At 67.2% G+C, this 41,397-nt stretch carries 40 protein-coding genes, 1 tRNA gene and 1 riboswitch (1 of these 42 only partly in view); of the genes, 13 read left to right on the forward strand and 28 right to left on the reverse strand.

Annotation, left to right across the window (positions count from 1 at the left end; all coding sequences use genetic code 11):
- A protein-coding gene (locus tag QK291_RS11785; protein ID WP_282382003.1) for an FHA domain-containing protein crosses the window boundary here: on the reverse strand, positions 1–243 show its beginning. 633 nt of this gene lie to the left of the window's left edge; 243 of the gene's 876 nt are visible here — the first part of the coding sequence; it begins with the start codon at positions 241–243; its stop codon lies beyond the left edge, outside the window.
- Between the two features lie 2 nt (positions 244–245).
- Entirely contained in the window at positions 246–506 is a 261-nt protein-coding gene (locus tag QK291_RS11790) for a hypothetical protein (RefSeq protein ID WP_282382005.1), read from the reverse strand.
- A 219-nt stretch (positions 507–725) separates the two neighbouring features.
- Between QK291_RS11790 and QK291_RS11795 the strand changes: the two genes are divergently transcribed.
- The 3 genes from QK291_RS11795 (at position 726) to QK291_RS11805 (ending at position 3,321) form a co-directional block, all read left to right on the forward strand.
- Positions 726–1,436 (forward strand): response regulator transcription factor, encoded by a 711-nt coding sequence (locus QK291_RS11795; protein ID WP_069952599.1) that lies wholly within the window; start codon positions 726–728, stop codon positions 1,434–1,436.
- A gap of 5 nt (positions 1,437–1,441) precedes the next feature.
- Complete coding sequence (locus tag QK291_RS11800) at positions 1,442–2,920, forward strand: HAMP domain-containing sensor histidine kinase (protein ID WP_282382104.1); 1,479 nt, start codon at positions 1,442–1,444, stop codon at positions 2,918–2,920.
- Between the two features lie 113 nt (positions 2,921–3,033).
- Positions 3,034–3,321 (forward strand): WXG100 family type VII secretion target, encoded by a 288-nt coding sequence (locus QK291_RS11805; protein ID WP_282382014.1) that lies wholly within the window; start codon positions 3,034–3,036, stop codon positions 3,319–3,321.
- Positions 3,322–3,365: 44 nt separating this feature from the next.
- Here the strand turns inward: QK291_RS11805 and QK291_RS11810 are convergent, their stop codons facing one another.
- The 6 genes from QK291_RS11810 to QK291_RS11835 form a co-directional block, all read right to left on the reverse strand.
- Complete coding sequence (locus QK291_RS11810) at positions 3,366–4,373, reverse strand: ribonuclease HI family protein (RefSeq protein ID WP_282382016.1); 1,008 nt, start codon at positions 4,371–4,373, stop codon at positions 3,366–3,368.
- A gap of 121 nt (positions 4,374–4,494) precedes the next feature.
- Positions 4,495–6,132, reverse strand: a complete 1,638-nt coding sequence (gene groL, locus QK291_RS11815) for a chaperonin GroEL (RefSeq protein ID WP_160667642.1) — start codon at positions 6,130–6,132, stop codon at positions 4,495–4,497.
- 319 nt (positions 6,133–6,451) lie between these two features.
- Entirely contained in the window at positions 6,452–7,672 is a 1,221-nt protein-coding gene (locus QK291_RS11820) for an ABC transporter substrate-binding protein (protein ID WP_282382105.1), read from the reverse strand.
- Between the two features lie 137 nt (positions 7,673–7,809).
- On the reverse strand, positions 7,810–8,016 hold the full coding sequence (locus QK291_RS11825) for a cold-shock protein (protein ID WP_282382031.1): 207 nt from the start codon (positions 8,014–8,016) through the stop codon (positions 7,810–7,812).
- Positions 8,017–8,173: 157 nt separating this feature from the next.
- Positions 8,174–8,827 carry a LytR C-terminal domain-containing protein gene (locus QK291_RS11830; RefSeq protein ID WP_282382034.1) on the reverse strand — a complete coding sequence of 218 codons (654 nt, stop codon included), beginning with the start codon at positions 8,825–8,827 and terminating at the stop codon, positions 8,174–8,176.
- Between the two features lie 81 nt (positions 8,828–8,908).
- Complete coding sequence (locus QK291_RS11835; protein ID WP_282382106.1) at positions 8,909–9,154, reverse strand: DUF3263 domain-containing protein; 246 nt, start codon at positions 9,152–9,154, stop codon at positions 8,909–8,911.
- Between the two features lie 180 nt (positions 9,155–9,334).
- Between QK291_RS11835 and QK291_RS11840 the strand changes: the two genes are divergently transcribed.
- Together QK291_RS11840 and QK291_RS11845 are read left to right on the forward strand one after the other, a co-directional pair.
- On the forward strand, positions 9,335–10,120 hold the full coding sequence (locus QK291_RS11840) for a uracil-DNA glycosylase (RefSeq protein WP_282382035.1): 786 nt from the start codon (positions 9,335–9,337) through the stop codon (positions 10,118–10,120).
- 85 nt (positions 10,121–10,205) lie between these two features.
- On the forward strand, positions 10,206–11,045 hold the full coding sequence (locus tag QK291_RS11845; RefSeq protein ID WP_282382038.1) for a siderophore-interacting protein: 840 nt from the start codon (positions 10,206–10,208) through the stop codon (positions 11,043–11,045).
- Between the two features lie 59 nt (positions 11,046–11,104).
- Here QK291_RS11845 and QK291_RS11850 read toward each other — a convergent pair whose 3' ends face one another.
- Entirely contained in the window at positions 11,105–12,601 is a 1,497-nt protein-coding gene (locus QK291_RS11850) for a threonine/serine exporter family protein (protein ID WP_282382041.1), read from the reverse strand.
- Positions 12,602–12,632: 31 nt separating this feature from the next.
- Positions 12,633–13,706, reverse strand: a complete 1,074-nt coding sequence (locus tag QK291_RS11855) for a peptidoglycan bridge formation glycyltransferase FemA/FemB family protein (protein WP_282382047.1) — start codon at positions 13,704–13,706, stop codon at positions 12,633–12,635.
- A gap of 115 nt (positions 13,707–13,821) precedes the next feature.
- On the opposite strand from QK291_RS11855, the gene QK291_RS11860 reads away from it, so the two are divergent.
- Positions 13,822–14,376 carry a TspO/MBR family protein gene (locus tag QK291_RS11860; protein ID WP_282382049.1) on the forward strand — a complete coding sequence of 185 codons (555 nt, stop codon included), beginning with the start codon at positions 13,822–13,824 and terminating at the stop codon, positions 14,374–14,376.
- Between the two features lies 1 nt (position 14,377).
- On the opposite strand, the gene QK291_RS11865 is transcribed toward QK291_RS11860, so the two are convergent.
- The 6 genes from QK291_RS11865 to QK291_RS11890 all read right to left on the reverse strand — a co-directional run bounded on the left by QK291_RS11865 (position 14,378) and on the right by QK291_RS11890 (position 22,905).
- The gene (locus QK291_RS11865) at positions 14,378–15,790 is read right to left on the reverse strand and encodes an L-serine ammonia-lyase (protein ID WP_282382053.1); all 1,413 of its coding nucleotides are present in this window, start codon (positions 15,788–15,790) and stop codon (positions 14,378–14,380) included.
- A gap of 165 nt (positions 15,791–15,955) precedes the next feature.
- Entirely contained in the window at positions 15,956–17,254 is a 1,299-nt protein-coding gene (gene glyA / locus QK291_RS11870; RefSeq protein WP_282382056.1) for a serine hydroxymethyltransferase, read from the reverse strand.
- A 20-nt stretch (positions 17,255–17,274) separates the two neighbouring features.
- Complete coding sequence (gene gcvH / locus QK291_RS11875; protein WP_282382059.1) at positions 17,275–17,670, reverse strand: glycine cleavage system protein GcvH; 396 nt, start codon at positions 17,668–17,670, stop codon at positions 17,275–17,277.
- Positions 17,671–17,718: 48 nt separating this feature from the next.
- Positions 17,719–18,867 carry a glycine cleavage system aminomethyltransferase GcvT gene (gene gcvT, locus QK291_RS11880; protein WP_282382063.1) on the reverse strand — a complete coding sequence of 383 codons (1,149 nt, stop codon included), beginning with the start codon at positions 18,865–18,867 and terminating at the stop codon, positions 17,719–17,721.
- 12 nt (positions 18,868–18,879) lie between these two features.
- Complete coding sequence (gcvP, locus tag QK291_RS11885; RefSeq protein ID WP_282382068.1) at positions 18,880–21,768, reverse strand: aminomethyl-transferring glycine dehydrogenase; 2,889 nt, start codon at positions 21,766–21,768, stop codon at positions 18,880–18,882.
- 169 nt (positions 21,769–21,937) lie between these two features.
- Positions 21,938–22,036: riboswitch (glycine riboswitch) on the reverse strand.
- A gap of 329 nt (positions 22,037–22,365) precedes the next feature.
- A complete protein-coding gene (locus QK291_RS11890; RefSeq protein WP_282382071.1) occupies positions 22,366–22,905 on the reverse strand; it encodes a TetR/AcrR family transcriptional regulator in 540 nt (179 codons plus the stop codon).
- A gap of 82 nt (positions 22,906–22,987) precedes the next feature.
- Here QK291_RS11890 and QK291_RS11895 point away from each other — a divergent pair, with 82 nt between their 5' ends.
- Entirely contained in the window at positions 22,988–24,622 is a 1,635-nt protein-coding gene (locus QK291_RS11895) for an MFS transporter (RefSeq protein WP_282382074.1), read from the forward strand.
- A 135-nt stretch (positions 24,623–24,757) separates the two neighbouring features.
- On the opposite strand, the gene QK291_RS11900 is transcribed toward QK291_RS11895, so the two are convergent.
- The 6 genes from QK291_RS11900 to QK291_RS11925 form a co-directional block, all read right to left on the reverse strand.
- Positions 24,758–25,237: a DNA starvation/stationary phase protection protein gene (locus QK291_RS11900; RefSeq protein ID WP_282382077.1), complete on the reverse strand. Its 480-nt coding sequence runs from the start codon at positions 25,235–25,237 to the stop codon at positions 24,758–24,760.
- Between the two features lie 183 nt (positions 25,238–25,420).
- Positions 25,421–25,966, reverse strand: coding sequence for a hypothetical protein (locus QK291_RS11905; RefSeq protein ID WP_282382079.1), 546 nt, complete (start codon positions 25,964–25,966; stop codon positions 25,421–25,423).
- Positions 25,967–26,201: 235 nt separating this feature from the next.
- Entirely contained in the window at positions 26,202–26,504 is a 303-nt protein-coding gene (locus QK291_RS11910; RefSeq protein WP_282382081.1) for a DUF4193 domain-containing protein, read from the reverse strand.
- Between the two features lie 208 nt (positions 26,505–26,712).
- Positions 26,713–27,198, reverse strand: a complete 486-nt coding sequence (locus tag QK291_RS11915) for a GyrI-like domain-containing protein (protein ID WP_282382082.1) — start codon at positions 27,196–27,198, stop codon at positions 26,713–26,715.
- A gap of 179 nt (positions 27,199–27,377) precedes the next feature.
- Positions 27,378–27,451 (reverse strand) — tRNA-Thr (locus QK291_RS11920).
- A 150-nt stretch (positions 27,452–27,601) separates the two neighbouring features.
- Positions 27,602–28,492 carry a DsbA family protein gene (locus tag QK291_RS11925; protein WP_282382083.1) on the reverse strand — a complete coding sequence of 297 codons (891 nt, stop codon included), beginning with the start codon at positions 28,490–28,492 and terminating at the stop codon, positions 27,602–27,604.
- A 289-nt stretch (positions 28,493–28,781) separates the two neighbouring features.
- Between QK291_RS11925 and QK291_RS11930 the strand changes: the two genes are divergently transcribed.
- From QK291_RS11930 to QK291_RS11945, 4 genes are all read left to right on the forward strand, one after another.
- On the forward strand, positions 28,782–30,191 hold the full coding sequence (locus tag QK291_RS11930; protein WP_282382108.1) for a trehalose-6-phosphate synthase: 1,410 nt from the start codon (positions 28,782–28,784) through the stop codon (positions 30,189–30,191).
- Positions 30,181–31,008, forward strand: coding sequence for a trehalose-phosphatase (gene otsB / locus QK291_RS11935; protein WP_282382085.1), 828 nt, complete (start codon positions 30,181–30,183; stop codon positions 31,006–31,008). The genes QK291_RS11930 and otsB overlap by 11 nt, the downstream gene beginning before the upstream one ends.
- Positions 31,009–31,251: 243 nt before the next feature.
- A complete protein-coding gene (gene ugpC, locus QK291_RS11940; protein ID WP_282382086.1) occupies positions 31,252–32,334 on the forward strand; it encodes a sn-glycerol-3-phosphate ABC transporter ATP-binding protein UgpC in 1,083 nt (360 codons plus the stop codon).
- 142 nt (positions 32,335–32,476) lie between these two features.
- Positions 32,477–33,895: a DUF4032 domain-containing protein gene (locus QK291_RS11945; RefSeq protein WP_282382111.1), complete on the forward strand. Its 1,419-nt coding sequence runs from the start codon at positions 32,477–32,479 to the stop codon at positions 33,893–33,895.
- Between the two features lie 96 nt (positions 33,896–33,991).
- On the opposite strand, the gene QK291_RS11950 is transcribed toward QK291_RS11945, so the two are convergent.
- From QK291_RS11950 to QK291_RS11970, 5 genes are read right to left on the reverse strand one after another with little or no spacing between them, the layout of a single operon-like run.
- Positions 33,992–35,359 (reverse strand): FAD-binding protein, encoded by a 1,368-nt coding sequence (locus QK291_RS11950; RefSeq protein ID WP_282382088.1) that lies wholly within the window; start codon positions 35,357–35,359, stop codon positions 33,992–33,994.
- Between the two features lie 33 nt (positions 35,360–35,392).
- Positions 35,393–36,217 carry an alpha-amylase family glycosyl hydrolase gene (locus tag QK291_RS11955; RefSeq protein ID WP_282382090.1) on the reverse strand — a complete coding sequence of 275 codons (825 nt, stop codon included), beginning with the start codon at positions 36,215–36,217 and terminating at the stop codon, positions 35,393–35,395.
- Positions 36,121–36,510, reverse strand: coding sequence for a hypothetical protein (locus QK291_RS11960; RefSeq protein WP_282382092.1), 390 nt, complete (start codon positions 36,508–36,510; stop codon positions 36,121–36,123). Before QK291_RS11960 ends, QK291_RS11955 begins: the two co-directional genes overlap by 97 nt.
- A 32-nt stretch (positions 36,511–36,542) precedes the next feature.
- Complete coding sequence (locus tag QK291_RS11965) at positions 36,543–36,722, reverse strand: alpha-amylase family glycosyl hydrolase (protein WP_282382093.1); 180 nt, start codon at positions 36,720–36,722, stop codon at positions 36,543–36,545.
- 2 nt (positions 36,723–36,724) lie between these two features.
- On the reverse strand, positions 36,725–37,576 hold the full coding sequence (locus tag QK291_RS11970; protein ID WP_282382094.1) for an extracellular solute-binding protein: 852 nt from the start codon (positions 37,574–37,576) through the stop codon (positions 36,725–36,727).
- Positions 37,577–37,916: 340 nt separating this feature from the next.
- Between QK291_RS11970 and QK291_RS11975 the strand changes: the two genes are divergently transcribed.
- On the forward strand, positions 37,917–39,677 hold the full coding sequence (locus tag QK291_RS11975) for a glycoside hydrolase family 13 protein (protein WP_282382095.1): 1,761 nt from the start codon (positions 37,917–37,919) through the stop codon (positions 39,675–39,677).
- Between the two features lie 24 nt (positions 39,678–39,701).
- The gene (locus tag QK291_RS11980; RefSeq protein WP_282382096.1) at positions 39,702–40,733 is read left to right on the forward strand and encodes a LacI family DNA-binding transcriptional regulator; all 1,032 of its coding nucleotides are present in this window, start codon (positions 39,702–39,704) and stop codon (positions 40,731–40,733) included.
- A gap of 32 nt (positions 40,734–40,765) precedes the next feature.
- Here the strand turns inward: QK291_RS11980 and QK291_RS11985 are convergent, their stop codons facing one another.
- A complete protein-coding gene (locus tag QK291_RS11985) occupies positions 40,766–41,266 on the reverse strand; it encodes an SRPBCC domain-containing protein (RefSeq protein ID WP_282382097.1) in 501 nt (166 codons plus the stop codon).
- Positions 41,267–41,397: the final 131 nt, after the last annotated feature.

The raw sequence follows: 41,397 nt of genomic DNA on the forward strand, positions 1-41,397 counted from the left end.
GAGGCTGATGATCCTCCCGTCCGGTCCGTCCACCACCACCGTCAGCCCCTGGTCCGACAGCGTTTTGGCCAAAGGCCTGAGATCACCCAGGGACGGCAGCCGCTGCGAGAGCAGGGCGTCGATGCGGTCCAGCGCAACTACCACTTCATTTCCGGAGGCCTTCACGGATCCGCGGGCCTCCTCCCCGGATGCCTCCTGGAGGGAAAAGTCCAGGTTGATGTCAGCCCTGAACCGCGGGGCCATGGTCAGACCCTGTTCTCGTCGGAACCCGCTGCGTCCTTGTCGCTGGTGGTCACGCGCAGGCTCCCGTTGAGCTTCCACGTGGCCCGCGGCGCGTCCGGGCCAATGTCGCGGGGAACCTCGATGGTCATGTCGACGAAGTTGTAGTTGATCGCGGCACCTTTGCCGGTCAGGTAGGACCACATCTCTTCGGCAAGATCCGCCCAGTCGCGGATGCTCCGGTCACCGGGGCCTGAACTGTCCACTGCGTTGCTCTCAGTCGTCACTGTGTGTCCTCTTCATTGGGTAGCCGCGTCCAAGCCGCGGTGGCGGAGTGGTTCGATAGGGCCACTCTAATATCGTCCTCGGCGCAGGGGAATGCCTCCGACGGAAACGCCTCCGTTCACCGCAGCGGCGGGTCACGGGCTGACCGGTGGCAGTCCAAGCCCACAAAACACACATCTTCCATTCAGAGAACTCCCAGATTCTGGGAGCATCATGGGAATATGAAAAAGAACGGACCCGAAGCCAAGCTGCTCGTTGTTGATGATGAACCGAACATCCGCGAGCTGCTGTCCACCTCGCTGCGCTTTGCCGGCTTTGAGGTCGTCTCGGCATCCAACGGGCGCGAGGCGCTGGCTGCGGCCGATCTGCATTCCCCCGATCTGGCGGTCCTGGACGTCATGCTGCCGGATATGGACGGCTTCACCGTCACCCGCCGGCTGCGTGCCGCGGGCAAGCACTTCCCCGTTCTCTTCCTCACGGCCAAGGATGACACCGAGGACAAGGTCATGGGCCTGACCGTGGGCGGCGACGACTACGTCACCAAGCCCTTCAGCCTCGACGAGGTGGTGGCCCGCATCCGCGCCGTGCTGCGCCGGACCCAGCCGCTGCAGGATGACGATGCGGTCATCCGCGTCGATGACCTGGAGCTCGACGACGACGCCCACGAGGTCCGCCGCGGCGGCACTGTGATCGAGCTGTCCCCCACCGAATTCAAGCTCCTGCGCTACCTCATGCTGAACCCCAACCGCGTGCTGTCCAAGGCCCAGATCCTGGACCACGTCTGGGAATACGACTTCAACGGGGATGCCTCGATCGTCGAATCCTACATTTCCTATCTGCGGCGCAAGGTGGATATTGACCCGGACGCTCCGGCCCTGATCCAGACCAAACGGGGCGTGGGGTACGTCCTGAGGACGGCCGAGAAGCGCTGACCTTGCTGCTGCACCGTTGGAAGTCGGCGCCGCTGCGGTCCCAGCTTGTTGCCATCATGACCGCGCTGATGCTGGTGGCCCTGGCTGCCACCGGCGCAGGAACCCTGACCCTGCTGCACAGCTATCTGCAGGGACAGGTCGATGACAAGCTCCGGGCCGCGGTCTCCTCGGTGCGCCAGCAGCAGTCCTTCAGCCAGCTCCAGGACCAGAACCAGAGCATCCCCACCGACTACTCGCTGATGCTCTTCACCCCGGGTCAGCCCCCGCTGCCGTTCGGCGGCGACAAGGCACTCCACCCGGACATCGCCGGCATCAGCGCCGCCGAGGCCGCGGACCGCGCACAAACCCCGTTCCAGGTCCGCGGCACGGACGGACGCAACTGGCGGGTGGTGGCGCTGAACGTTGTCGACAGCAACCAGCGCAGCTCCGTGGTGGTCATCGGACTCCCCCTGTGGCCGGTCGATTCCGTGATGGAACACGCCGTCCTGGTGGTCGTCGGCGTCGGGCTGCTGACCCTGGTCCTGGCGTTCTTCATCGCCACCTGGAGCATCTCGCGGTCCTTCCGGCCGCTGGCCCGGGTCGAAAAGACCGCCGCGGCGATTGCCGCCGGCGACCTCTCCCGCCGCGTCGAAATTGAGAACCCGAACACCGAGGTGGGCCGGCTGGGCAGCTCCCTCAATGCCATGCTCGCCCATATCGAGACGGCCTTTGCCGCCCGGATGGCCTCCGAGGCTCGGATGCGCCGCTTCGCCGCTGATGCCTCCCACGAACTGCGCACCCCGCTTGTGACGATCCGCGGCTTCTCCGAGCTGTACCGGCACGGCGCGTTGTCCACCCCGGAGGATGTGGCGACTGCGATGGGGCGGATCGAAAGCGAAGCCAAACGGATGGGGACCATGGTGGAGGACCTGCTGCTGCTGGCCAGGATCGATGAGCAGCGGCCGCTGCAGCAAAAGCCCGCCGATCTGCTGCTGATTGCCAACGACGCCGTGGTGGACACCCAGGCCAGCGACCGCGGCCGCGTCATCACCCTGACCGGGTTCGACGGCGGTCCGCCCGGTCCGGCGCCGGTGCTCGGCGACGAGGCCAAGCTGCGCCAGGTTGTCGGCAACCTCGTGGGCAACGCCCTGCGCTACACCCCCGAGGGCACGCCCATCGAGCTCGCCGCCGGCGTCCGGACCGACGCGGACGGCGCCCGGCAGTCCGTCATCGAGGTCCGCGACCACGGCCCCGGCGTCCCGGACGAAGAAGCCGCGCGGATCTTCGAGCGGTTCTACCGCGCGGACACCTCCCGCACCCGGGAAACCGGAGGAAGCGGGCTGGGCCTGGCGATCGTCGCTGCCATCGTCGGCTCGCATGCCGGCACCGTCCGGGTCGCGAAGACCGACGGCGGCGGAGCCACCCTGGTGGTCAGCCTGCCGTTCCTGGACGAGGCGGAGGATGACGGTCCGGATGACGGCACGGGTTCCGGTGACGGGGCGTAGCCCGGACCCCTGCAGGTTTTCCACATAGCCGGACCGCGCGGTCCCCGGGCCCCTGCGGCCTGCCTAGGCTCGAAGGGTCCGGAGAGTCCGGATTACCGCAGAGAGGGCATCCCATGAGCATCATCTCCGTCGACACGGAACTTCTCCAGCTCAAGTCGGCAAACGTCAAGGCCACGGTCGACCGGATCAGCGCTGACGTCCAGGCCATGAAACACGGTCTGGACGAATTGCAGGCCACGTGGCGCGGATCGGCAGCCACCAACTTCCAGGCCCTCGTGGCCGAGTGGACCCTGACCCAGGGGAAGGTAGAGGCATCCCTGGCGTCGATCAATCTGGCTTTGAACTCCGCAGCGGCGAGCTACGCCCAGGCCGAGCTGCACAATACCCAGCGCTTCAGCTGAACCAGCGTTTCGCCTGAGCGGCCGCCACGACGCAGGAGAAGGGCTCAGGCTTCGGGCGTGCCCTGATGGAAGCGGAGCCGCCACTGAGCGCCGTCGTGGACCCACAGGGAGCTGCGCAGGGCCGTCCCTGACCGGGCGTGGCTGCGGTAGGTCAGGAGGACCGTCCGCTCGCCCAGCCGGTCCGCGCCCAGCAGTTCCAGCTCGATGGGGGTTCCCGGGTGATCTTCGAGGGACATCAGCACCGCGTCCCGGGTCCAGATCCGGCCTGAGCTGCCGATCTCGGTGAAATCCGGGTGCAGCAGCACACCGGTGCGGCCGGGGTCAGCCCGGGTTTCGGGCCGGAGGAGTTCGCGCTCCAGTGCCTCCACGATGGCTTCCGGGCTCGCGTCGGTGCCCGGGGCGGGCATGGTGTCCTCGTCGAGCTCGCTGAAGAGGTCGGGTTCCTCGAAGAGCGACGGTTCGCCAAACAGCTGCTGCTGGCCGGCCAGGGCCGGCGCGGCCCGGGTTGCGGGCGCTGCCGGCTGGCCCTGCGGGCCCTGAGCGGCTGCGGGCGCGGTCCCGCCTGAGGGCGCCTGCGCGTCGGCTGCGGCGCCGAAGCCGGGGCCCTGCCGGACGGCGACGCCCTGCTGGTACGCCGTCGCGGCGGCCCTCGCGCGGTCATCGGCCGCCTCGTTCAGGTCGTGACCGGCGTGGCCGCGCACCCATTCGAAGGTGTATTTTCGGCCGACCAGCGCCTGGTCGATTTCCTTGAGCAGCTCGACGTTCATGACGGGCTTGCCGTCGGACTTGCGCCAGCCCTTGCGTTTCCAGCCCGGCATCCACTTGGTGACGGAGTTGATGACGTACTGGCTGTCGCAGAGGATGTGCAGGTCCTCACCCGCCAGGTGCGCGGTGGAGCGGAACAGGTCCAGCACAGCCATGAGCTCGCCCATGTTGTTGGTGCCGTGCGGCCATCCCCCGGCCCTCCAGCAGTCGTCGTTCACGTACCAGGCCCATCCGGCCGGGCCGGGATTTCCTAAAGCCGAACCGTCGGCTGCTGCTGTAATCGTCACTGCACTATCCTGCCAGACCGGGCGGGCCTTCAACGCCGACGGCGGCCCCACCCGAAGGTGGGACCGCCGTCGTTGAACTGGAGGTTCAGCGCTGGACCAGCCGGCGCCGGAAGCCGGGTGGTTAGAAACCGCCCATGCCCCCCATGCCGCCCATGTCGTCGCCGCCGCCCATGGCCGGGGAGTTCTTCTCCGGCTTGTCGGCCACAACGGCCTCGGTGGTGAGGAACAGGCCGGCAATGGACGCCGCGTTCTGCAGGGCAGAGCGGGTGACCTTGACCGGGTCGTTGATGCCGGCAGCCAGCAGGTCGACGTACTCACCGGTTGCTGCGTTCAGGCCGTGGCCTGCAGGCAGGCCGCGGACCTTGTCGACGACCACGCCGGGCTCGAGGCCGGCGTTGAAGGCGATCTGCTTCAGCGGGGCATCGATGGCAACTCGGACGATGTTCGCACCCGTTGCCTCGTCGCCTTCGAGCTGCAGGTTGGCGAAGGCCTTGGCACCGGCCTGGATCAGGGCAACGCCACCGCCGGCGACGATGCCCTCTTCAACAGCAGCCTTGGCGTTGCGGACAGCGTCCTCAATGCGGTGCTTGCGTTCCTTGAGCTCGACCTCCGTTGCGGCACCGGCCTTGATGACTGCAACGCCGCCGGCCAGCTTGGCCAGGCGTTCCTGCAGCTTCTCGCGGTCGTAATCCGAATCGGAGTTCTCGATTTCGGCGCGGATCTGGGAGACGCGGCCGGCAATCTGGTCAGCGTCACCTGCACCCTCGACGATGGTGGTCTCATCCTTGGTCACAACGACCTTGCGGGCGCGGCCCAGGAGTTCGAGTCCGGCAGTCTCAAGCTTGAGGCCGACTTCCTCGGAGATGACCTGGCCACCGGTGAGGATGGCGATGTCGGCGAGCTGCGCCTTGCGGCGGTCGCCGAAGCCCGGAGCCTTGACGGCGACGGACTTGAAGGTGCCACGGATCTTGTTGACGATCAGGGTGGCCAGGGCCTCGCCCTCGATGTCTTCGGCGATGATCAGCAGCGGCTTGGAGGACTGCATGACCTTCTCGAGGACAGCAACCAGTTCCTTGACGTTGGAGATCTTCGAGTTGACGATCAGGATGTACGGATCCTCGAGGACCGTTTCCTGGCGCTCAGCGTCGGTGACGAAGTAAGCGGAGATGTAGCCCTTGTCGAAGCGCATGCCTTCGGTGAGCTCCAGCTCGAGGCCGAACGTGTTCGACTCCTCGACGGTGATGACGCCTTCCTTGCCGACCTTATCCAGGGCCTCGGCAATCAGGGCGCCAATCTCATTGTCACCGGCAGAGATCGAAGCGGTGGCGGCAATCTCTTCCTTGGTTTCGATTTCCTTGGCGGAGGCCAGGAGTTCGCGGGTGACAGCTTCGACAGCCTTCTCGATGCCGCGCTTGAGGGACAGGGGATCAGCGCCGGCCGCGACGTTGCGCAGGCCTTCCTTGACCAGGGCCTGCGCCAGCACGGTGGCGGTGGTGGTTCCGTCGCCGGCGACGTCATCCGTCTTCTTGGCAACTTCCTTGACCAGCTCGGCGCCGATCTTCTCGTAAGGATCGTCCAGCTCGATCTCCTTGGCGATGGAAACACCATCGTTGGTGATCGTGGGGGCGCCCCACTTCTTTTCGAGGACGACGTTGCGTCCCCGCGGGCCGAGGGTGACCTTGACGGCGTCGGCGAGGATGTTCAGGCCCCGCTCAAGACCGCGGCGTGCCTCTTCATCAAATGCAATGATCTTGGCCATAACGGCAGTAGTCCTTTCGGGACAGTCGTTAAGAATGAACCTTTGCTGCGGTGCCCGCGACGGACGATCCTTGCCCCGCGGCCTCTGTATGCCGCCGGGCCAGGGATCTCACCCCAGCCAGGTGTTTCTTTCGCTCCCGGATGCGGCTGCTGCAACTTCGCGGCCGGGAGAACCGGGCGTTGTTTTAGCAGTCGATACGCGGGAGTGCTAAATCAATAATTAGCACTCCCCCGGGGAGAGTGCAAGCAGTGCGCGCGGCGGAAGGCCCTGCACCGCCCCGCTGGCGGGGCTCCGGCACGACGCAATACGCTACGGGCGATTAACTCCCATTGCTGCCGGCCGTCTCGCTGCCGCTCATGGTTGCCGTGTTGTCCGCACCGTACGTGTAGACAACGTAGTTGGCTGAGCTGACATCACCGTTGGCGTCGAAGCCGATCCGCCCGGATTCACCGTCGTAATCGGGCCGCTTGCCGGCCCGGAGGACATCGAGGCACTCCTGGTAACTCTTGCAGACCGTGGCTTCGCCAGAGGGCCCGGAGCCGCCGGAGCCCTGGACCTTGCCGCCCGAGACGGCGATCAGGCTTGCCGCGATGGAGGCTCCGGCGTCGTCCTCCGCCGCAGCGGCCGCAACGGCAGCGACGTTGACGGCGTCGTACGTCTCAGCGGCAAAGGTCATGTCCGCCAGCTCCGGATCCACGGACACCAGTTCGCCCTGGAAGTGCGCGGAGGCAAAGGTCCCGGGCAGGATCCCCCGGGCGCCGCCGAGGGCGCTGGATCCGAGGCCTGAGCCGTACTGGTTGACCGCACCGTCGCTGAGGATGAGCTTCGTTCCGGCGACGCCGGCGTTGTTCAGCTCGGCGATGGCGCCCTGCGCCCCGGCCTGCGAGACCAGCACGACGGCGTCGGGAGCCGCCGCCTTCACGGCAGCGGCCGCCTGCTGGGCCTGGCCCGGGGCGAACCCCGCGACGGCGACGGACCCGAGACCGGACCGCTGGGCGGCGGCGGCGACGGCGGTGGACAGGTCCTTGCCGTAGCTGCCTTCCTCGTACACCACGGCGAGGGTGGCGGCACCGCTGTCCTTGGCGAGCTTGACCAGCACCGGGGCCTGCGCAATGTCGGCTGCCGAGGTCCGGAAATAGAATCCGCCGCTCCTGTAGCTGCTGAGCCCGCTGGCGGTGTTCGCGGGGGAAATCATGGCGATCCTGGCATTGGCCAGGACATCGATGGCGGCGGGCGCCCGGCTCGAGTCCGTGGGGCCGATGACGACATCGGCCTTGGCTTCCACCAGCGCCCTGGCCTGCGCTCCGGTGTCCGCGCTGATGGCCTCCGGGAGCAACTCCACCGGCTTGCCCTTGTGGCCGCCGGCGGCATTGATTTCCTTCACTGCAAGCTTGGCGGCGGCCAGCTGCGGGGCGTTGAGGAATTTCTGCGGGCCGGTGTTGTCGAGGATCAGCCCGATCCGCAGGGTGCCGTCACCGCTCGCGTCCGCCTGCTCCACCCGGGCGCCGCCTGCAGGACCCAGGCACGCGGTTGTGGCCAGGGCTGCAGCGGCGGCCACGGCCACGGCGCGGCCGACCCGCACGGCCGCCGCCCGGCGCCGGAAGGTGCTGCCGGGGGCGCTTCGAGCAGCCGCCTCATCGGCGGGGCCCTGCGGGCCTGGCGCTGCGGCGGCGACGGTCACTGGACGGGCCGGACGCTTTCGGCCTGCGGGCCCTTTTCGCCCTCGCCGACTTCGAGTTCCACCCGCTGCCCCTCGTCCAGGGCACGGTAGCCCTCCCCCGCAATGGCGGACCAGTGCACGAAGACATCGGCCCCGGAGCTGTCCACGGTGATGAACCCGTAGCCCTTCTCGGCGTTGAACCATTTGACGGTTCCCAAGGCCATTGGTGTCCACACTTTCAGTTGGCTGGCGGGCGGCCCACCACAATGTGGGCCGCGGAATGCAAGCAATCCGCAATTACTGTACCCACAGCCTCGGGCTGGAGCGCAGGGCGGGGGCCGGTCAGGCGGCCAATAGTTATTCAGGCGTAACCGGAACGGACTACCGGAACCCTGGTGCCAGGACAACAACGAGCGGGAGCTGGAAGTCCGCCGAGTCCACGACGGTCGGGATGCCCAGGAGTTTGCCAAGGGCTTCGGCGTTGCTCCTCTGCGCGGCGCCGCTGTAGAAAATGACGGAACGCTTCTGGGGCGCACCACCCCAGTTTCCGAGCGTGCCGACCGTCCAGCCTGAGGTGGAGACAGTTCCGCCCACGCGGCTGGCCAGGCCCGCAGTGCCCGATGCGTTGTAGACCGCTACCGGCTGGGTCTTGTCGACGACGGCAGCCGCGGAGGGGGTGGCGGACGGGATGGCGGACGCGGAGGGCGCCACGCTGGGCTCCGGTTTCACCGGCGCCGGGCTGGACGGCTGGGGGCTTGTCGGCGCCGGGGTGGAGGTCGTGGGCGCCGGTGACGCGGCGGCGCTGCTGCCGGTTTGCTCGGCCGCGACGGCCATCGTCTCTCCGGCGGAGGAGAATCCCAGCTTCGGCAGAATCAGGAAGGCCACGAGGCCGACGGCCAGTGCCGCGGTGCCGGCGGCCAGGATGGACCCCAGACGGCGGCGGCTGCGGCCGGTGCCGGCGGCTGCCCGGTGGACACCCTGACGTGTGGAGGTCTCCGGGACCCGATCAAATTCATCCCGAGTGTATTTGGTCATGGTAAAAACGACGTCCTTGCTGATTTCCGAGGATTGGCCCACGCCTGCGTCCGCACGGGAATCCGCGCTTCCGGCAGTGCTTTACGCCTCTGAGCCCAAGCGGCGGGCAGTCCGCGCACGTTGGCGTGACGTACGTAGTCTACGCAATCTCTTCACCAGCATGGGATCGTGGGCAAGCGCATCCTCGGTATCGATGAGGGCGTTCAGGAGTTGGTAGTAGTGCGTGGCGGAGAGGTCGAAGAGCTCCCGGATGGCTTGTTCCTTGGCGCCGGCGTATTTCCACCACTGCCGTTCCAGGGCCAGCATCTGCTGGTCCCGGCTGCCCAGCGGCGACTCGGGGCTGGTCCCGGCGGCAACAGACTCCGCCGTCGAAAGGTGCTCCTGCGCTTGTTCTGCCACGACACACTCCCTGCTTGTTCCGGTACGGCTGGATCCGGTGAAAAGTCTTCACCCATGTTACGGGCGAATAACAGTGTTGTCATTCGCCACCCTGCGAGAATAAGCCCTGTGCCTACCTCCGACTCCAGTGAATCCGACGCCCTGTTCGAGCTGGAGCCCGCAGCGACCCGGTCCGTGGGCTTCGCCGGGCTGGCCCGCCTGCCGTTGCCTGAGCTCGTGGCTGCCGACTGGGCCGGGGCGCTGGCCCCGGTTGAGGAAAAGTTGCGCGACGTCCTGTCATTCCTGGGCCGGGAAGTCGACGAGGGGCACGACGTCCTGCCGTCGCCGTCGAACGTTCTGCGGGCGTTCCGGCGGCCGCTGGCGGACGTCCGGGTCCTGATCGTGGGCCAGGACCCGTATCCGACGCCCGGCCACGCCGTCGGGCTGTCGTTTGCCGTCGACGGCGCCACCCGGCCCATTCCGCGCAGCCTCGCCAATATCTACAAGGAACTCGAGGCCGATCTGGGGCTGAACCCGCGGATCCACGGCGATCTCAGCGCTTGGGCGGACCAGGGGATGCTGCTGCTGAACAGGGTCCTCAGCGTCCGGGCGGGGGAGGCCGGCTCGCACCGGAACAAGGGGTGGGAGGCCATCACAGCGGCGGCGATCAGCGCTGTGGCGGACCGCATAACCGCCGACGGCTATCCCGCGCCGCTCGTAGCGATCCTGTGGGGCCGGGACGCCGGGACCATCCGGCCGCTACTGGGCTCCACCCCGGTGATCTCCAGTGCCCATCCGAGTCCGCTCTCGGCCTCGCGGGGATTCTTTGGCTCCCGCCCGTTCAGCCGCACCAACACTCTGCTCCAGGAACAAGGCAACGGCACGGTGGACTGGGAACTGCCGCCGCTCCCCTAGCAGGCTTCGCGGCCGGGCTTCACGGTCAGGGTTCCCCCAGGGTTCCGCCCGGGGTTGTTGGCGGTTATTGGCTAGGCTTGGCTTCATGACCCCAGTCCCCGCAGCCACCTCGGCCACCCGGAAATCCCGCCCGCAGACCAGCCTCACCGTCCTGCGCCGCGAGCAGCTATCGCCGCACATGGTCCGGATCATTGCGGGTGGGCCGGGCTTCGCCGGCTACGTGAACAACTCCTTCGTGGACCGTTACGTCAAGATCGTGTTCCCGCAGCCCGGGATCGGCTACCCGGAACCGCTGGACCTTTGGGAAGTCCGGGAGTCCATGCCGCGCGATCAGTGGCCGCACACCCGGACCTACACGGTCCGCTGGGTCGACGAGGCGGCCGGCGAACTCGCCATCGACTTCGTGATCCACGGCGATGAGGGCCTCGCGGGCCCGTGGGCCGCGTCGGCCCGGCCCGGCGACGCCCTGACGTTTACCGGCCCGGGCGGCGGGTATAACCCGGATCCGGCCGCGGACTGGTACCTCTTCGCGGGCGACGAGTCCGCCCTGCCGGCCATCGGCGCCTCGATCGAATCGCTGCCCGGCGATGCCCGGGGCCTGGCCTTCCTCGAAGTGGACGGCGACGCCGACGTCCAGGCCATCGCCGCGCCGGCCGGTGTGGAACTGCGCTGGCTCCTGCGCGGAGGTGTGCCTGCCGGGGCCAGTGAACTGCTGGTCAACGCGGTGCGCGACGCCACCTGGCCGGAGGGCCGTGTGCAGGTCTTCGCGCACGGCGAACGCGGCTACATGAAGAGCCTGCGGCAGGTGCTCTACGCGCAGCGCGGGCTGGAGCGTTCCCAGGTTTCGCTCTCCGGCTACTGGGCGATGGGCCGGGTGGAGGACGAGTTCCAGGCTGAGAAAAAGCTGCCCGTCGGGGAGATCTAACAGGCGCAGAATCCAGCAGGCGGAAGACCTGCAGTCGCTCGACCAGCAGACGCGAAGACCTAGCGGCGCCGGGCCCGCCGTCGTTCGTTGCTGGCCAAGCCACGCGTCAGGGGCCGGGCGAGCGTGTCACCGAGGACAATGCCGGCTGCCACCCCCATCACGATGGCCCCGGCGTTGAGCATCCCGCCGGCTCCGATGAGGATCTCGGATTCCTCAATGGTCAATACATACATGGATCGGAATATGGTGAGTCCGGGCAGCAGGATCAGCGCTGCCGGTACGGCAACGACCAGCTGCGGGGCGCCCATCCGTAGGGCGAGCACGCGGGCCAGCAGACCGATCACCACGGCGGCGAGGGCCGGTGCGAACCGCGGCCCGATACCTGCGGCTTCACCGCCGATGAGGACCAGGTAGCCGATGACGCCCACGGCCGCGGTGGGAAGCAGCAGCGCCCAGCTCGTCTGTTCGGTGATTCCGATCGCGATGACCGCGATGGCAATCATGATGCCCACGGCCCACCATGGATACGCCGGAGGGAATGTTTCCGTGACATCGATCGACTCCATCCCGGTCATGTCCCCCACCACGAAGCCGACGGCGATGCCGGCGACGAGCGCGCCGAAGGTCAGCATGGTGGAGACGAACCGGCCGGCCGCCGTGACCGGGAAGCCATTGATCGCATCCTGCACCGAGGAGACGAGCCGTCCGGTGGGCAGGAGCAGCAGGATTCCGCCGACCACCACGATGGCGGGAGGTATCTGGATTCCTGCCAGGCCGCCGAAACGCCACAACAGCAGGGCGATGAAGGTGACCAGGAAGGAACACGCGGCGGTGACGAAGAAGTCCGGGGTGCGCCAGCGCGACAGTTTTCGGGCCAGCAGGCTGACCAGGAGGTTGGACAGGAAGGCGACGGCCGAGGCGCCCGGGCCGCCACCGAGCACCCCGACGAAGACGGCGGAGAACACACCGAACGCCACCGTGACCATCCAGCGTGGGAACGGTTTGGAACTGTGCGTGATTTCCTCGAGCCGGCGCACCGCCTCCTCGCGTCCGACCCCGCCGGCGACGATGTCCGTGACCAGCTGGTGCACCTTGGCCAGGCCCGCGTAGTTGTTGGTCCAGGACCGCACGACACGGAGCAGCGTGATGGGCGTCTGGTCCTTGGGGGCGTAGTTGATGGCCACGGACTGGTTGGTGATGTCCACTTCGATGTGTTTGAGCCCCAGCGCGGCCGTGATGGCGATGATGCTGGTTTCCACTTCGAGGGCGCCGGCGCCGTACCGGAACATCGACTCCGCCAGGTGTAGCGCGAAGTCGATGGTCTTGCGGGCAGAGGTGTCCACCCCGCCGACCTGGATCATCGGGTTGGCGTAGGGGCTGCCGGCCAGACGGTCCACGATGCTCATCGGGGCGGTCGGCGGGTTCTCGCCCTGGACCAGACGGCGCAGCATCCGCTTGGCCGCGGCGTTCTGGCGCACCTGCGTGGCCGACATCGGCTCGGTCCTGGGCAGTGGGTCGGTGTGCGGCCTGTGGCGGCCGTCAGTTTCCTTGGTCATTCCGGCGTCCTTAATTTCCGTGGCTGCCGTTTTAGTAGAACTGCTGGCCCGTGCGGCGGGTGTAGAGCTGGCGGGCAACGCGTTCCCCCGCGGCCATCCAGGCCTTGTACTTCAGCGGGCTCAGCACCTGGTCGTAGCAGCCGACAAAGTCGGTCACGGTCTTGCTGAAGCTGGTCTTGAACAGGCCCAGTCCGTGGAACGGGTTGGACGTGTCCTTGAGCTGGTCGCTGGGGGGTGTGCCGCAGAAGTCGTATTCGGTGCAGCCGAGGTCCTTGAGCTGGTTGATCGCCGTCCACTGCACCAGGTGGGAGTCGCCGTACTGGCCGCGTTTCTGCAGCGAGCCGCCGTCCTTGTAGGTGCCCTTGCGGCCGTAGTTGATGACGAAGGCTCCCACGGAGGGCACGCCGTCCTCGTAGACGAAGAGCAGCCTGCCCTGGCCGCGGCTGATGAAATTGGTCCAGAACTGGCGGTAGTACTCGTACTCGCGGACCCGGACCTGGGACTTGGCTTCCACGGTGGTGGTCATCAGCGCGTACATGGCGCGGAAGTTTGCCTCGGTGGGTTCCATGTTGCGGACCACCACGTCCTCGCGGATGGCGCGCCGGACGGCGTTGCGGCCGCGCGAGTGCAGGTTGCGCAGCAGCTGGTTCTGGTCCGGGGAGATGTCGAGCAGGGCCGTGGAGTCGTTGGGCTGCAGGTTGTGGGTCTTGACCAGCCCGGCACCTTCGATCACTCGCTTGGTCTCGGCGGAGAGCACGATGTCCGGTTCGATCTTGATGGCGAAGACGCCCAGCCGGGCGCGCTTGACGAACTCGGCGTTGGCCGCGGCGATGCCGGGGATGTCGTCGACCGCAGCGACATCCGGGCCTTTGATCAGGTACCAGAGCTTGCCCAGGAGCGGGAAGGACTTTTCCAGGATGAGGTTGTAGCTCGTGTAGCCTGCCGTCTCGTACACGAGGTGAAGCGGCTTCCAGCCAAAGTGCTGCTTGACCTCGGCGAAGGCTTCCGATTGCAGGAGATTGCCGCCATTGGGGTTCGCGGTGACGTGGGCGTCCCAGTTGGCGATCTCTTCGGCAGAGGCGAAGCGGGCGGTGAATTCACGCAAGGGTGCGGCGTCCAATCATTGCGGTACGAGCGTCGGCGGCATGCGGACATGCAGGGTTAAGTCTATCCGCCCGGGCCCCTGTTCCCGCCCCGGACTCAGCCGCTACGCTGGAAGCATGCCGCCTGATCAGCAATCGTTAGCCGCAGGATCCGGAAGCCAGGAACACGCGCCCGCAAAGCTCGCGCGGGGACCCCAGCTGCTGGGACTGCTGGTCTTCCTTGCGGCCTCCGCACTGGTCGCGGGACTCGGTGGACTGGCCACCGCCAACAATGTCAACGGCTGGTATGCCACCGCAGACAAGGCGCCGTGGTCGCCGCCGAACTGGGTGTTCGGGCCGGTCTGGACGGTCCTCTACACCGCGATGGCCGTGGCCGCCTGGCTGGTCTGGAGGAGCCGGGCGGAGGGGGCCAGACCCGCCCTCACCGCCTACGCCGTCCAGCTCGTGCTGAACCTGCTGTGGACGCCGGTCTTCTTTGGCCTGTACCCGGTGCTCGGCACCCCGGCCCTGTGGATCGCCTTTGTCATCATCGCGGCCCTGGCGGTGGCCGTTTCCGCCACCGTGCTGCACTTCGGACCGATCAGCCGGGCGGCCGGGCTCCTGCTGTTGCCCTACCTCGCCTGGATTGTGTTCGCCTCGTCGCTGAATCTCTGGATGGCGCTAAACAACTGACTCAGCACTCCACCACATTCACGGCGAGCCCGCCCATCGCGGTCTCTTTGTACTTGGAGCTCATGTCCCGGCCGGTCTCCCGCATGGTGACGATGACCTCGTCGAGGGACACCCGGTGTGAGCCGTCGCCCCACAGCGCCATCTTGGCGGCGTTGATGGCCTTGGCCGCTGCGATGGCGTTGCGTTCGATGCAGGGGATCTGCACGAGTCCGCCAATCGGGTCGCAGGTCAGGCCGAGGTTGTGCTCCATCGCGATTTCCGCGGCGTTCTCCACCTGCTGGGGCGTGCCGCCCATGACTTCGGCCAGGCCCGCGGCCGCCATCGACGACGCCGAGCCCACCTCGCCCTGGCAGCCGACCTCCGCGCCGGAGATCGAGGCCTGTTCCTTGTACAGGACTCCGATGGCGGCGGCGGTCAGCAGGAACTTGACCACAACGTCGTCGCGGTCCTCCTGGGTGGCCTTGTCCATGCCAGGCGCGAAGTGCAGGGCGTAGTAAAGCACCGCGGGGATGATGCCGGCGGCGCCGTTCGTCGGGGCGGTGACCACGCGGCCGCCCGAGGCGTTTTCCTCGTTCACGGCCAGGGCGATCAGGTTGACCCATTCCTGCCAGTACTTCGGGTCCCGGAAGTCGGGGTCCTGTCCGCGGGTTTCCTTCATGAGTCGTTCGTGCCAGTCGGGCGCACGGCGGCGGACCTTGAGCCCCCCGGGCAGCAGTCCCTCGCGCTTGAGGCTGACCTCGACGCAGCCTTCCATCACGGAGTAGATGTGCAGCAGGCCTTCGCGGATCTCGGCCTCGGTCCGGGAGGCGCGCTCGTTGACGAACATGATTTCGCCGATCGAGAGGCCTTTGGACTGGCAGCGGCCCAGCAGTTCCGCGGCGGTGCGGAAGGGCAGGGGCAGTTCCTTCTTGGATTCGTCGAGTTCCTGCAGCGCCGCGTCCTCCTCGCCCTCGCGCACGATGAAGCCGCCGCCGACGGAGAAGAAGGTGGCAGTGTGCAGGATTTCGCCGTCGGCACCGGAGACGGTAAAGGTCAAGCCGTTGGTGTGCCGGGGGAGGATGGTCAGGGGGCGCAGGACCATGTCCTTCACGCCGTAGGGCAGCGGGACGGAGCCTGCCAGATGCAGTTTCCCGGTCTCGGCGATCGTGGCGAGCCGTTCCTCCACTTCCTCGGGGAGGATCAGCTCGGGGTGGAAGCCTTCCAGGCCGAGCAGGATGGCGGTCATGGTGCCGTGGCCGTGCCCCGTGGCGGCGAGGGAGCCGTAGAGGTCAACCCGCAGCGAGGCCACGTGTTCCAGCACACCGGAGGCCTTGAGTTCCGCGGCGAATACCGCCGCGGCCCGCATGGGGCCCACCGTGTGTGAACTGGAGGGACCGATTCCGATGGAAAAAAGGTCGAAAACTCCAACGGCCATTGTTGTTCCTAACTAGCTAACTGTGGCCCGGCAGATGGTCCTGCCGGAAGGCGGTGCGGCCGCCGGGTGGCGGTGGTTTCGCCGGGTGCACGACGCCGGGCGGCAGCTTGCGGCGGCGGTCCGGCGTCGTGATCTGTACTGCTTCTACTACCCGCAATACGGCCCTTAGGCGAGGTTCGCAACCGAAGGGTAGAGCGGGTGGGCGGCGGCAAGGGCCTCCACCCGGGAACGCAGGCCGGACAGGTCCGTGCCGGCTTCGGCGATCAGGGCCGCCGCGATGATGTCCGCGACTTCGGCGAATGCTGCCTCGCCAAACCCGCGGGTGGCAAGCGCGGGGGTGCCGATGCGCAGCCCGGAGGTAACCATCGGCGGGCGGGGGTCGAACGGCACGGCGTTGCGGTTGACGGTGATGTCGATTTCCGCGAGGCGGTCCTCGGCCTGCTGGCCGTTCAGCTCGCAGTTGCGCAGGTCCACGAGGACCAGGTGCACGTCGGTGCCGCCGGAGATGACATTGATGCCCTTGGCGGTGACGTCGGGCTGGACCAGCCGTTCGGCGAGGATCCGGGCTCCGGCCAGGACACGTTCCTGGCGTTCCTTGAACTCGGGGGACGCGGCGATCTTGAAGGCCACGGCCTTGCCCGCGATCACGTGTTCCAGCGGGCCGCCCTGCTGGCCGGGGAACACTGCCGAGTTGATCTTCTTGGCGATGTCCGCGTCGTTGGAGAGGATGATGCCGCCGCGCGGACCGGCGAGGGTCTTGTGCGTGGTGGAGGTGGTGACGTGGGCGTGCGGCACCGGGGAGGGGTGCAGCCCGGCGGCGACGAGCCCGGCGAAGTGGGCCATGTCCACCATCAGGTAGGCGCCCACGGAATCGGCGATCCGGCGGAACTCGGCGAAGTCCAGCTGCCGGGCGTAGGCGGACCAGCCGGCGACGATCAGCTGCGGCTTGTGCTCCTGGGCCAGGCGCTCCACCTCGGCCATGTCGATCCGGTGGTCCTCCTCCCGGACCTGGTACGGAACCACGTTGTACAGGCGGCCGGAGAAGTTGATCTTCATGCCGTGCGTGAGGTGGCCGCCGTGCGCCAGGTTCAGGCCCATAATGGTGTCGCCCGGACGGATCAGGGCGTGCATGACGGAGGCGTTGGCCTGCGCGCCGGAGTGCGGCTGGACGTTGGCGTACTCGGCGCCGAACAGGGCCTTGACCCGGTCAATCGCGAGCTGTTCGACCACGTCAACGTGCTCGCAGCCGCCGTAGTAGCGCTTGCCCGGGTAGCCCTCGGCGTACTTGTTGGTGAGCACGGAACCCTGCGCCTGCATGACGGCCTTGGCGGTGTGGTTCTCCGAGGCGATCATTTCCAGGCCGTCCCGCTGGCGGGTCAGCTCGGCGTCGATCTGCGCGGCGATCTCCGGGTCCAGGGCGGACAGCGCGGCGTCCAGACTCGGGGAGACTACCTGCTCAAACACGGCCGTACCTGCGGCCGCGCTCACAGCTCGCCGCCGTTCTTGGACGCGTACTCCTGGGCGGAGAGCAGCGGGCCCTCGGATTCGGCGGCGACCTTGAAGAGCCAGCCGGCACCGTAGGGATCGCTGTTGATCAGCGCGGGGTCCTCGACGACGGCCGGGTTGGTTTCGGTGACCTCGCCGGTGACGGGGGCGTACAGATCCGAGACGGACTTGGTGGACTCCACCTCGCCGCAGGTCTCCCCCGCGGTCACCATGGCGCCGACCTCGGGCAGGTCCACGTAGACGATGTCGCCGAGGGCGTCCGTGGCGACCGCCGAGATGCCGATGGACACAATGTTGGATCCGGCGTTGCCGGAGTCCCGTGCAACCCACTCGTGCTCGTCGGAGTACTGCAGTTCAGGGGCAACTCTTGCCATGTGTTTTTTCCTAAGTCTTGGAGTGGTCGTTGGTGCTAAATCTGGGGGTTACTTTTGGCGCTTGTAGAACGGCAGTGCGACCACTTCGAAGGGTTCGGCCTTGCCGCGGAGGTCGATGTCCAGGGCCGTGCCGGGTTCGGTGAACTCGACGTCGACGTAGGCCATCGCGACCGGATAGCCCAGGGTCGGGCTGGGCTGGCCGGAGGTGACTTCTCCGACGGTGTTGCCGTCCTTCAGGACCGGGTAGTGGCCGCGGCCGGCCCGGCGTCCGAGGCCCCTGAGGCCAACGAGTTTGCGGCCCGTGGTGGTGCCTGCGCCGGCTTCCTTCTTGGCCGCGAGGGCAGCCTTGCCGACGAAGTCGCCTTCCTTGGAGAGCGCCACGACCGGGCCCAGCCCGGCGGCGAAGGGGTCGCCGTCGAGGGAGAGCTCGTTGCCGTAGAGCGGCATTCCGGCCTCGAGCCGGAGCGAGTCGCGGGACGCGAGTCCGGCGGGGGTCAATTCGCCGTCCTCCGCGATGGCCACAAGCGCCTGCCAGAGGGCGGCGGCGTCGTCGTTCGCGACGAAGATCTCGAAACCGTCCTCACCGGTGTAACCGGTGCGGGCGAGCAGGAGCCCCTGGCTGGTGCCGCCGAACATAAAGGGAACGTCGACGGCGGCGTAGTACTTCAGGCCGGTCACGAGTTCGTGCTGCACGGCCGGAACGAGGCGCAGCAGGATCTCCTGGGCTTTGGGTCCCTGCACGGCGATCAGCGAGGTCCGGGCGGAGGCGTCCTCGACGGTGACGTCGAAGCCGCCTTCTTTGCCGGAACCGGCCCGCTCGGCCATGGCCGCGGCCACGACTTTGGCGTTGCCGGCGTTGGGGACCACCAGGAACTGCTGGTCGCCGCGGCGGTAGGTGATGAGGTCGTCGATGATGCCGCCGTCCTCGTTGCAGATCAGCGAGTACTTGGCCTTGCCGACCGCCATCGCGGAGATCTTGCCGACCAGTGCGTAGTCCAGGAAGGCCGCGGCGTCAGGGCCGGTGACCCAGACCTCGCCCATGTGGGAGAGGTCGTAAAGGCCCGCGGACTTGCGGACGGCGTGGTGCTCGGCCAGTTCGGAGCTGTACTTGAGCGGCATCTGCCAGCCGCCGAAGTCGGTGAAGGAGGCGCCGAGCTTCTTGTGCTCTTCGTAAAGTGCCGTGTAATTCTCAGTCATCGGTGGCTGTCCCTAGTTGTGAGAGGCGGAGTCGTCGGAGTGGTCTGCTGTGTCTTCTTCGAAGGCTTCGAGGGGAGGGCAGGAACAGATCAGGTTGCGGTCCCCGGCGGCGCCGTCGATCCGACCGACCGGCGGGAAGTACTTGTCCTGCTTGAGCGTGTGGACCGGGAAAACGGCCTGCTCACGCGGGTACTCGCGGGCCCAGTCGCTGCTGATGACGGCGGCGGCGGTGTGCGGGGAGTTGCGCAGCGGGCTGTGCTCGACGGTGAAGTCGCCGTGCGCCACCTGGTCGATCTCGGCGCGGATGGAGATCATGGCCGTAATGAAGCGGTCGATCTCGCCGATGTCCTCGGACTCGGTGGGCTCGACCATCAGGGTGCCGGCCACCGGGAACGCCAGCGTGGGGGCATGGAAACCGTAGTCGATCAGGCGCTTGGCGACGTCCTCGGCGGTCACGCCGGTCTTGGCAGTGAGTTCGCGCAGGTCCAGGATGCACTCGTGGGCCACCAGTCCGCCTTCGCCGGTGTAGAGCACCGGGAAGAAGTCGTTCAGCCGGGCCGCGATGTAGTTGGCCGCGAGCAGGGCCGATTTCGTGGCCTCGGTGAGGCCCTGGCCGCCCATGAGCTTCACGTAGGCCCAGGAGATCGGCAGCACGCCGGCGGATCCGTAGCGCGACGCGGAGATCGGGGTCCCGCTTTCGCCGTTCGCCGGATCGGCGGCGTTGCCCGGCATGAACGGTGCCAGGTGCGCCTTGGCCGCGACCGGCCCGACGCCGGGGCCGCCGCCGCCGTGCGGAATGCAGAAGGTCTTGTGCAGGTTCAGGTGTGAGACATCGCCGCCGAACAGGCCCGGCTGGGCCAGCCCGACGAGGGCGTTGAGGTTGGCGCCGTCGATGTAGACCTGGCCGCCGGCGGCGTGGATGGCGTCGCAGACCTCACGGACGTCGGCGTCGAACACCCCGTGGGTGGAGGGATAGGTGATCATGATCGCGGACAGCGCATCTTTGTGCAGCTCGATCTTGGCCCGCAGGTCGGCATGGTCGATCGTGCCGTCCGTGGCGGTGGCCACGACGACGACCTTCATCCCGGCCAGGACGGCCGAGGCCGCGTTGGTGCCGTGCGCGGACGCCGGGATCAGGCAGATGTTGCGCTGGGCCTGGCCGCGCGAGTGGTGGTAGCCGCGGATGGCGAGCAGGCCGGCGAGCTCGCCCTGCGACCCGGCGTTGGGCTGGATGGAGACCTGGTCGTAGCCGGTGATCTCGGTCAGCTGGGCTTCGAGGTCCTCGATGAGTTCGCGCCAGCCGGCGGTCTGGGATTCCGGGGCGAAGGGGTGGATGGAGGCAAACTCCGGCCAGGAGATGGCTTCCATTTCGGCCGTGGCGTTCAGCTTCATGGTGCACGAACCCAGCGGGATCATGGTGCGGTCCAGGGCCAGGTCGCGGTCCGAGAGGCGGCGGATGTAGCGCAGCAGCTGGGTCTCGGAGCGGTGCGTGTTGAAGACCGGGTGCTGCAGGTAGTCCGAGGTGCGCTCGACGGCGGCATCCAGTGCGAAAGCCTCTCCGGACTCCGCCGCGGCGGCGCCGAAGGCGGCGGCGACGTCGGCGACGATGGCCGCCGTCGTAGCCTCATCGGCCGAGATGCCGACGGTGTCCGCGTCGATGCCGCGCAGGTTGATGCCCTTGGCCTCGGCGGCGGCGATGATCTGCGCGGCCTTGCCGGGAACCGAGACCGTCACGGTGTCGAAGAAACTGGTGTGCAGGACGTCCAGGCCCGCGGCCTTCAGCGACGCGGCGATGGTCCTGGCGTGGCCGTGGGTGGTCTCGGCGATAGCCTTCAGGCCGTCCGGACCGTGGTAAACGGCGTAGAAGGAGGACACAATCGCCAGCAGGGCCTGCGCGGTGCAGATGTTCGAGGTCGCCTTCTCGCGGCGGATGTGCTGCTCGCGGGTCTGCAGGGCCAGGCGGTAGGCCGGGACGCCGGCGTTGTCCTTGGAGACGCCGACCAGGCGGCCGGGCATGGACCGTTCGAGGCCCTTCTGGACCGCCATGTAGGCGGCGTGCGGGCCGCCGAAGAACAGCGGGACGCCGAAACGCTGAGCGGAGCCGACGGCGATGTCGGCACCCTGCTCGCCGGGCGGGGTGATGAGGGTCAGGGACAGCAGGTCCGCGGCGACGGTGACGAGGGCGCCGCGTTCCTTGGCGTCGGCGATCACGGCGGTGTGGTCAAACACGCGGCCGGAGGCGCCGGGCTGCTGCAGGACAACGCCGTTAATGACGCCCTCGGGCAGACCCTCGGAGAGATCGGCGACCTCGACCTCGAAGCCGAGCGCCTCGGCGCGGCCCTTGACGATCGCGATGGTCTGCGGCAGGCAGTCGGCGTCGAGGACGGTCTTGCCGTCGTGCGCCGCCTTGTTCTTGTTGGCCCGTCGCATCATCAGCACGGCCTCGGCGACGGCGGTGGCTTCGTCCAGCAGCGAGGCGTTGGCAATGGGCAGGCCAACGAGGTCCTGGACCATGGTCTGGAAGTTCAGCAGGGCCTCAAGCCGGCCCTGGGAGATTTCCGGCTGGTACGGGGTGTAGGCCGTGTACCAGGCCGGGGCTTCGAGGATGTTGCGGCGGATGACGGGCGGGGTGAGGGTGTCGTAGTAGCCCTGCCCGATCATCTGGACGGCGGTTTTGTTCTTCGCGGCGAGCTTGCGCAGCTCGGCGAGGACCTCGACTTCGCTGAGCGCCTGGCCGAGGGCCAGCGCGGAGTCCTGCCGGATGTCCTTCGGGACGGCCGTGTCCACGAGCGCATCGACGGTGTCGTAGCCGACAGCCTTCAGCATGGCGTCGACGTCGGCCTGGCGGCGGGCGCCGATGTGCCGGTCAACGAAGGACGTGGAGGCTGAGGTAACAGTCACAAGGAACTCCATAACTAAGGCGGCGCAGGGTACGCCACATTGATTCGGGTTCCTCCCCACTCTGTATTGGACCTGAGAGTTTCCGCGCAGCCGTGCTCTCGCATGGCTCCGCTTGCACCGTCGGTGAGCACAGCATGTCAAAAGACAGCCTGCTACTTTCCAGAGTTGCCTTGCCGCGGCGGTACGTGGGCCTGAGAGATTCCTGGGGAGGGTTTGCTCCTACGGCGCCTGCTTGTACCTACTTGCAGAACTCTCCCGCCGCAGATCAAAGGCATATTAAATTTGCGTGACAACAGTCACAGGCCCCATTGTCCTATGCCCGGCCCGCGTCCGCAAACCAGTGACGCGCGGAGGCCGCCGTCGGGCTCAAAATCGCGGGCCGCCGTCGCGCCCGAAGTCGCGGGAAAGCTGCGGATTCGCGGGAACGTTCCGGCGACCTGGCAAGTCTCCGGCGATTTCGACGTCGGGTGCCCGCGCGGCGGGCGGCGAAGTCGCGGGAAAGCTGCGGATTCGCGGGAACGTTCCGGCGACTTGGCAAGTCTCCGGCGATTTCGACGTCGGGTGCCCGCGCGGCGGGCGGCCGGGCCAGCGTGCAATTCAGCCGCGGAGCCGCTCGAGGGCGGTGAGCAGGCTTTCGACGTCGGGGCCAACCTCCGGGAGCGGGCCGCCAGGGCCGCGCGCCAGCATGGCGTTGAAGTACAGTCCGTCCCCCATGTAGAGGACCGGCTTGGCCATGGCGGGGCCGACGTCGGCCGCCAGCAGTTCCAGCCAGCTCGCCTGGACCGCGGCCATCCGCCGCAGGGTTTCCTGGTGGGCCACTTCCGCCAGCCGGGTGGCGGCCACGAAGACCCGGTCCAGCGGGGTGTCCGCCCAGACGGAGGACCTGATAAAGAACGCCGCTGCGCCTTCCGGCGCGTGGGCCATGGCGGCGAGGTCCTCGTCGAGCAGCCGGTCCAGCCGTTCCAGCAGGACCGAAATCATCGCCTCCTTATTGGGGAAGTGGTAGAGCAGCCCGCCCTTGGAAACGCCGGCCCGCCGGGCGACGGCATCCAGGGTCGCGGCACGTTCACCCTCTTCGATCAGCAGGGATTCGAACGCGTCAAGGACGGCTTCACGGGCGACGGGTTTTCTGGCCATGGTTCCAATCATGCCCCGCAGCGGGGACGCGGCTTAACGGTGAGGTTTTTAACTATACCGTCCAGACGGTATAGTTATCACCATGAGCAACACACCCATCACCCGCAGCAGCACCGGAACCGTCAGCAGCCCCGCCGCCGCCGGAAACTCCGCCGCCGGAACAAGACCGTCCCCGGCGCCGCGTGCGCCGTGGCGGGACTGGCTGGCGCTGGCACTGCTGATGTTTCCCGTGCTGCTCGTGGCCGTCGACAATACGGCCCTGACCTTCGCGTTGCCTGCCATCGCGCGAAGCCTCGATGCCTCCGGCGTGGAACTGCTGTGGATTGTCGACGCCTATCCCCTGGTCCTCGCCGGCCTTCTGGTGGCGATGGGCAGCCTCGGCGACAGGATCGGCCGCCGCCGGCTGCTCTTCATCGGCAGCACCGGCTTCGCTGCCGTCTCGGCGGTCACGGCGTTTGCCCCCAGCGCCGAATGGCTGATCGCCGGGCGTGCGGGGCTCGGATTCTTCGGCGCCATGCTGATGCCCTCCACGCTGTCCCTGATCCGCAACATCTTCCCCGAGCCCAACCGGCGCCGGCTGGCCGTGGCCATCTGGGCCGCCGGTTTCTCCGGCGGTGCCGCGCTGGGCCCGATCTTCGGCGGCTGGCTGGTGGAGCACTTCTGGTGGGGCGCGGTGCTGCTGGTGGCAGTGCCGATCATCCTGCCGCTGCTGGTCCTGGGCCCGGCGCTGATCCCGGAGTCCCGGGACCCGAACCCGGGCCGGGTCGATGTGCCCAGCATCGTGCTGTCCCTGCTGGTCATGGTGCCGGTGGTCTACGGGATCAAGATCCTGGCCACGCACGGCCTGGCACTGGAACCGCTGGCCGCCATCGCCTTCGGCCTGCTGATGGGGTACGTCTTCATCCGGCGGCAGCGGCAGCTCCTGACGCACGGCGCGCTTGCCGCAAACCGGACCGCTCCCCTGCTCGATCTCAGCCTCTTCGGCAACCGGGTCTTCAGCACCGCCATCATCGCCAACGTGCTGGCCCTGTTCTCCTTCAACGGCTTCATCCTGTTCCTGGCCCAGCACCTGCAGCTGATCGAGGGGCAGTCCCCCTCGGAATCCGGCGTCGCCATGGTCCCAGCGCTCATCGCGACCGTCCTGGCTGGCCTGCTGGTGGTGCCGCTGGTGAAGAAGATCCGCCCAGGTTTTGTGGTCGCGGGCGGGCTGCTGCTCAGCGCCGGGGGCTACTTCCTTGTGGCCTTCGGCGATCACGGCAACGGCCCGGCGCTGCTGCTGGCGGCCCTGCTGGTGCTGTGCCTCGGCGTCGGCGCCGCGGAGACCATCTCCAACGACCTGATCCTCGGTGCCGCCCCGGCAGAGAAGTCCGGCGCGGCCGCCGCAATTTCCGAGACCGGCTACGAAATCGGTTCACTGCTGGGCACCGCTATCCTCGGCTCCATCCTTACGGCTTCCTACCAGGGCAACCTGCGGCTTCCCGCCGGAGTCGCGGATGCGGTGCCGGCTGAGGCATCGGCCCAGGCTGGCGAGACGCTCGCCGGGGCCGTGGAACTCGCCCAGGCCCTCCCGGGACCGCTGGCGGAGGCCGTGATGACCGCTGCCCGGACCGCGTTCGATTCGGGCGTCCACATCACGGCCACCATTGCGCTCGTGCTCATGACCGGGGCGTCGGTGCTCGCCGCCGTCGTGCTCCGGAAGGTGCCGACCGCCAAATAACGCGATAAATAGCCGGGGAACCGGACCGCTCCCGGGCCCGCCCGCGGCGCTGCTTAAACGCCCGGCGCGAGGCTAAACGCAAGCGCCCGGCGCCGGTGGGAACCGGGGCCGGGCGCTGGGATCTGCAGGCGAACGCTACTTGCTGTCCGCCGTGGTGACGCTGGAGTTGGCCCGCATCGTCTCCGCATTGACCATCCAGGCGTACTGCTCGAACTTGGCGATGAACCCGTGCAGCAGGTCCGCCGTGGTGGGGTCCTCTTCGTCGACTTCGTCGTGGACTTTGCGCATGGTGCCGACGGCGGCCTCCAGGGCTGCAACGATCCGCTCAATGGCGTCCTTGGTGTTGATCAGGCCGCTGGGGAACTCTGCGAGCGCGGTGGACTTGGACACCGTGGAGCTGCGGCCGTCCGGAAGGGCGTGGAGTGCGCGCATGCGCTCCGCCAGGTCATCCGCGAACTCACGGGCCGATTCGATAATCTCGTCCAGCTGCAGGTGGAGGTCCCGGAAGTTCGTTCCGACGATGTTCCAGTGCGCCTGCTTGCCCTGAACGTGAAGTTCGATCAGGTCAACAAGCACCGCTTGCAGGTTCGTCGTGAGGGTCGGTGAAGCTTTCATGCGTCCTCCTGAGTAGGTGCGGTACCGATGCGTCCGGTATCGCTAGGTCCGATATCTCCGACGCTACCGCAGGGCGCAACAGGACCGCGACGGTCCCGGAGGAATTTCTCGGTCAGCTTACTAAGTCCGCTTACTAACGACGGCGGGACACCCGGGCAGCGCCGCCGCCCGTCCGGCCGGGCCTTACCAGAAGTGCGCGACGTCGATCACGAGCCGCGAGCCTGCGGCCGGTCCGTCCAGGGTAAACACGCGGAACGGCAGCCGGGCCCGGACTCCGAGGCCGAGGCTTGAATAGCCTTCGAAGCTGCCGGCCCATGCCACCTGCCGGAAGGTCTGGTAACCGCTGACGTCGCTCAGTTCCTTCGGGTCTGCCGGCGTGAAGGTGGCATTGCCGTTGTCGTTATAAGCCGGGGAGTTGACCGTGACCTGGAGGAACGCCTGACCGCGCAGGGGGACAGGGAATCCCGAGCCGTCCTGGGTGACCTGCGGAACGTAGCGGACGGTGTAGCCGGCGACGGGCCCTTTGAGGTCGATGACCAGCCGGTCGAAACAGTAGTGCTGCCCCGAGCGGACATTCGTCACCTGGGCCTGGCTCATCGCCCGATCCGCCTTTATTAGCGACCCCCACACCAGTCCGCAGTAGGGTGCCGCCGCTGCGGGACCGGGCGCCACGAGGCCCAATCCGACAGCCATCAGAATCGCTACCAGCCACACCCGGAACTTCTTCATGGGGAGCCCCCTCAAGAGATCAGATAGCAACAGGATAGGAGCGTTTCCGGGCCGAATCGAGGGGGCGGGAGGATCGGCGCCCAACCGTTAAGCTGCGCCGCGCCGGGTCACGGGACGGTCGCGCCGTCGTCGTCGTGCTGCCGGGAATTCCGGGCAACGGCGAAGCGCCGGTCCCTTGCGGAATCCGGCGCTTCGGTGTGCCTTGCTGGAAAGTTGTGAAGCGGTGGAGGGTCCCCTAGCCTTCGCAGTCGCGGCAGTACTTCAGGCCGTTCTTTTCCTTGGCCAGCTGGGACCGGTGACGGACCAGGAAGCAGGAGGAGCAGGTGAATTCATCGGACTGCTCGGGAACAACAACGACAGTCAGTTCCTCGCCGGAAAGATCAGCACCGGGAAGGTCGATGCCTTCGGCTGTGTCGTTCTCGTCGACGTCGATGACGGCTGTCTGGGCGCCCCCACTGCGGGACGCCTGAAGTGCCTCCAGCGACTCGGCGGGAGACTCTTCTTCAGTCTTGCGTGGTGCGTCGTAATCGGTAGCCATTTGGGGTTCACTTTCGTTGCTGCGCAGCGCCATTTCAGGCACTTCAGTGAAGCAGTCTAGGACATTATGCACGCAGTTGAAGAAAAGTGTGCCCAATCAGGTACTTTGCGTCGCTCGGCCCTCCGAATGGGACGGGCAGGGCACCACGGCGGATGCCGCGGCGCTCAAACGGCTCGACGCCGGATGGCCTGCACTACCGGCTGTACGCTCAGGCGACGGGCCAGATGATGAGCGTCTTCCAGGTCGACGGGTCCGGTTCCACCGCGGGGTCGCTGAGGTAGTACTCCCACATCGCATTGCCCGGCGTCAGGCCTTCGGCCTGCATCTTCTCCATGATCGCCCCGTACGTTTCGGGGAGCGTCTCGTAAGGGCCCACGTGCATCGCTTCGAAGGCCCGGCCGGCGGGGAGGGATCCCGCGGTCACAGCGCTATCGCCGCCGGGAAACGGCGCCGCCACCGGAAACCCCGCCTCGACGTCGACGACGTCGGTGGGCATCCCGCGATACAACGCAAACGGCGGTCCGGCCAGCTGGACGTGCTGTTGTTCCGCGGCACTCATCACGGAGCTGTAGGCGCGGCCGAAGAACTCGCGCAGCCCCTTCATGGGAACGGTTTCGCGCAGCACCGCCGTCGGTTGTTCCTGCAGCTGGGTGGACTTGATGTCCGGCGTCTTGTCCGGATTTGTTTCAGTCATAGGCCCAGACTCCGCCGTGAGGATTTCGCGGTCTAGGGCCTAACGACCCGCCAGGCGGTCGCTGCGCCGTGGGACAACGCCAACGCTAAGAGTGCCGGCCCTGGAGCCACCCCTTGCGGACCAACGAAAACCGCGCCGCCACCGGGCTGGATCCCAGTAGACGACGCGGTTCTTCTTCGGGCCCCCTGTCGGATTCGAACCGACGACCCCCGCTTTACAAGAGCGGTGCTCTGGCCAACTGAGCTAAGGAGGCATTCCTGTGCACCGGCAAGACCGGTCCGCGATGAGGCGCCCGGCGCGACGGCGCTAGATAAGGTTAGCCCACGGATGCCCGGTGATAAAAACAGACCCGGCTCCGGAAGAATCCGGAACCGGGCCCGCAGTTGCTGCCGGGTCCCTGCGCCTACTTCTTGGCGTCGATGGCGGCCTGGAGGAACTCCTCGAACGGGGTCTGGGCGCTCTCGCCCTTGCCCCACTGCTGGCCTTCAACGAACACGGAGGGCGTGCCGGTGACACCGATGGAGGCAGCCTGCTGGGTGGTGTATTTAACCCACGGGCGGTAGGTCTTCTCGTCCACGCACGTTTCGATGCCCTTGGCCCCGACGTCGGTGGCCATCTTCTTCAGATCGGCATCCGAGATGCCGGCGCCGCCTTCAGCGGGCTGCTTCTCAAACAGCGCATTGACGAAGTCCGCGTACTTCTCCGGCGATTCGTTCACAACGCAGGCTGCGGCGTTGGCCGCGCGGGAGGAGTAGTTCGTGGTGGAGCGGCTGTCCAGGAAGCCCAGCGGGCGGTACTCCACGGCGATCTTGCCTTCGTTGCGAAGGTTTGTGAGTGTCTCGTTGTACTGGGTCTCAAAGTTCTTGCACACCGGGCAGATGAAGTCGATGTAGAGGACCACCTTGACCGGCTTACCAGCCTCCGCCTCGGCACCGGGCGCGTTCACGACCGCCGGAGGGGTTTCCGCCGGAGCAGGAATGTCGGCGACCCGGACGGTCGCAGGCTCGGTCTTCGCGACCTCGGAGTTGGCCAGCAGCGTGACGCCGCCGTAAACGTTGCCGTTGGCCGGGGTGGACCCCTCGTCCGCAACCGGGGCGTTTTTCTGAATGTTCGAGGTGACTACCAGCGCCACCACCACAATGATGGCCACGACGGCGGCGACGATGCCCCAGCCGATGAGCAGCTTGTTGCGCTTGTCCTTCTTCACCTGCGCCTCGCGGATTTCACGGGCTTTGTCGCGGGCCGCGGCAGTTCGCTCTGTTTTGGACTGACGGGGTTCGTTTGCGGGGCTCATTAGTTCCTCGGGTCGATCGGCCGGTGATATCCACTGGGTGGCAATTCATCATTTTAGGGGAGAAATCTGGGAACTTGCGCTTTCAACCTTCCTCCCCGCCTCCCATCGGACGAATAGCACAGAAGATTCCGTCGGGCTAGGGTGGATAGGAGCCACGAGCGAATCCCAGGGAGCACCAATGCAGGCAACCACACACGCCGAATCGGATCCAGAATCCACCGGCGCGGACGCGCTCGGCACCGCCGCGTCCGGGCGCAGCGACACGGAACCGGACGCGCAGTATGACTTCATGGTGGTTTCAAACCGCCTGCCGGTTGACCGCTGCTCACCGGACGAGCCCGGATGCGAGGACGGCTGGCGCCGCTCCCCCGGCGGCCTGGTGACCGCCCTGGCACCCATGATGACCAAGACCGACGGCGCCTGGGTCGGCTGGCACGGCGCCCCCGATGAGCATGTCCAGCCTTTCAGCCACGGCGGCATCGACCTCGTCCCCGTCCAGCTGAGCACGCACGACATCGAATTCTTCTATGAGGGCTTCTCCAACTCCACCCTCTGGCCGCTGTACCACGACGTGATCGCCCCGCCGGAGTTCCACCGGACCTGGTGGGACTCCTACCGCAAGGTCAACCGCCGGTTCGCGGACGCCGTCATCAACCACGCCAGCCAGGGCGCCACTGTATGGGTTCAGGACTACCAGCTTCAGCTCGTCCCGAAGATGCTGCGGGAGGCGCGACCAGACCTGAAAATCGGGTTCTTCAACCACATTCCGTTCCCGCCGCCGGAGATCTTCGCCCAGCTGCCGTGGCGTCGCGCCATCATCGATGGGCTGCTGGGCGCTGACCTGGTCGGCTTCCAGCGCCCCAGCGACGCCGGGAACTTCATGCGCTCCGCCCGCCGCTTCCTCGGCGCCAGCGTCAAGCAGCAGCAGATCCACGTCAAGGGCGCTGACGGGAAGACCACCCATATCGCCCGCGCCCAGGCCTTCCCCATTTCCATCGACGTCAAGCAGATCAGCGAGCTGGCACGGAACCCGGAGATCCTCGAACGATCCCGGCAGATCCGCCGGGATCTCGGTGACCCGAAAACCATCCTGCTCGGCGTCGACCGGCTCGACTACACCAAGGGCATCCGGCATCGACTCAAGGCCTACGAGGAACTCCTGGCGGACGGCAAAGTGTCGGTCGAGGACGCAACCCTGATCCAGGTCGCCAGTCCCAGCCGGGAACGAGTGGAGCATTACCGCGTGCTGCGCGAAGAAGTAGAGGGCACGGTGGGCCACATCAACGGCACCTACGACACCATGCAGAACACCGCGGTGCGCTACCTGCATCACAGCTACCCGATCGAGGAGATGGTGGCGCTCTACCTGGCGGCGGACGTTATGCTCGTGACCGCTTTGCGAGACGGGATGAATCTCGTGGCCAAGGAATACGTCACGGCCCGGACCAACAATGACGGCGCTCTGGTGCTGAGCGAGTTCGCCGGAGCCGCGGACCAGCTCAAGCAGGCCCTGCTGATGAACCCGCACGACATCGACGGCCTCAAGGACACCATCATGAGGGCCGTCAACATGCAGCCCGCGGAGGCCGCACGCCGCATGCGCTCGATGCGCAAGCAGATCCTGGACCACGACGTCGATCTCTGGTCCTCGGATTTCCTGAGCGCGCTCGAGGAAAAGGTAATCCGCGATGACTCCTGAGCAGGCCCCCAAGCAGACACCGCTCTCCCTCGCCCCGGAGCTCCTCGACGCCCTGCGCCGCATCGCCGCCGCCGAACAGCTGCTGGTCGCGATGGATTTCGACGGCACGATGGCACCCCTCGTGGACCATGCCGGGGATGCCCGGGCGCTCCCCCGCTCGGCAGCGGCCTTCGCCGCTCTCACGGAACTGCCGCGGACGACGACGGCGCTCATCTCGGGGCGCGCCCTGGACAGCCTGCGGTCTGTCGCCTTTCCCCCGGAGAAGACGCTGCTGATCGGCAGTCACGGCGCGGAAGTCTGGATGGGGCCGGGGTCCTCGAAACTCGAACTCGATGACGACCGCCGGGAACTGCTCGCCGAGGTCCGGCGCGAACTGGAGGGCATCGTGGAGGTGGCACCGGGAACCCTGCTGGAGGACAAACCGGCCGGCGTCGTCCTGCACACCCGGCTGGCTGCGGACGACGTTGCCGAGGACGCCGTCGCCGCTGCCCGCGCCGTCCTGGCGGACCGCCCCGGTGTGTACCTGAAGAACGGCAACCGGGTGCTGGAAACCTCGGTGGTCCACACCTCCAAGGGGGAAGGCATCGCCTTCCTGCGCCAGGCCACCGGCGCCACCGCCACGGTCTTCGCGGGCGATGACACTACCGACGAGGACGCATTGGCCCGGCTGCTCCCCGGGGATCTCGGGGTCAAGGTCGGCCTGGACTTCACCCAGGCCCAGTTCCGGATCGAAGCCCCCGCGCACGTGTCCGAGCTGTTGGAGGCCCTGCTGCGCGAGCGGCGACGCGCCCTCGGGCTGCCGGAGCCTACCGCATAATTGGCCCCGGGTAAGCCGGATCACGTGTGACATCCGCAACATTTTTACCCTTTTAACAAAAATATGACATACTCTGGTTGTGATGTGGCGCACAAGTACCGTGCGGCGTCATTGGATACTCCTCGGCTTCGGCCGGGGAGTATACGCACGATCATGTGCTGATAACTGAATTAACAACTGAAGAATAAGACCATTCACTACGGATCGTCCGGCACGTACCTGCCGGTGAAGGGATTGATAACTGTGGCTACAGTTACTTTTGACAACGCAACACGTCTGTATCCGGGCACGGATAAGCCCGCTGTTGACAAGCTCAACATTGAAATCGCTGATGGCGAATTCCTGGTCCTCGTTGGACCCTCCGGCTGTGGCAAGTCGACCTCCCTGCGCATGCTCGCAGGTCTTGAGGACGTCAACGCCGGCCGGATCCTCATTGGCGACCGCGATGTCACCGATGTTCCCCCGAAGGACCGAGACATCGCCATGGTCTTCCAGAACTACGCCCTGTACCCGCACATGACGGTCGCGGACAACATGGGGTTTGCCCTGAAGATCGCCGGCGTCAGCAAGGAAGAGCGCGCCGAGCGTGTCCGTGAAGCTGCCAAGCTTCTGGACCTCGAGCCGTACCTGGACCGCAAGCCGAAGGCACTCTCCGGCGGCCAGCGCCAGCGTGTTGCCATGGGCCGCGCGATCGTGCGTAACCCGCAGGTCTTCCTCATGGATGAGCCGCTGTCCAACCTTGATGCAAAGCTCCGCGTGCAGACCCGCACGCAGATCGCGTCCCTGACCCGCCGCCTGGGCGTCACCACGGTCTACGTGACCCACGACCAGGTCGAGGCCATGACCATGGGCGACCGTGTCGCCGTGCTGAAGGACGGCCTGCTGATGCAGGTCGACACCCCGCGCAACCTGTACGACAAGCCCAAGAACGTCTTCGTGGCCGGCTTCATCGGCTCCCCCGCGATGAACCTGCTTGAGTTGCCCGTCGTCGACGGCGGCGTGCAGTTCGGCGGCACGATCTACCCGGTGCCGCACAACGTCCTCGAAGAGGCCAGCGGCAAGACTGTAACGCTCGGCTCCCGCCCGGAGGACCTCGAGCAGGTCGCCGAGGGTGAAGGCCTCCACGTTGAGGTCGACGTCGTCGAGGAACTCGGCGCCGACGCCTACGTCTACGGGCACACCACGCTGGACGGAAAGAGCCACGACATCGTGGCCCGCGTCGACGGCCGCCGCCCCCCAATGAAGGGCGAGTCCATTTACGTCCGTCCGCAGTCAGGCCACGTGCACCTGTTCGACACCAAGACGGGTCTGCGCCTGGGCGACTAGTCCCCACCACGCACCGGCTCTACCGGCGGCGGTCCTCCCAACTGGAGGGCCGCCGCCGGGCTTTAACTCCCCTGGCCGGACCCTTTCGTTAGGGCCGCGGCCCATAGTACGGAAGAATTGGTTCATGACCGAGGAAAACCGCATGACCGAGGAAAACAGTGCCCAGTGGCACGACGAACCCACAGACTACGGTCAGATCGGCAAGCTGCCCCGGTTCGAGGCCGCCAGCGCGAATGACAGCAAGGCGTCCGTGTCCTCGAGCTCGCTGAGCATCACCGCCGCCGCCACCGATCCGGAGCTGCTGGACTTGCCGTGGCACATCGCCCTGGAGGACTGGCCGGCGGAATACCTCGCCGCGCTGCCCCGCGGCATCTCCCGCCATATTGTGCGCTTCGCCCACCTGGGCGGCTCGGTCATCGCCATCAAGGAAACCTCGGAACACGTGGCCCGCCACGAGTACCACATGCTCCGCAAGCTCGCCCGGCTGGACGTGCCCTGCGTGGAACCGGTCGCGGTCATCACCGGCCGCACGACGCCGGACGGCCGGCCGCTGAACCCCGTGCTGGTCACCCGGCACCTGAAGTTCTCCATGCCGTACCGCGCCCTCTTCTCGCAGATGCTGCGCAAGGACACGCTGACGCGCCTGATCGATGCCCAGGCCCTGCTCCTGGTGCGCCTGCACCTGATCGGCTTCTACTGGGGCGATGTCTCCCTGTCCAACACGCTGTTCCGCCGCGACGCCGGCGCGTTCGCGGCGTACCTTGTGGACGCGGAGACCGGCGAGCTCTACCCGGACCTGTCCACGGGCCAGCGCGAATACGATCTGGAAATCGCCCGGGTAAATATCGCCGGTGAACTCATGGACCTGCTCGACGGCGGCCTGATCGAGGAAAAAGTGGACCCGGTGGCTACGAGTGAACTCATCATGGACAGCTACCGGCGCCTCTGGACCGAGCTCACGGAAAAGGAATCGTTCGAAATCGGTGAGCGCTGGCGCGTGGCGGCCCGCATCCGGAAGCTCAACGAGCTGGGGTTCGACGTCGAGGAATACGCGATCAAGACGACCCAGAACGGCTCCACGATCCAGCTGCAGCCAAAGGTGGTCGACGCCGGCCATCACCAGCGCCGGCTGCTGCGCCTGACCGGGCTGGACGCCCAGGAAAACCAGGCACGCCGGCTCCTGAACGACATGGACTCCTTCCGCGCGGACAACCACCCCGGGATGGACGAGGAGTACAGCGCCCACCTGTGGGTCAGCCAGATTTTCGAACCGATTGTCCGTTCCATCCCCCGGGACCTGTCCGGGAAGCTGGAGCCTGCGGAGGCTGTGCACGAGATCCTGGAGCACCGCTGGTACATGTCCGAGAAGGAGAACCGGCACATCCCCCTGGCCGAAGCCGTGCAGTCCTACATCGACTCGGAGCTGCGCCACCGCCGGGACGAGGCGGCCATCATGCTGAACCCGGACACGGGACTGCTGAAGATCCTGGAGGTGGAAACGGAGGAATCCCGCTACGGCGCCGACGAGTCCATCGAGGAATACCCGGACTCCGACGACTGAGTGCACACGCAACTGACTCGCGGTCAGGGGCCGTTCTGAGCCCTCAGAATGGCCTTTGCTGCGAGCTAGTTGGGGGCAGGTTGTGGCACAGTCGCGCTAAATCGCCTTGCCGGGGTTCAGGATGCCGGCCGGGTCGAAGAGTTCCTTAATCCGGCGTTGCAGTTCGCGCACGGGTTCCTTCTGTTCCAGCCCTAGCCAGCGCAGCTTGAACTGGCCGATCCCGTGCTCCCCCGTGATGGTGCCGCCCATCGCCAGTGCAACGGTGATGGATTTGTCCAGGGCCTCGCCCAGCCGCCCCATGGCGTCGGCGCCGACTGCGCCGTCCACCCGGTCCACCCAGAACGTCGGGTGCAGATTGCCGTCGCCGGCGTGCGCCACCACCTTGAGCCTGACCCGGAACGCCGCCGCCATGGCCTCCAGTTCAGCAACGTAGTCCACGAGCCTTGAGCGCGGAACTGCGACGTCCTCGCCCACCCGGTATTCGTCATCGACCTCCACCCCGCGGCTGTTGCGCCGCAGCTCCACCAGCCGCTCCGCCTCCGCGCTGGCCTCCATGGTCACGACCGCGCCGCCGGCCACGAGGACGGGCCGGATCGCCGCCGCCTCCGCCGCTGCACCGAAGCCGTCGGTCTGGATCAGCAGCAGGGCCTGTCCGCGGGCGGCGAGGTCCGAGCCGTGGAGCGCGTCGAGCTGGGCGAGAGTGCCGCTGTCGAGCAGTTCCATGATGGCCGGCTGCACGCGGGCCCTGCCCACGGCGAGGACGCCGGCCGCGGCGCTGCGGAAGTCCAGGTAGAAGGCGGCGATCGTATGCACGTCCTGCGGGAGATACTTGAGCCGGACGGTGATGCCGACGACGATCCCCAGTGTCCCTTCGGAGCCGACGAAGAGCGAGGTGAGGTCGTAGCCGGCGACACCCTTGAAGGTCTGGTGGCCGGTACGGATGAGCGATCCGTCCGCCAGCACGACGTCGAGCGCCAGCACCGAGTCGCGGGTCACCCCGTACTTGGCGCAACGCAGGCCGCCCGCGTTCGTGGCCACGTTGCCGCCGATCGTGGACTGCTTGAAGCTGGCCGGGTCGGGGGCGTACATGAGTCCGTGGACTGCCGCGGCCGCGTTGAGGTCCGCGTTGATGACCCCGGGTTCGACGACGGCCGTTTCGTCGTCGGCGTTCAGGTCCAGGACTCGGTTCATCCGTTCCAGGCTCAGCACGACACAGCCCTTGCTCGCGTGCGCGCCACCCGAGACCCCGGTCCCGGCGCCGCGGGCCACCAGCGGGACCCCGTGGGCGGCGCAGACCCGGACGGTGGCCTGGACGTCTTCGATGGATTCGGCCCGGACCACGGCCTGCGGCAGTTGGTAGTCCAGCACCGGCGCCTGGTCCACGGCATAGACAGTCAAGGTGGGGGCGTCCAGGGCGACTTTGGCCGGTCCCAGTGCAGAGGTGAGCTCGTCGATGATGCTCATGCGGTCTCCAGTTCGTCGAATCCGGCCTTCAGTCTAAGGCGCGGAGCCGGGAGCGCCGGATGGGGGTGCTGACACTGGTGTTAACCGTGGCGCGGCTCGGGGCAGCGGGGTGCCTGGCAGCACCCAGACAGCGGCCGCGGCGCCGCGGGTGCAGATCAGGGCGCCTGGGGCCGTGCCATCCGCCCTGATCTGCCCACCGGCGCGGCCACCCGCCCTGATCTGCCCACCGGCGCGGCCACCCGCCCTGATCTGCCCACCGGCCAAGGGATCTGCACTGCTTTGCCCGGTGTCGAGGTGACCTGGATTGATGTGGGCGCTGATGTGGCCGGTGCTGAACGCGGAATCCCCGTCGAGGGCCACCCGCTGGGCCACGTTCAGTGATCCTGGCGCCAGGTGGACGTCCGCGGCGGCCCGTATCACAACGACGAGCACGGAGCTTCCAGCGGCCTCGCGCACAAATGACAGGGCGTCGCCTTCCGCGTGCAGCCAGCGGATTCCGCCGCCGGTCAGCGCGGACTGCTCCCGGCGCAGCGCGGCGAGCGCGGCGTAGTCCTCCCGGAGGTCGGCCAGGACCCGGTCCGGATCGTTCCAGGGCATCGGCGTCCGCGAGGCTTCCCCGTTGTTCCCCTTGAGCCCGAATTCATCTCCGGCGTGCACCACCGGGACGCCGGGCAGCGTGAACATCAGTACCGCCCCGAGCCGCTGGCCGCCGTCGATCATCACGGTGGCGGCCCGTGCGGTGTCGTGGCTGTTCAGCGCATTCATGTTTTGCTGCCGGACGTCCCAGCTGAAGGGGGCCGCCAGGTCCAGGTGGGTGGCCAGGAAGTCCTCGGCGCCCGTCCGGTTGGGCCCGGGCAAGGGGGTGCCGAAGAAGTTGACGTGCGGGCGTCGCCGGCGAGCCAGGACCACAGCGGACGGGTGAAGTTGGAATACGTCATGGCGCCGTGCCAGTGTTCACCGCTGAAGTCCGGGGCGGCGTCGTTCGTGGCTTCGGCCAGCAGCGCAGCCTCCGGGTTGATCCCCCGGACCCTGCCGGCGATCAGCCGGGCCACGTCCTGGTTCAAATCCGTGGCGCCGAGCCGTCCGGTCATGTTGCCGACGTCGATCCGCCAGCCGTCGAGGTTGAAGGGAGGCCTGAGCCAGCGGGCCACGGGCGAGTCGTCGGCCAGAACGAACCGTTCCCTCAGCCCCGCCGAGGCCCAGTTGAGTTTGGGCAGCGAGGCGACCCATACCAGGCCTCGTACTCGGTGTGATCGTCGTTGAAGTAGTAGTAGCCCGCTTTGGCGGAGCCCGGCTCGGCGAGGGCGCGCCGGAACCACTCGTGGTCGTCGCCGGAGTGGTTGGCGGTGAGGTCACCGATCACCTTCAGGCCGCGGGCGGGCGGCCTGCACCAGCTCCACCAAGGCCTGGTCTGTTGGAGTTGATGATCTTCTCGCCGGCATCGCCCCAGGCGGCCAGCTTCTTGGCGAACTCCACACCGGCGGCGTCGCCGATCAGGAGCTGCTTGGGATCGTAGCCGCCGTCGGCAGCCAGGCCGAAGACCTGCGAACCCATGGAGGCCTGCCGCGGATACAGGTGATAGGGGTCGCCCTGCGAGGGATCCATGCCGACCAGGAACGGGAACGTGGCCTTGCCGTCGGCGACAGCCTTCTTGCCGTTGCTGATGACTTCGTCGAAGGTTTTGGCGGCAGCCGGCACCATGTCGGTGTTGCGCAGCAGCGCGATGTTCTCGATCGCGTAAGGGACGCCGTAGACGGAACCGTTGAAGGTCATGGCCTTGACGGCGGAGTCCTGGAAGCCGGACGTCTTGTCGCCGAGCTCCACCGGGGCAATGACACCGTTCAGAACGAACTTGCCTACCCAGTCGTGCGGGCCAACGATCAGGTCCGGGCCCTTGCCGGTGGGCACCTGAGTGATGAAGTCGTCGCGGGCTGCGGCGAAGTCCTTGACCACGTGCTTCACTTCGATGCCCGTGTCAGCCTGGAACTTGGCGGTGATGTCCTTGAGCGCAGGTGAGCGCTCGGCATCAACCCACATGGTGATGGTGCCGGCGCCGGCCGCCTTGAGGTCAGGCGTGGCCGTGGCCGTTGCGGTTGCCGGGGCGGTGGCTGCTGCGCCGCCGCAGGCGCTCAGCGCCAGCGCGGCAGCTACGGAGATCGCACCGGCCGTGAAAACCCGGCGGCTGGTCCCGGTGGTGAGGGTGTTCTGCACCTTCATTGGTGTCCCTTTCATAAAATCCTGCATCCACGCTGATGGCCGTGTCGGAAAGCTCTGGTGAAGAGTCCGGGGGTCCCGGTGGCATAGTCGGTGATGTGGCTCACAGCTGCAAGCGCTTCCAAAGTTCACGTTGACCATGAGTTTGAAAAGTCACACTACTGGCGAGTAACAGCCGGGCTCGAATTCCCCACCTAAACCCGGCGCGTCAGGATGATGCCGCAGCTCAGTGCCCTGACGGAGCCCGGCATCGGGGATTATCCAAACCCTGGCAAAAACGGCACGCAACAGTTGTGTGTGGAAGCGTTTTCAATTTGGAAGGTTCGGCCTTACGATTACCGGCATGTCCGTTGACTCAGCACTCATCGCCCCCGCCGAACTGGCCGGGCCCCTGACCAGCCCCCTGACGCAGGTCCACGCCGAAGACCAACTCCCCGGCTGGTGGCGCTCGGCCGTGATCTACCAGGTGTACCCGCGCTCGTTCCGGGACCTGAACGGGGACGGCGTGGGCGACCTGGCCGGGATCACCGCTGAACTGCCCCAGCTGGCCGAACTCGACATCGACGCCGTCTGGCTCTCCCCGTTCTACCGCTCCCCGCAGCGCGACGCCGGCTACGACGTCAGCGACTACTGCGACGTCGACCCACTGTTCGGCACGCTGGCTGACTTCGACGCCATGATGGCCGAGGCCACGCGGCTTGGCCTGCGGATGATCGTGGACCTGGTCCCCAACCACTGCTCGGACCAGCACGCCGCTTTCCAGGCTGCCCTCGCCGCGCCCGCCGGCAGCCCGGAACGGGACATGTTCATCTTCCGGGACGGCCGCGGCCATTACGGCGAGGAGCCGCCGAACAACTGGGAGTCCCACTTCGGCGGCCCGGCCTGGACCCGGATCGCCGAACCGGACGGCACGCCAGGCCAGTGGTACCTGCACCTCTTTGACACCTCCCAGCCGGACTTCAACTGGGACAACGACGCTGTGCACGAGGAATTCGAGCAAGTCCTGCGTTTCTGGCTGGACCGCGGCGTCTCGGGCTTCCGCGTGGACGTTGCCCATGCCCTGGTCAAGGCCCCGGGGCTGCCCGAATGGGGCGGCCGCGCCGATGGCAACAGCTGCGACGGCTACCCCGGCCACGACGCTCCGATGTTCGGCCAGCCCGCACTGCACGACATCTACCGCAAGTGGCGGCGGATCCTTGCCGAATACGGCCCGGACCGCATCCTCTGCGCCGAGGCCAATGTCGATCCTCTCCCCCGGCTGGCCGACTGGGTCCGGCCGGACGAAATGCACCAGGCCTTCAACTTCCCGTACCTGCACGCCGGCCTGGATGTCCGCCGAATGCGCGGTGTCATCACCGAGTCGCTGACTGCGCTGGACTCCGTCGGCGCTCCCAGCACCTGGGTGCTCTCCAACCACGATGTGGTCCGGCATGCCACCCGGTTCGGCTACGACGGCAACGCACCGCGCGACGGCGACGGGATCGGCGCCTTTGATCCCCAGCCGGACGAGGCCCTGGGCCGCTCCCGGGCCGCGGCCGCGTCGATGTTCATGCTCGGGCTGCCCGGCGGCGCCTACCTCTACCAGGGCGAAGAACTCGGCCTGCCCGACGGGATCGACATCCCGGACCACCAGCGGCAGGACCCCACGTTCGGCCGCACCGGCGGCGAACGCCTGGGCCGCGACGGCTGCCGCGTGCCGCTGCCGTGGCGCACCGCCGAACTGCACGCCGGCTTCGGCAGCGGGGCAGCCCCGTGGCTTCCCCAGCCGGCAAGCTTCACGGAACTGGCGCGGGACGCCCAGGCCGCGTCGCCGTCGTCGCACCTCAACCTGTACCGGCGCATGCTGGCCGCCCGGCGCGAACTTGGACTGGGCCAGGGGTCACTCGCCTGGGCCGAGGACTGGTGCACGGACAGCTGCCTGGCGTACCTCAACGGAACCACCCTGGTACTGCTCAATGCGGGACACGATGCAATAGAACTGCCGGCCGGCCGGGTGCTGCTGCGCAGCTCCCAGGATTCCGCCCCGGAAGGGCTTGAGTCATCTGGACCGGGCGGCTCCGGGCATCGGTTAGGCTCAGGGGAAACTGTTTGGCTGGAAATCTAAATCTAGGACTCGGAGAGCTAAGAAATGCCCGGCATCAAGGACGTCGCTGAGCGCGCTGGCCTCTCCATAGCCACCGTTTCACGGGCCTTGAGCGGCAAGGGCAATGTCTCGGTCCGCAGCCGGGAACGCGCCCAGAATGCCGCAGCCGAACTCGGCTTCGTCCTCTTCTACCACGCGTCCAGCCTGGCCTCCGGACGGAACCACAATGTGGGCCTGGTGGTTCCGTCCGTGCACCGCTGGTTCTTTTCCTCGGTAGTGGAGGGCGTCTCGGCCACCCTGCTGGACGCAGGCTATGACCTTACGCTCTACAACGTCAGCGAGGGCCAGGAACGCCGTCACAGCGTGCTGAACGACTTCCTGTTGCGCAAGCGGGTGGATGCGGTGATTGCAGTGTCGCTGAAGCTCAGCGCAGCCGAGATCCAGCAGCTGCTCGCGATCCACCGGCCCATCGTAGGGATCGGCGGCCCATTGCCGGGAGCCACAGCCATCCGCATCGACGATTCGGGTATTGCCCACGCCGCGTCCCGCCACCTGATCCAGCTCGGCCACAGCATGATCGCCCATATGACAGGTGACGCCGCCTACGACAAAGACTTCCGCCTGCCGGGCACCCGCCAGGCCGGTTTCAAGAAGGCCATGAACGAAGCTGGACTGGCGATCCGTCCGGAGTGGCAGGTCTCTGCCGACTTCACCATCCAGGGCGCCTACGCCAGCGCACGGCAATTGCTCGGCGGCTCCGTGGAGCGGCCCACCGCGGTCTTCGCGGCATCCGATGAAATGGCGATCGGCACCATCCTCGCCGCCCGCGACTTCGGGCTCCGGGTACCTGAGGACCTATCCGTGATCGGCATCGACGGCCACGAGCTCGGTGAGGTGTTTGGACTCACCACGATTGACCAGGACGCCCGCGGCCAGGGTGCGCTGGCTGTCCGACGCCTGCTGGCCGGGCTCGACGGCGCCGGGGACACCGCAGCGGCCGACACCGAGTACCCGACGCGCTTCGTGATCCGCTCCAGCACGGCCGTTCCGCCCATGGACACCGTGCCGATCCACTAGGCGCCGAAAATACGTTCGGCCCGCTGGCAGCCCTAGGCGCCGACCCCGCCCATGAAGCGCACGAACCGGTCCAGTACCTCTGGCCAGCCGGCTGCGTACTCGGCCCGTGTTGTGGCGGGGTCCTCGGCACCTTCCCACCCGCTGTGCACGAGGCGGAGCTCTGTCCCGTCCTGCACGGCCCGGAACGCCACGCGCAGCTCCGTAGACCAGACGGCCGACGTGCCGGGGTGCCAGCTGGCATGGAAGGACAGCGGGGGCTGCCAGTCATCGATGGATCCCCAAATGGCGGTCTTTCCGTCGTCCGCACTCTCCAGGACCAGGTTCTCCTCGAATTCCACATAGGAGCCGGCACCGAAGACGCTGTGCTCCTCAAGGGGCCACCAGAGATGCGTGTGTTCGGTGAATCCAACAAAGGCGCGCGCCACTGCCCCCGGGACAATAACGGTGTACACGACGGGGTCCAGCCCGTCGGCCGCTGCCGGCTCCGGTGTCTCGGAGGCATCAGGGGCTGCGTGGCTGAAGAGGTTGTCCATGGGCAACAACTCTACCCGGAGGGTTAAATGCGGGAGAGCCCCGACCGTGTGGTCGGGGGCTCTCCGGGGTTTAACGGGCTCTTCAAGGTTCCCGGGGAAATAGGTTCGTGTTGTAGCTAGCAGAGGACTCG

Origin of the sequence: Arthrobacter sp. AL12 (genome assembly GCF_029960645.1) — a bacterium.
Lineage (GTDB): Bacteria > Actinomycetota > Actinomycetes > Actinomycetales > Micrococcaceae > Arthrobacter.

What these genes read in the sequence shown, in the direction of transcription:
- QK291_RS11985 (WP_282382097.1), bottom strand. Translation starts at nt 41,266, where the DNA reads ATGGACAACCTCTTCAGCCACGCAGCCCCTGATGCCTCCGAGACACCG.
- QK291_RS11975 (WP_282382095.1), top strand. Translation starts at nt 37,917, where the DNA reads ATGTCCGTTGACTCAGCACTCATCGCCCCCGCCGAACTGGCCGGGCCC.
- QK291_RS11795 (WP_069952599.1), top strand. Translation starts at nt 726, where the DNA reads ATGAAAAAGAACGGACCCGAAGCCAAGCTGCTCGTTGTTGATGATGAA.
- QK291_RS11900 (WP_282382077.1), bottom strand. Translation starts at nt 25,237, where the DNA reads ATGAAAGCTTCACCGACCCTCACGACGAACCTGCAAGCGGTGCTTGTT.
- QK291_RS11865 (WP_282382053.1), bottom strand. Translation starts at nt 15,790, where the DNA reads ATGGCCGTTGGAGTTTTCGACCTTTTTTCCATCGGAATCGGTCCCTCC.
- QK291_RS11890 (WP_282382071.1), bottom strand. Translation starts at nt 22,905, where the DNA reads ATGGCCAGAAAACCCGTCGCCCGTGAAGCCGTCCTTGACGCGTTCGAA.
- QK291_RS11895 (WP_282382074.1), top strand. Translation starts at nt 22,988, where the DNA reads ATGAGCAACACACCCATCACCCGCAGCAGCACCGGAACCGTCAGCAGC.
- QK291_RS11930 (WP_282382108.1), top strand. Translation starts at nt 28,782, where the DNA reads ATGGTGGTTTCAAACCGCCTGCCGGTTGACCGCTGCTCACCGGACGAG.
- QK291_RS11860 (WP_282382049.1), top strand. Translation starts at nt 13,822, where the DNA reads ATGCCGCCTGATCAGCAATCGTTAGCCGCAGGATCCGGAAGCCAGGAA.
- gcvH (WP_282382059.1), bottom strand. Translation starts at nt 17,670, where the DNA reads ATGGCAAGAGTTGCCCCTGAACTGCAGTACTCCGACGAGCACGAGTGG.
- gcvT (WP_282382063.1), bottom strand. Translation starts at nt 18,867, where the DNA reads ATGACTGAGAATTACACGGCACTTTACGAAGAGCACAAGAAGCTCGGC.
- QK291_RS11905 (WP_282382079.1), bottom strand. Translation starts at nt 25,966, where the DNA reads ATGAAGAAGTTCCGGGTGTGGCTGGTAGCGATTCTGATGGCTGTCGGA.
- QK291_RS11925 (WP_282382083.1), bottom strand. Translation starts at nt 28,492, where the DNA reads ATGAGCCCCGCAAACGAACCCCGTCAGTCCAAAACAGAGCGAACTGCC.
- QK291_RS11805 (WP_282382014.1), top strand. Translation starts at nt 3,034, where the DNA reads ATGAGCATCATCTCCGTCGACACGGAACTTCTCCAGCTCAAGTCGGCA.
- QK291_RS11980 (WP_282382096.1), top strand. Translation starts at nt 39,702, where the DNA reads ATGCCCGGCATCAAGGACGTCGCTGAGCGCGCTGGCCTCTCCATAGCC.
- QK291_RS11830 (WP_282382034.1), bottom strand. Translation starts at nt 8,827, where the DNA reads ATGACCAAATACACTCGGGATGAATTTGATCGGGTCCCGGAGACCTCC.
- QK291_RS11910 (WP_282382081.1), bottom strand. Translation starts at nt 26,504, where the DNA reads ATGGCTACCGATTACGACGCACCACGCAAGACTGAAGAAGAGTCTCCC.
- QK291_RS11945 (WP_282382111.1), top strand. Translation starts at nt 32,477, where the DNA reads ATGACCGAGGAAAACAGTGCCCAGTGGCACGACGAACCCACAGACTAC.
- groL (WP_160667642.1), bottom strand. Translation starts at nt 6,132, where the DNA reads ATGGCCAAGATCATTGCATTTGATGAAGAGGCACGCCGCGGTCTTGAG.
- QK291_RS11950 (WP_282382088.1), bottom strand. Translation starts at nt 35,359, where the DNA reads ATGAGCATCATCGACGAGCTCACCTCTGCACTGGGACCGGCCAAAGTC.
- QK291_RS11970 (WP_282382094.1), bottom strand. Translation starts at nt 37,576, where the DNA reads ATGAAGGTGCAGAACACCCTCACCACCGGGACCAGCCGCCGGGTTTTC.
- QK291_RS11850 (WP_282382041.1), bottom strand. Translation starts at nt 12,601, where the DNA reads ATGACCAAGGAAACTGACGGCCGCCACAGGCCGCACACCGACCCACTG.
- QK291_RS11825 (WP_282382031.1), bottom strand. Translation starts at nt 8,016, where the DNA reads ATGGCCTTGGGAACCGTCAAATGGTTCAACGCCGAGAAGGGCTACGGG.
- otsB (WP_282382085.1), top strand. Translation starts at nt 30,181, where the DNA reads ATGACTCCTGAGCAGGCCCCCAAGCAGACACCGCTCTCCCTCGCCCCG.
- QK291_RS11915 (WP_282382082.1), bottom strand. Translation starts at nt 27,198, where the DNA reads ATGACTGAAACAAATCCGGACAAGACGCCGGACATCAAGTCCACCCAG.
- QK291_RS11845 (WP_282382038.1), top strand. Translation starts at nt 10,206, where the DNA reads ATGACCCCAGTCCCCGCAGCCACCTCGGCCACCCGGAAATCCCGCCCG.